Raw genomic sequence first — 55,891 nt, 5'->3', positions numbered from 1 at the left:
TCACCCACAACGACCATCCCCAGCTCATGGGCGACCATCCTCCGTCCGCGTGCGCGCCGTCGCGGCGCCGTCGCCGGCTGCCCCGGCGTCCTCCATCGGCAGTTGCGCCAGGCGCTCGAACACGCGCCGGTGGCGCGGGCGCCAGGCCCAGACCCAGATGCCGACGAACACCAGCATCAGCACGGTGGTGATCACCCCCGCGGCGTGGCCCCAGGCCGGGTTCATGGCGCACCCGCCTGGCCGGCGCCGGCCATCGACTCCGGTTCGTTCTTCACGCCCAGGCCCTGCAGGTAGGCGATCAGCGCGTCCATCTCGGTCCTGCCCTCCAGCGCCGCCGGCGCGGCGGCGATCTGCGCGTCGGTGTACGGGTCGCCCAGCCTGCGCAGCGTGCGCATGCGCGCCTGGATGTCGGCGGCGTCGATGGCGTTCTTCGCCAGCCACGGGTAGTCGGGCATGTTCGACTGCGGCACCACCTGGCGCGGGTTCGTCAGGTGCAGCCGGTGCCACTCGTCGGAGTACTTGCCGCCCACGCGGGCCAGGTCCGGCCCGGTGCGCTTGGAGCCCCACTGGAACGGCCGGTCGTACACCGACTCCTCGGCCACCGAGTAGTGGCCGTAGCGCTCGGTCTCGGCGCGCAGCGCGCGGATCATCTGCGAGTGGCACAGGTAGCAGCCCTCGCGCACGTAGACGTCGCGGCCGGCCAGGCGCAGCGGGTCGTACGGCTCCACCCCCGGCGGCGCCTTCACCGCGTGCGCCTCCATGAACAGCGGGGTGATCTCGGCGAGGCCGCCGATCGACACCATGATCGCGGTGAGGATGCCGAGCAGGCCGGCGTGCTTCTCGATCGCTTCGAAATGCTTGTAGGCCATGGCGCGCTCCTCAACCCACCGCCGGCAGCGGGGCCGGCACCTGGTGCGGCTCCGGCTCGGGGATCGGCACCGGGATCGGCTTGATCAGCCGTGCGCGCGCGTCGGCGGCGGTGTGCCACAGGTTCCACGCCATCACCACCATGCCCGACAGCACCAGCACGCCGCCCAGCCAGCGGACCAGGTACATCGGCTTGATCGCCACCAGGCTGTCGAGGAAGGAGTAGGTCAGCGAGCCGTCGGCGTTGGTGGCGCGCCACATCACGCCCTCGGTGACGCCGGCGGTCCACATCGAGCCGACGTAGAACAGCAGGCCGGTGATGTGCAGCCAGAAGTGCAGCTCCATCGCCCCGCGCGAGTGCATCGCCGGCTTGCCCAGCGCGCGCGGCGCCATCGCGTACAGCGAGCCGATGGTGATCATCGCCACCCAGCCGATCGCGCCGGAGTGCACGTGGGCGATGGTCCAGTCGGTGTAGTGCGACAGCGAGTTCACCGTCTTGATCGCCATCATCGAGCCCTCGAAGGTGGCGGCGGCGTAGAACACCAGCGACAGCACCATGAACTTGGCGGCCGGGTCGGTCTTGAGCCGGCCCCACGAGCCGTTGAAGGTGAGCAGGCCGTTGGCGGCCGAGCCCCAGCTCGGCATCAGCAGGATCAGCGAGAAGGCCATGCCCACCGACTGCACCCAGTCCGGCAGCGCGGTGTACAGCAGGTGGTGCGAGCCGGCCCACATGTACACCGAGATCAGCGCCCAGAAGTTCACGATGGAGAAGCGGTAGCTCCACAGCGGCTGCTGCGCCTGGCGCGGCACGAAGTAGTACATCATCCCGAGGAAGCCGGCGGTGAGGAAGAACGCCACCGCGTTGTGGCCGTACCACCACTGCACCATCGCGTCGACCACCCCCGAGTACACCGGGTAGGACTTCCACAGCGACACCGGCAGCGCGATGTTGTTGACGATGTGCAGCAGGCCCACCGCGATGATGAAGGCGCCGTAGTACCAGTTCGCCACGTAGATGTGGCGGATGCGCCGGCGCGCCAGGGTGGCGAAGAACACCACGCCGAAGGACACCCACACCACCGCGATCAGCAGGTCGATGAACCACTCCGGCTCGGCGTACTCCTTGCTCTGCGTGATGCCCAGCGGCATGGTCACCATCGACAGCAGGCACACCAGCTGCCAGCCCCAGAAGGTGAAGCCGGCCAGCCGGCCCAGCGCGAGCCGGGTGTGGCCGGTGCGCTGCACCACGTAGTAGCAGGTGCCCATCAGCGCCGAGCCGCCGAAGGCGAAGATCACGCCGAAGGTGTGGTCCGGGCGCAGCCGGCTGAAGGTCAGCCAGGGCTGGTCGAAGTTGAGCGCGGGCCACAGCAGCTGGGCGGCGATCAGCACGCCGACGCCCATGCCGACGATGCCCCAGACCGCCGCGGCGAGCAGGAACTGCCGCACGACCTTGTCGTTGTAGTACTCCGTGTTAGGCATGCCTTTCCCCGTGGGTTGACCGCACCATTGTCCGGGTTCGCGCCGCGACCCCCTTGACTTGGATCAAATCGCTGCGGCAATCCGCCACGGGAGCTCTGTGGTGCGTTGTCGCAGGCCTGCCCTGCCGCGCAAGCATCGCGCCGGTGGGGAACGCCGGCAAGGTCGGGCCTGACCTGGATCAGCCGGCCGCCGCGCCGCCCGCGGCACACTGCCCGCGGAAGCCGTCGGCGCGGAGGCGCGCATGACCCACGTCGTCACCGAGAACTGCATCGAGTGCAAGCACACCGACTGCGTGGAGGTGTGCCCGGTCGACTGCTTCCACGAGGGGCCGAACTTTCTGGTCATCGACCCGGAGTCGTGCATCGACTGCACCTTGTGCGTGGAGGAATGCCCGGTGGGCGCGATCTATCCCGAGCTGGACCTGCCGGTGGGGCAGGAGGGTTTCCTGGCCATCAACGCGGAATTGGCGCGCGAGTGGCCGGTGCTGGCGGCGAAGAAGCCGGCGCTGGAGGACGCGGCGCGCTGGGACGGCGTGCCCGGCAAGCTGGCGCGGCTGCGGCGCTGAGCGATGGCCCTGCCCGCACGGCCACAAAAAAAGCCGGGCGGGCGCCCGGCCTTTTCCTTCCCGCGCGACGGCAGCCTACTTCGCCACCACCCGCACCATCTCCAGGCACTTGTTCGAGTAGCCCCACTCGTTGTCGTACCAGGCGACCAGCTTGACGAAGGTGGGATCGAGCGCGATGCCGGCGTCGGCGTCGAAGATCGAGGTGCGCGCGTCGCCGCGGAAGTCGGTGGCCACCACCTTGTCCTCGGTGTAGCCCAGGATGCCCTTCAGCGCGCCCTCGCTCTGCGCCTTCATCTCGGCGCAGATCTCGGCGTAGGTGGCCGGCTTCTCCAGCTCCGCGGTGAGGTCCACCACCGACACGTCGCTGGTCGGCACGCGGAAGCTCATGCCGGTGAGCTTCTTGTTGAGCTCGGGAATCACCACGCCCACCGCCTTCGCGGCGCCGGTGGAGGAGGGGATGATGTTCTCCAGGATGCCGCGGCCGCCGCGCCAGTCCTTGTTGCTCGGGCCGTCCACCGTCTTCTGCGTCGCGGTGGCCGCGTGCACGGTGGTCATCAGGCCGCGCTTGATGCGCCACTTGTCGTGGATCACCTTGGCCAGCGGCGCCAGGCAGTTGGTGGTGCACGAGGCGTTGGAGACGATCGCCTCGCCCTTGTAGGTCCTGTCGTTCACGCCGAACACGAACATCGGCGTGTCGTCCTTGGACGGCGCCGACATGATCACCTTCTTCGCGCCCGCGTCCAGGTGCTTCTGGCAGGTCTCCTTGGTGAGGAACAGGCCGGTGGACTCGATCACCACCTCGGCGCCCGCCTCGTCCCACTTCAGGTTGGCCGGGTCGCGCTCCTGGGTCAGCCGGATGCGCTTGCCGTTGACCACCAGATGGCCGCCCTCGGCGTGCGCCTCGCCCTTGAAGCGGCCGTGCACCGAGTCGTAGCGCAGCATGTAGGCCAGGTAGTCCGGCTCCAGCAGGTCGTTGATCGCCACGATCTCGATGTCGCCGAAGTTCTGCACTGCGGCGCGCAGCACGTTGCGGCCGATGCGGCCGAAGCCGTTGATGCCGACCTTGATGGTCATGGGACAGCGTCCTCCGAAGCGGTGGGGAAAGCGGCCGCGGCGCGGCCGGCGGACCTGGGATTTTACAGGCAAACCCGCGGCGCCGCAGGAGCCGCCGCTCAGCGCCGGCGGTGCGGCGCGCAGTAGATGCCGTGCAGCGTGCCCATCAGCGCGCGCACCGGGCCGTCGGCCAGCCGGTAGTGGATCGCCTGCGCCTCGCGCCGGGTGGCGACCAGGCCGTGCGCGCGCAGCCGCGCCAGATGCTGCGACAGCGCGGACTGGCCCAGCCCCACGCGCTCCTGCAGCGCGCCCACCGGCAGCTCGCCCTCGGCCAGGTGGCACAGGATCAGCAGGCGCTGCTCGTTGGCCAGCGCCTTCAGCAGCGCGGCCGCCTCGCCGGCGTGGGCGCGCATGCGGGCGGGATCGGTCGGGTTCCTCATGCGGACATTATGCCGCAGCTTGCTAAATTAGCAATTTCTAATATAGTGGGGCCGGTCTTCCAGTGGTGAACCGCCATGCCTGCCGAAGTCGCCTCCTTCTTCCACGCGCCCACCGCGACCTGGACCCACGTGGCCGGCGATCCCTCCAGCGGCGCGGCGGCGGTGATCGACCCGGTGCTGGACTTCGACCCGGCCAGCGGGCGGCTCGGCACCGCGGCGGCGCGGCAGGTGCTCGACCACCTGCTGGCGCGGCGGCTGGACCTGCAGTGGATCCTGGAGACGCACGCCCACGCCGACCACCTCACCGCCGCCGCCTGGCTGCGCGAGCAGACCGGCGCGCCGGTGGCGATCGGCCGCGGCATCGTGCAGGTGCAGGCCACCTTCAAGCGCCTGCTCGGGCTGGGCGAGGAATTCCGCGCCGACGGCTCGCCGTTCGACCGCCTGCTCGACGACGGCGAGCGGCTGCCGCTGGGCGCGCTCGAGGTGCAGGCGATGGCCACGCCTGGACACACGCCGGACGGCATGAGCTACCGCGTGGGCGACGCGGTGTTCGTCGGCGACACGCTGTTCGCGCCGGCGGTCGGCAGCGCGCGCTGCGATTTCCCCGGCGGCGACGCCGCCACGCTGTACGCCTCGGTGCGGCGGCTGTACGCGCTGCCGCCGGAGACGCGCGTGTTCCTCTGCCACGACTACCCGCCGGCCGGCGCCGAGCCGCGCGCGGAGGTGCCGCTGGCCGAGGAGATGCGGGCGAACATCCACCTGGCCGCGGACGTGGACGAGGCCGGCTTCGTCGCCATGCGCGAGCGGCGCGACGCCACGCTCGCCGCGCCGCGGCTGCTGTGGCCGGCGCTGCAGGTGAACATCCGCGCCGGCCGGTTGCCGCCGCCCGACGCCGAGGGCCGGCGCTTCCTCAGGCTGCCGCTGGACGCCACCGCGCTGGGGCCGGTCGCATGAGCCAGTTCACGCCGTGGAGCGCGCTCGCCGGCGGGGTGCTGATCGGCGCGGCCGCGCTGTGGCTGCTGGCGGCGCTGGGGCGCATCGCCGGCGTCAGCGGCATCGTTGCCGGCCTGCTGCCGCCGCGCGCCGGCGACCGGGCGTGGCGGCTGGCCTTCGCGCTCGGCCTGCCGCTCGGCGCGGCGCTGTGGCGCTTGCACGGGCCGCTCGACGTGGCCAGCCGGGCGCCGGCCTGGCGGCTCGCGCTGGCCGGCCTGCTGGTGGGCTTCGGCACCCGGCTGGGCGGCGGCTGCACCAGCGGGCACGGCGTGTGCGGCGTGGCGCGGCTGTCGCCGCGCTCGCTGGCGGCGGTGGCGGTGTTCATGGCGACCGCCATGCTCACCGCGGCGCTGCTGCGGCACGGGCCGTGAGCCGCGCGCTGGCGGCGCTGCTGGCCGGCGCGACGTTCGGGCTCGGCCTGGCGGTGTCGGGCATGGCCGATCCGCGCAAGGTGCTCGGCTTCCTCGACGTGGCGGGCGACTGGGACCCGAGCCTGCTGCTGGTGATGGCGGGCGCGGTCGGCGTCTACGCGCTCGGCTGGCGGCGGCTGGCGCGGCGGCCACGGCCCTGGCTGGAGGCGGAGTTCCGGCTGCCCGCGGCGCGCTCCATCGACGCGCGGCTGCTGGGCGGCGCGGCGCTGTTCGGCATCGGCTGGGGCCTGGCCGGCTACTGCCCGGGACCGGCGCTGGCGGGCGTCGGCCTGGGCAACGCGGACCTGCGCTGGCTGCTGCCGGCGCTGCTGCTCGGCGGGTGGCTGGCCGGGCGCGTGCCGGCGCGCTGAGCGGCGCGTGTGGCAGACTGCGCGGCCCCACACGCACCGGACCCCGCCATGCTCCCGCTCCGCCGCCTGCTGACCGCCGTGCTCGCCGGACTCGCCCTCGCGCCCGCCGCCCAGGCCTGGGGCCCGCTCGGCCACAGCATCGTCGCCGAGCTGGCGCAGCGGCACCTGAGCCCGGCCGCCGAGGCCGAGGTGGAGCGGCTGCTCGCGCCCGAGCACACCACGCGCCTGGCCGACGTCGCCAGCTGGCCCGACCAGATCCAGGACGATCCGGCGCTGGCGGCGCTGTGGAAGCAGACCCGCGCGCTGCACTACATCGACTTCGTGCACGGCGACTGCGACTACGTGCCGCCGCGCGACTGCAAGGGCGACAAGTGCGTGGTGGCCGGCATCGAGCACTACGTGCGGATCCTCGCCGACCGCGGTCAGCCCGACGCCGCGCGCCGCGAGGCGCTGAAGTTCGTGGTGCACTTCGTCGGCGACGTGCACCAGCCGCTGCACGCCGGCTCGCGCGACGACAAGGGCGGCAACACCTACCAGGTGCAGTTCCAGGGCAAGGGCAGCAACCTGCACCGGGTGTGGGATTCCGGCCTGCTCTCCACCCGCGGCCTGGACTGGCGCGCCTACGCCGCCGAGCTGGACGCGCGCGGCCCGGTGCCGCTGCCGCCGCCGATCGCGCCGCTGGACGACCCCTATGCGCAGTGGGCCGAGGAGTCCTGCCGCATCACCGCGGCGCCGGGCTTCTATCCCGACGGCCACGTGATCGGCCAGGCCTACGTCGACGCCGAGCTGCCCACCGCCGAGCTGCGCCTGCGCGAGGCGGGGCGGCGGCTGGCCGAGGTGCTCAACCTCGCGCTCGCGCGCTGAGCGATCAGTCATCTCCAGGGGGCGGGTTGGCTGCGGTGCAACATGCCGGTCGCGCCGCGAAGGGGCCTGTTCGGGTCATGCCGGATGCTCCCCCGGCCGCTGCGGGCGGACCCTGGTTGCGCGAGCTTGGCCGCGCATGACCAGCAGACCAATCAGCGAACGTCTTGCCGGCGATCGAAGAGACCAGTCCGCCTTCGCATCCCCGCAAATCGGGCACGCCGGCCATACCACTCGCGCCGCTGGTAGGCACGTCCGCAGCAGTCCACTTGGGCCGCCGCCGCGCGGCGGAAAACGCGCCCCGGTCGCCTCTGGCACGGCCGGCCAGTTCTGCTAGCTTGGACGGATGACTACCGAAGCCATATTGCGCCGCACCAAGATCGTCGCCACCCTCGGCCCCGCCACCGACGCGCCGGGCATGCTGGAGAAACTCGTCGCCGCCGGCGTCGACGTGGTGCGCCTCAACCTCTCGCACGGCCAGCCGCAGGACCACCGCGCGCGCGCCATGGCGGTGCGCGAGGCGGCGAAGGCGATGGGCCGCGAGGTGGGCGTGCTGGCCGACCTGCAGGGCCCGAAGATCCGCATCGAGAAGTTCGCCGACGGCCCGGTGGAGCTGAAGCCCGGCGACGCCTTCGTGCTCGACTGCGCGCCCGGCGCGCCGCCCGGCGACGCCGGCCGCGTCGGCGTGAGCTACCACAACCTGCCCAACGACGTGGCCGCCGGCGACGTGCTGCTGCTCGACGACGGCCTGGTCGCGCTGACGGTCGAGGCGGTGGTCGGCGCCGAGGTGCGCTGCCGCGTGCTGGTCGGCGGCCGGCTGTCCGACCGCAAGGGGCTCAACCGCCAGGGCGGCGGCCTGTCGGTCTCGGCGCTGTCGGACAAGGACCGCGCCGACATCCAGCTCGCCGCGGAGATCGGCGCGGACTTCCTCGCGGTGTCCTTCGTGCGCTCGGCGGCCGACATGCACGAGGCGCGGCGCCTGCTCAAGGAGGCCGGCGGCAACGCCTCGCTGGTGTCCAAGATCGAGCGCGCCGACGCGATCCCGGTGCTGGGCGAGATCATCGACGCCTCCGACGTGGTGATGGTGGCGCGCGGCGACCTCGGCGTGGAGATCGGCGACGCCGAGCTGCCGGGCCTGCAGAAGAAGATCATCCGCGAGTCGGTGCAGCGCAACCGCGCGGTGATCACCGCCACGCAGATGCTGCAGTCGATGGTGCGCTCGCCGATCCCCACCCGCGCCGAGGTGTTGGACGTGGCCAACGCGGTGATCGACGGCACCGACGCGGTGATGCTGTCGGAGGAGACCGCCGCCGGCGCGCACCCGGACAAGGCCGTCGCCGCGATGGCGCGCATCTGCCTGGGCGCCGAGCGCCAGTTCGAGCCGAAGGAGGACCTGGCCAGCGCCGGCCACCGGCTCGACCGCACCGACCAGGCGATCGCGCTGGCGGCGATGCTGCTGGCCGGCGAGCTCGGCGTGCGCGCGATCGTCGCGCTGACCGAGTCGGGCGCCACCGCGCAGTGGCTGTCGCGCTACCGCAGCGCGGTGCCGATCTACGCGCTGTCGCCGTTCGCCGACGCGCGCCGGCGCATGCTGGTGCTGCGCGACGTGCAGCCGGTGGAATACCGGCACGCCGGCGAGACCATGGCCTCGGCCACGCGCGGCGCGGTGAGCCTGCTGTTCGCCCAGGGCAGGCTGGCCGAGGGCGACCGCGTGATCGTGACCCACGGCGACCGCGTGGGCCTGGGCGGCGGCACCAACACGCTCAAGCTGCTCTCGGTGGGCGCCGGCGGCGAGGTGGAGAGCCTGCGCGACCTGTAGGCGCCCGCCCGCGCCGCAAGCTCCCGCCCTTGCCCGTCATTCCTGCGCAAGCAGGAATCCGGCGCCTTCTTTGCGCCCGGGCTTCGGCGCAAGAAAGCCGCTGCCTCCCCGCCTCCGCCTCGCGGATGGCGGCCCCGCCATTCCGCCGCCGGCGCACGGACCGCCCGCCCGCGCTGCCGCCGGAGCGCCGCCGCGCATTACACTGCGCTTCCGCCCACCCGATCCGCGGAGGTCCCCCCATGAAGAAGACGTCGCGCCCGTTCCGCACCCTGCTGCTGCCGCTGCTGGCCCTCGCCCTTCCGGCCTGGGCGCAGACCGCGCACCGCATCGACCCGGAGCACGTCAACAAGTACTGGATCCTGATCAACCAGACGGTGGACGTGGACGTGCCCAACAGCGGCAGCAACCTGGACAAGCCCGGCTGCGCGGCGGTGAGCTACACCATCGGCTCCGACGGCGTGCCGCGCGACCTCAAGCTGGAGAAGGTGGCGCCCGCCAGCGACCTGGGCCAGGTGGCGCTGAGCGCGGTCTCGCACTTCCGCTACGGCCCCTCGCTGGGCAACCGCGGCAGCGACCCGGTGCGGACCTACTACGTCGTGCCGTTCAACGCGCCGCCCGGCGCCGACGGCCAGCGCCAGGTGATGGCGCCGTGCCGGCTGGCCGGCTACGCGGCCGACTGAGCCCGGCCGGCAGCCCCTGCGGCTTGGGGCTATAATCCCGCGCTTTCAGCCTTGCCGGCCCGGCCTTCCGGGGCGGCTTTCCTTGTCGCGCGGCCGCGCCGCACCGATCGTACGGAGTCGTCATGAGTATCGAAGATCTTGAGAGCATCGCCCTGGCGATGGTTGCGCCGGGCAAGGGCATCATCGCGATCGACGAATCGACCAACACCATCAGGAAGCGCTTCGAGGCCGTCGGCATCGAGAACACCGAGGAGAACCGCCGCGCCTACCGCGAGCTGCTGCTGACGACCCCGGGCCTCAACGAGCACATCTCCGGCGCGATCCTGTACGACGAGACGATCCGCCAGTCCACCCGGGACGGCGTGCCGTTCACCCAGGTGATGAAGAAGGCCGGCATCATCCCCGGCATCAAGGTGGACAAGGGCCCGGTGCCGCTGGCCGGCTTCCCCGGCGACGTGGTGACCGAGGGCCTGGACGGCCTGCGCGAGCGCCTGGCCGAATACGCCAGGCTGGGCGCGCAGTTCGCCAAGTGGCGCGCGGTGATCAACATCTCCGAGGACAACCCCAGCTCCACCGCGATCGAGGCCAACACCCACGCGCTGGCGCGCTACGCCGCGCTGTGCCAGGAGGCCGGCCTGGTGCCGATGGTGGAGCCGGAGGTGATCATGGACGGCGACCACAGCATCGAGGTCAGCTACGAGGTGCACGAGGCCGTGCTGCGCAGCCTGTTCAACGCGCTGTACGAGCAGAACGTCATGCTGGAGGGCGTGATCCTCAAGGTCAGCATGGTGATCCCGGGCAAGGACGCGGCCGAGCAGGCCGAAGTCGAGGAAGTGGCCGAGGCCACCGTGCGCGTGCTCAAGAGCACCGTGCCGGCCTCGCTGCCGGGCATCGTGTTCCTCTCCGGCGGCCAGAGCGACGAGCAGGCCACCGCCCACCTCAACGCGATGAACCGCATCGGCCCGCACCCGTGGCCGCTGTCGTTCTCCTACGGCCGCGCCATGCAGCAGGCCGCGCTCAAGCTGTGGGCCAAGGACATGAAGGGCAACTACGCCGAGGCGCAGAAGACCGTCGCCCAGCGCGCCAAGGAGAACGGCCTGGCGGCGCTGGGGCAGTGGAGCGGCAAGTAACCGCCCGCTCTCGCGCCGTGGGCATCGCGGCCGGAGGCCGCTCCCACAGGCCTGCAAGCACCTTGTGAGAGCGGCCTCCGGCCGCGATGCTTTAAAGGTCCAAAGAAAAGGGCGCCTCGCGGCGCCCTTTCCGTTTCCACCTGCCAACCGGCCGTCAGAAGCGGTATTCCGCGCTGACCGACACCATGTCGGTATCCAGGTTGACGTGGTTCTTGCTCGCGTCGTAGTGGTCGTAGTTCAGGCCCAGGCTGACGTTGTTGCTGAAGTCGTAGCCCACGCCCGCGCCCGCGTACCAGCTGGTGTCGTCCAGGCTCTTGCGCACCGGGTTGACGTCGTTGGAGAGGCCGTGGCCCTTCCAGCTGTAGACGCCGGTGCGGGCGCCGACGTACCAGTTCGGGCTCAGGTTGAAGTGGCCGTTCACGCCGGCGGTCCAGCCGTGCAGCTCGGAGCGGCCATGCTCGACCACGTCGTCGCTGTTGAAGGCGTTGCGCACGTGGATGTTGCCCAGGTCGTTGTAGCCGGCCTCGACGCCCAGCGCGACGGAGGGGTTCACCGCCCAGCGATAGCCGCCGCCGATGGCGTAGCCGGTGTCGTGGTCGTTGTACGGACCCTTGTCGACCGTGGTGCGGCCCACGTTGCCGTTGATGAACCAGCCGTCGTTGTGCGGCGCGCTCTGCGCGAAGGCGGACGGCACGGCGACCAGGCCGGCGGCGGCGAAGGCGAGGGCAAGCAGCGTCTTTTTCATGGAGTGTCTCCTGTTGTTGTCGCAGCCGGGCCGTGGGGACGGCCGTGCCGGCTGCTGCGGGGGCGCCATCGAGGCGTCGTGGCGTTAGATGGCGCCGGGCCCGGAAGATTCAATACCGATCAGTTTAGTATTAAGCATTCATTAAGAAGCCCATGGATGGCGGCCATGGGCTTCCTGCCTGCAGGCGGCGGACCCTAGAAGCGGTATTCGCCGGTCAGCGAGACGATGCCGGTGGAGCGCTTCAGGTCCGGGCGGACCTCGCCGGTGTCGTCGTTGCGGATCTTGCCGGCGTTGGCGTGGAAGTAGTCGTACTGCACGCCCAGGCCGAAGTGCTCGCTGATGTCCCAGCCGGTGCCGATGCCGGCGTACCAGCTGCCGCGGTCGGCGCGGCCGCCGCTGCTCAGGTGCAGGTCCTGGCCGACGCTGTTGTTGTAGCTGCGGTTGTTGTCGTTGGCGCGGAAGTAGCCGCCGTGGAAGCCCAGGTACCACTGCGGCACCAGGTTGATGCGGCCGTTCACGCCCAGCAGCCAGCCGCGCAGGGCGTTTTCCTTCTTCTTCTGGTTGACGTCGTCGTCGTTGAACACGTTCTTGACCCGGAAGTTGCCCAGGTCGGTGTAGCCCGCCTCGAGGCCCAGGCCGAGGTCGTGGCCGACCTTCCAGCGGTAGCCGCCGATCAGGCCGTAGCCGGTGCGGCGGCCGCGTTCGCCGTGCAGGAAGTTGAAGCCGCTGGCGTTGCTGCCGAAGCCGCCGTTGTCGCTGCCGTTGGTGCGGCCGACGTTGGCGTCGATGAACCAGTTGCCGCTGCCGACCGGCTGGCTGGACTGGTAGTTGCCGCCGCCGGTGGCGGTGCCGGTGTCGGTGGCTTGCGGGCTGCTGCCGCTGTCCTGCGCGAAGGCGGGAACGGCGAGCAGGCCGGTGGAGGCGAGAGCCAGGGCAAATAGCGTCTTCTTCATGAGGAGTCTCCTCTTCCTTCTGTTCTTGGCCGCCGTGCGTGCTAAGGGGGAAGGCATGGCGGCGCGCATGGGGATGTGCGCGGCGCCATTGAACGCAGCCGAGCCTGAAGCGAAGCGATATCTCGCCATGAAAAATTAAGGCGAAATTAATCCGGGCCGGTCTACGCGCGCAGGCGCCGACGCGACAGCGGCGGGCCGATCGGCGACAATTCGCGCTTTGCCACATCCCCAGCCGGAGAGCCCGATGACGACCCGCCGCGAACTCGCCAATGCCGTGCGAGCCCTAGCCATGGACGCCGTGGAGGCGGCCAAGTCCGGCCACCCGGGCATGCCGATGGGCATGGCCGACATCGCCGAGGTGCTGTGGAACGACTTCCTCAAGTTCAACCCGGCCAACCCGAAGTGGTGCGACCGCGACCGCTTCGTGCTCTCCAACGGCCACGGCTCGATGCTGCAGTACGCGCTGCTGCACCTGACCGGCTACGACCTGCCGATGAGCGAGCTCAAGCGCTTCCGCCAGCTGCACTCGAAGACCGCCGGCCACCCGGAGGCCAACGAGACGCCCGGCGTGGAGACCACCACCGGCCCGCTCGGCCAGGGCCTGGCCAACGCGGTGGGCTTCGCGCTGGCGGAGAAGGTGCTGGCGGCGCACTTCAACCGGCCCGGGCATGTCATCGTCGACCACCGTACCTGGGTGTTCCTCGGCGACGGCTGCCTGATGGAGGGCATCTCGCACGAGGTCGCCTCGCTGGCCGGCACCTGGGGCCTGAACAAGCTGGTGGCGATCTACGACGACAACGGCATCTCCATCGACGGCGAGGTGCACGGCTGGTTCACCGACGACACGCCGGGCCGCTTCGAGGCCTACGGCTGGCACGTGATCCGTGGCGTCGACGGCCACGACGCCGCGGCGGTGAAGCGCGCCATCGAGGCCGCCCTCGCGCAGGACGGGAAGCCCACCCTGATCTGCTGCAAGACCATCATCGGCTTCGGCGCGCCGCACAAGCAGGGCAAGGAGGAAAGCCACGGCGCGCCGCTGGGCAAGGACGAGGTCGCCGCCGCGCGCGAGCGGCTCGGCTGGCCGTACCCGCCGTTCGAGATCCCCGCCGAGATCTACGCCGGCTGGGACCACCGGGCCAGGGGCGCCGCCGCCGAGCAGGCGTGGCGGGACGCCTTCGCGGCCTACGCCAAGGCATATCCCGAGCTGGCCGCCGAGTTCGAGCGCCGCCAGCGCGGCGAGCTGCCGGCCGACTGGGCGGCCAGCTCGCAGGCCTACGTCGAGAAGCTGCAGGCGGAGGGCCCGGAGGTGGCCTCGCGCAAGGCCTCGCAGATGACGCTGGACGCCTTCGGCCCGCTGCTGCCGGAGCTGATCGGCGGCTCGGCCGACCTGGCCGGCTCCAACCTGACCAAGTGGAAGGGCAGCCTGGACGCCGGCAACGGCGACAGCGCCGGCGGCAAGGGCAACTACGTGTACTACGGCGTGCGCGAGTTCGGCATGAGCGCGATCACCAACGGCCTGGCCCTGCACGGCGGCTTCATCCCGTACGACGCCACCTTCCTGGTGTTCTCCGACTACGCGCGCAACGCGGTGCGCATGAGCGCGCTGATTCCGGCGCACGCGATCCACGTCTACACGCACGACTCGATCGGCCTGGGCGAGGACGGCCCCACCCACCAGCCGGTGGAGCACCTGGGCTCGCTGCGGCTGATCCCGGACAACCAGGTGTGGCGCCCGTGCGACGCGGTGGAATCGGCGGTGGCGTGGAAGGCCGCGATCGAGCGCAAGGGCCGCCCGGCCTGCCTGGTGTTCTCGCGGCAGAACCTGCGACACCAGCACCGCACCGCCGCGCAGCTGGCGGCCATCGCGCGCGGCGCCTACGTGCTGTCCGACCCGGCCGGCGCGAAGTTCAAGGCCATCCTGATCGCCACCGGCTCGGAGGTGGAGCTGGCGATGGAGGCCGCGCGCACGCTGGCGCAGCAGGACGTGCCGGTGCGCGTGGTGTCGATGCCGTGCACCGAGGCGTTCGACGCGCAGCCGCTGGAATACCGCGAGGGCGTGCTGCCGTCCTGGTGCCGCGCCCGCGTGGCGGTGGAGGCGGCCAGCACCGACTACTGGCGCAAGTACGTGGGCCTGGACGGCGAGGTGGTCGGCATGACCGGCTTCGGCGCCTCGGCCCCGGCGGCGCAGCTGTTCGAGCACTTCGGCTTCACCGTGGCGCACGTGGTGGACGCGGTGAAGCGCGTGGTCGGCTGACGGGAGGGGGCCCTTTCCCCGCGTGGGAAAGAAAGGGGCGGGATGCTCGTGATCCGCATGCCATGAAAAAAACGCCGCGGCCACCGCGGCGTTTTTTGCTTCGTCATTCCTGCGCAAGCGGGAATCCAGGGCCTTTGGGCCTCGCCGCATCGCCCACGGAAAGGCGCTGGATTCCCGCTTGCGCGGGAATGACGGGTGGGGGGCGGGTATGACGGGCGAAGCGTCGGCGCAGCGCTTCTCGTGTTGGCGTCGCGGGTGCGCCGGCAGTGCTCGTCATCGACAGCATCTTCCACGAGCGGGTCAGCGCCCGTGCGTGCGGCGCCGGCGGGTACGCGCGCCGCTCAGGCCGCCAGCAGCTCGGCCAGGTGCGCCGGATCGCGGGCGAGCGCGTGCGCACCGGCCCGCACCAGTTCCTCGCGGCTGCCGAAGCCCCACAGCACGCCGATGCCGCGCACGCGGTTCGACACCGCGCCCTCGATGTCGAAATGGCGGTCGCCGACCATCACCGCCTGCTCCGGCGCGGCGCCGAAGTCCGCCAGCGCGGCGGCGATCATCGAGGCCTTCTCGCTGTGCGGGCTGGCCGGGTCGGGGCCGTACAGGCGCTGGAAGGCGTGGCCGAACGGCAGGTGCTCGAGGATCGGCCGCGCATGCCGCTCGGGCTTGCTGGTGACCACCGCCAGCGCGTGGCCGGCGCCGGCGAGCCGGCCGACCATCGCCTCGATGTCCGGGTAGGCCGCGTGCTCGCGCCAGCCGAGCGCCTCGAAGCGCTCGTGGTAGTGCCCGACCGCGGCCTCGACCCGCGCCGCGTCGTGGTCCAGCCATGGGGCGAAGCTGTGCCGCAGCGGCGGGCCGATCCAGTGGCGCAGCTCCGCCGGCGCCGGCACGCCCAGCTTGCCGAAGGCGTACCGGATGCAGGCGAGGATGCCCCGCTCGGAGTCGATCAGCGTGCCGTCGAGGTCGAACAGGCAGAGCATCAGCGGCCGGCGCGCGCCTTCAGCGCCGCCACCGCGGGCAGCTCCTTGCCCTCGAGGAACTCGAGGAAGGCGCCGCCGCCGGTGGAGATGTAGGAGACGTCCTTCTCGATGCCGAACTTGTCCACCGCCGCCAGCGTGTCGCCGCCGCCGGCGATGGAGAACGCCCTGGACGCGGCGATGGCGCGCGCCAGCGTCTCGGTGCCCTTGGCGAAGGCGTCGAACTCGAACACGCCGACCGGGCCGTTCCACACCACCGTGCCGGCCTTGCCGATCAGCCCGGCATAGCGGCGCGCGGTCTCCGGGCCGATGTCGAGGATCATCTCGCCGTCCTTCACCTGGTCCACCGGCTTCACCGTGGCCGGCGCGTGGGCGGAGAACTCCGGCGCCACCACCACGTCCACCGGCAGCGGCACCTCGGCGTTGCGCCGGCGGGCGTCGGCCATCACCTGGCGCGCGGCGTCGAGCAGGTCCGGCTCGTACAGCGAGTTGCCCACGCCGTAGCCGGCGGCGGCGATGAAGGTGTTGGCGATGCCGCCGCCCACGATCAGCTGGTCGACCTTGGCCGTAAGGTTCTCCAGCAGGATGAGCTTGGTGGAGACCTTGGAGCCGGCCACGATCGCCAGCAGCGGGTGCGCGGGGTGCTCCAGCGCCTTGCCCAGCGCGTCGAGCTCGGCCGAGAGCAGCGGGCCGGCGGCGGCCACCGGCGCGTACTTGATCACGCCGTGGGTGGAGGCCTGCGCGCGGTGCGCGGTGCCGAAGGCGTCCATCACGAACACGTCGCACAGCGCGGCGTACTTCCTCGCCAGCGCCTCGTCGTCCTTGCCCTCGCCCACGTTCATGCGGCAGTTCTCCAGCAGCACCACCTCGCCGTCGGCGACGTCCACGCCGTCGAGGTAGTCGCGCACCAGCCGCACCGGCCGGCCGAGCTTGCCGCCCAGCCACTTCGCCACCGGCGCCAGCGAGGATTCCCCGTCGAACTGGCCCTCCTTGGGGCGGCCCAGGTGCGACATCACCATCACCCTGGCGCCGGCGTCGCGCGCGGCGACGATGGTGGGCAGGGCGGCGTCCAGGCGCTGGGTGGAGGTGATGCGGCCGTTCTCGATCGGCACGTTCAGGTCTTCGCGGATCAGCACGCGCTTGCCGCGCAGGTCGAGATCGCTCATGCGGGTGACGGACACGGCGCAACTCCCTCGGGAATGGAAAGGACGGAACGGCGCCGCTCACGGCGCGAGCCGCGCATTGTCCCGCCGCCCCGGAGGCGATGCAAACCGGAGCCGCCGCTGGCGTATGCTTCGCGCCTTGCCGCGGGGGTGACACGATGACGCAGGGTCTGGTGCTGTACGGCTACTGGCGCTCAAGCGCCGCCTACCGCGTGCGCATCGCGCTGAATCTCAAGGGCCTGCCCTACGAGAGCCGCGCGGTGCACCTGCTGCGCGACGGCGGCGAGCAGCACGCGGCGGCCTACCGCGCGCTCAACCCGCAGGAGCTGGTGCCCTGCCTGCTCGACGGCGGGCGGGCGTTCACCCAGTCGATGGCGATCATCGAGTACCTGGACGAGGCCTATCCCGACGGGCCGCGGCTGCTGCCCGCCGCCGCGCGCGACCGCGCGCGCGTGCGCGCGCTGGCCCAGGCGGTGGCCTGCGACGTGCATCCGCTGGGCAACCTGCGCGTGCTGCAGGCGCTGGAGACGCGCTTCGGCGCCGGCGAGGCGCAGCGCGGCGAGTGGATGCGGCACTGGATCGGCGCCGGCTTCGCCGCGCTGGAGGCGATGCTGGCCGGCAGCCCCGCCACCGGCCGCCACTGCCACGGCGACACGCCGGGCCTGGCCGACGCCTGCCTGGTGCCGCAGGTGTACAACGCGCTGCGCTGGAAGCTGGACCTGGCGCCGTACCCGACCGTCGCGCGCATCCACGCGGCGTGCAACGAGCTGGAGGCGTTCAGGGCGGCGGCGCCGGAGGCGCAGCCGGACGCGCCCGGAAGCGGGAAGTGAGTGGAGGGGAGTGAGGGTCGAGAGAGCCCCCTCCCGCTTCTCACTCCCTTCCACTCACTCCTGGATTCAGAAGCCGAGCCCGTACGGATCGTTGCCCGACAGCTCGGCGCTCTCCGCGCCGCCGCCCTCGGACAGGCGGATCTTCAGCGCCAGGCCGTCGCGCGAGTCGGCCTTGGACAGCGCCTCCTCCAGCTCGATGCGGCCGCTCTTGTAGAGCCGGTACAGCGACTGGTCGAAGGTCTGCATGCCCTCCTGCAGGCTGCGGTCCATCGCCTCCTTCACCTCGTGAATCTGGCCGCGGCGGATCATGTCGCGGATCAGCGGGGTGTTGAGCAGCACCTCCACCGCGGGCAGGCGGCGGCCGTCCTTGCCGGTCACCAGGCGCTGGCTGATCACCGCGCGCAGGTTCAGCGCCAGGTTCATCAGCACGTTCTTGTGCGCCGACTCGGGGAAGAAGTTGAGGATGCGCTCCAGCGTCTGGTCGGCGTTGTTGGAGTGCAGCGTGGCCAGGCACAGGTGGCCGGTCTCGGAGAAGGCGATCGCCGCCTCCATGGTGTCGGTGTCGCGGATCTCGCCGATCATGATCACGTCCGGCGCCTCGCGCATCGCGTTGCGCAGCGCCTCGTGGTAGCTGTGCGTGTCCAGCCCCACCTCGCGCTGGTTGACGATCGACTTCTTGTGCCGGTGCAGGTACTCGATCGGGTCCTCGATGGTGAGGATGTGGCCGGAGGTGTTGGAGTTGCGGTGGTCCAGCATCGCCGCCAGGGTGGTGGACTTGCCCGAGCCGGTGGCGCCCACCACCAGGATCAGCCCGCGCGGCTCCATGATCAGGTCGCGGAAGATCGAGGGCAGCTGCAGCTGCTCGATCGAGGGGATCTCGCTCTTGATCGCGCGGATCACCATGCCGACCTCGCCGCGCTGCTTGAACACGTTGATGCGGAAGCGGCCGGCCTCCTTCACCGCCAGCGCCATGTTCAGCTCCAGGTCGCGCTCGAACTGCGGCACCTGGCCCTCGTCCATCAGCGAGTAGGCGATCTTCTTGACCATGCCGCCCGGCAGGCCGGTGTTGCCGAGCGGGTAGAGCTTGCCCTCGACCTTGATGTTCACGGGAGCGCCGGTGGTCAGGAACATATCCGACGCACCCTTGTCCACCATCAGCTTGAGGAAGTAACCGATATCCACGTGGAACCCCTGGTTTCCTGCGCGTTGCAATGAAGGATTATGCCTGCCCACAATACGCGGTGATACCGCGTGAGGAATGCGTGATGGTGCACATCTTTTCCCCGTCGACCGGGCGCTTGCCGCGCAAGCGTATCGGCACGGCGGCGTCCGTCTTGACCCTGGCCGCCGTGCTGGCGCTGTCCGGCTGCGCCAGCGTGCCGCCGCCGGACGGCGCGATGAGCCAGGCGCAGGCCCAGCTGCAGGCCGCCCGCGACGCCGGCGCGGCCGACTATGCGCCGGTGGACCTGGGCTTCGCCCAGGACAAGTTCCAGCAGGCGCAGGCGGCGATGGCCGCGCGCAAGTACGACCTGGCCGCCGACCTGGCCGAGGAGGCCAGCGCGGACGCCATGCTGGCGCGCACCAAGGCCCGGCTGGGCGCCGCCCGCGCCGAGATCCAGTCCAAGCTGGAGGAGAACAACCGGGTGCGCACCCAGAACGAGGAGGCCAAGGCCGAGGCGCAGCAGCACGCCGCCCAGCAGCAGGCCGCGCTGGCCACCCAGCAGGCCGCCCAGCAGGCCGGGGGCGGCGCCCCGGCGCCGGCGGGCTCGGCCGCGCTGCCGGCGCAGGAGCCGCTGCCGGACCTGCCGGCGCCGTCCTCCTCCACCCTCAACGCCCCGCTGCCGCAGCAGGACCAGGGGCAGCCCGGCCAGGGCTTCCAGAACGTGCCCGAGCCGAGCCAGCAGCCCAATGGAGGCCAGCCATGAAGCGTCACGCCCTGATCGGCGCCGTCCTGCTGGCGCTGGGCGCCAGCGCCGGCGTGCAGGCCAAGGACGACATGGACGTCACCCGCCTGAACAACAGTCTCAACCAGCTCGTCGGCGACCCGACCCTGGGCACCTACGCCCAGGCCGAGCAGGCGCTGGCGCGCGACGCCATCCAGCGGCTGGCGCAGGCCAGCTCGCGCGAGCGGCCGCACGCGCTCTACATCGCCGAGCGGCGCGTCGACCAGGCGCGCGCGGCGGCGCAGCTGCAGGACGCGCAGAACAAGCTGTCCCAGCTCGACCGCGAGCACGCCCAGCTGGTGCTCGAGCGCGCCCAGATCGACGCCGACGCGGCGCGCCGCGAGCTGGAGTTCCAGCGCATGCAGTACCAGATGGCGCAGGAGGAGGCCGCCCGGCTGCAGCAGCAGGGCATGGAGGCCTCGCAGGCGGCCGAGCAGGCGCGCGCCGAGGCCGACCGCGCCCGCAAGCTGGCCGAGGCGCAGAGCCGCGTGGCCAAGGCGGCCAAGCGCCAGGCCGAGCTGGCGGCGCAGGCGGCCAAGGCGCTGCGCTCGCAGATGCAGGGCGGCGACGCCGGCAAGTGAGCGTCCGCCGGGCGGCGCGTCGTCGCCCGGTGAAGCCTGCTGCGGCAGCTTTCCCGGCCCGCGGCGGCCTTTCGCCGCAGGCCTCCCGGGCCGGCTTGCAAGCCCGCAGGCGGGGGAGTAGGTTCGGGCTCCCATGGGGCCTGTCCATTTTCCCCCGTGGGCCACTGACCTGAACCATGCGCCCATTCCGTACCTGTCCATCCCGCCGTGCCGCCGCAAGAGGCATGGCGGCGGATGTGCGCGTGTTTCTTCCGTCCGCGGGCGCACCGATCCCGCGCCCGCCCCCTATCTCGAGGAGGTCGGATCATGTTCGAAAACCAGCAGCGTGACGCTGTCGAAGCCCTGATGAAGGCCGACGCCGAATTCCGCCGGCTGTACCAGCACCACCAGGAACTCGACAGCAAGGTGCACGACGCCGAGATCGGGGTGCTCCCCATCGATGACGTGACCTTGGCCGGCATGAAGAAGGAAAAGCTCCACGCCAAGGAACGACTCGAGCGGATGTGGCAGGCCCGGGCGCACCGGCCCAACTGACGCCGCAGGTTTTCCATCCAGCCCAAGACGGCCCCGGGCCTTCCGCGAGGAGGGTGCCGGGGCCGCGGCTTTCCAGGGGGCGCCCGGACGGCTCGGGTATCATGGCAGGCCCGCCGTCCCGCGACGGAAGGCGGCCGCCTCGTCCCACGGAGCTCCCATGACGGTCCACGCCAGCGTCCTCGAACTGATCGGCAACACCCCGATGGTGCGCGCCCAGCGCCTGGACAGCGGCTGCTGCGAGCTGTTCCTCAAGCTGGAGAGCGCCAACCCGGGCGGCTCGATCAAGGACCGCATCGGCCTGTCGATGATCGAGGGCGCCGAGAAGGCGGGCAAGATCCGGCCCGGCGCCACCCTGGTCGAGGGCACCGCCGGCAACACCGGCCTGGGCCTGGCCCTGGTGGCGCAGGCCAAGGGCTACCGCCTGGTGCTGGTGGTGCCGGACAAGATGAGCCGCGAGAAGATCTTCAACCTCAAGGCGATGGGCGCCGAGGTGGTGCTGACCCGCTCCGACGTCGCCAAGGGCCACCCGGAGTACTACCAGGACATGGCCGAGCGGATCGCCCGCGAGACGCCCGGCGCCTACTTCGTCAACCAGTTCGGCAACCCCGACAACCCGCGCGCGCACTACGAGACCACCGGCCCGGAGATCCTCGAACAGATGGACGGCGAGGTGGACGCGGTGGTGGTCGGCTGCGGCTCCTCCGGCACCATGACCGGGCTGTCGAGGTACTTCGCCGAGCATTCGCCGCACACCGAGATCGTGCTGGCCGACCCGGTCGGCTCGATCCTGGCCCAGTACATCAACGAGGGCACGCTGTCGGAGAAGTCCGGCACGTGGATGGTCGAGGGCATCGGCGAGGACTTCCTGCCGACCATCAGCGACTTCAGCCGGGTGAAGAAGGCCTACGCCATCTCCGACAGGGAGAGCTTCCTCGCCGCGCGCGAGCTGCTGGCCAGGGAGGGCGTGCTCGGCGGCTCCTCCACCGGCACCCTGCTGGCCGCGGCGCTCAAGTACTGCCGCGAGCAGGCGCGGCCCAAGCGCGTGGTGACGCTGGTCTGCGACACCGGCAACAAGTACCTGTCGAAGATGTACAACGACTACTGGATGCTGGACAACGGCTTCATCGAGCGCGAGCGGCACGGCGACCTGCGCGACCTGCTGCTGCGCCCGTTCGCCCAGCGCGACACCGTGGTGGTCGGCCCGAACGAGCTCCTGATGACCGCCTACACGCGGATGAAGCTCTACGACGTCTCGCAGCTGCCGGTGATGGACGGGGACCGGCTGGTCGGCATCATCGACGAGTCCGACGTGCTGATGCACGTGCATGCCGACGAGGCGCGCTTCCGCGACAACGTCGCCACCGCGATGATCACCACGCTGCAGAAGCTGGACGTGCGCTTGCCGATCGAGTCGCTGCTGCCGGTGTTCGAGCGCGGCCACGTGGCGATCGTGGTGGACGGCGAGCAGTTCCTCGGCCTGATCACCCGCATCGACCTGCTGAACTACCTGCGCCGCAAGGTGCACTAAGGGAGCGGGAGCGAGTGGGGAAGAAGGGAAAGGCCCACCCGGGCCGGATGCTTTCCCTCGCTTCTCGCCACTCGCCACTCGCCTCTCTCCACCCGCTTTTGACCCATCGACAGGTACCAGGACCCATGTGTGGAATCGTCGCCGCCACCGCCCAGCGTGACGTCGCCCCCCTGCTGATCGCCGGCCTCAAGGCGCTGGAATACCGCGGCTACGACTCGGCCGGCCTGGCCGTGCTCGACGGCGGGCAGATCCGCCGCGTGCGGGCCAAGGGCAAGGTGCGCGAGATGGAGGCGCTGTATCGGGCCGACCCGTTCCCCGGCGGCACCGGCATCGCCCACACCCGCTGGGCCACCCATGGTGTGCCCAACGAGGCCAACGCGCACCCGCACGTCGCCGGGCGCGTGGCGATCGTGCACAACGGCATCATCGAGAACTACGCCGACCTGCGCGCCAGGCTGCAGGCCGGCGGCCGCGCGTTCACCTCCGAGACCGACACCGAGGTGATCGCGGCGCTGGTCGACGAGCGCCTGGCCGCGGGGCTGGACCTGCGCGAGGCGGTGCTCGCCGTGGTGCGCGAGCTGGAGGGCGCCTACGCGATCGCGGTGATCGACCGCAACGCGCCCGGCCGCGTGGTCGGCGCACGGCGCGGCGCGCCGCTGCTGGTGGGCCTGGGCATCGGTGAGAACTTCCTCGGCTCCGACGCGCAGGCGTTGGTGCAGGTCACCCACCGGGTGATCTACCTGGCCGAGGACGACGTGGTGGAGATCACCCGCGAGAGCGTGCGCATCCACACGCTGGACGGCACGCCGGTGGAGCGCCCGGTGCACGAGAGCGAGCTGTCCGCCGACGCGGTGGAGCGCGGCGAATACCGCCACTACATGCAGAAGGAAATCTTCGAGCAGCCGCGCGCGGTGGCCGACACGCTGGAGGCGCGGCTGGGCCCGCACGGCGTGCTGCCCAACATCTTCGGCGCGGGCGGCGACGAGCTGCTGGCGAAGGTGCGCGGCCTGCACATCGTCGCCTGCGGCACCAGCTACCACGCCGGCCTGGTCGCCAAGTACTGGATCGAGGAATACGCGCACCTGCCGGTCGGCGTGGAGGTGGCCAGCGAATACCGCTACCGCGACGCGGTGGTGCCGCCGGACACGCTGTTCGTCGCCATCTCGCAGTCCGGCGAAACCGCCGACACGCTGGCGGCGATGCGCGAATCGAAGCGCCGCGGCTACCTCGGCACGCTGGCGATCTGCAACGTGCCCGAATCCTCGGTGGTGCGCGAGGCCGACCTCCGGCTGATGACCCGCGCCGGCCCCGAGATCGGCGTGGCCTCCACCAAGGCCTTCACCACCCAGCTGGCCGCGCTGGCGCTGCTGGCGCTGCAGCTGGCGCACCAGCGCGGCCTGGACGCGGACCGCTACGCCGGGTTGTGCGCCCAGCTGGCGCACCTGCCGCGCGCGATCGAGGACGCGCTGGCGCTGGAGCCGGCCATCGTCGCGCTGGCCGAGCGCTTCATCCCGCGCCAGCACGCGCTGTTCCTCGGCCGCGGCGTGCAGTACCCGGTGGCGCTGGAGGGCGCGCTCAAGCTCAAGGAAATCTCCTACATCCACGCCGAGGCCTACCCGGCCGGCGAACTCAAGCACGGCCCGCTGGCGCTGGTGGACGAATCGATGCCGGTGGTGGCGGTGGCGCCCGGCGGCCCGCTGCTGGAGAAGCTCAAGTCCAACCTGCAGGAAGTGCGCGCGCGCGGCGGCGAGCTGATCGTGTTCGCCGAGGGCGAGGCCGGCATGGACGGCAACCCCGCGCGCGGCGCACTGTTGCGCGTGGCCTCCGGCGGCGACTTCATCGCCCCCGCGGTATTCACCGTGCCGCTGCAACTGCTGGCCTACCACGTGGCCGTGTTGCGCGGCACCGACGTGGACCAGCCGCGCAACCTGGCCAAGTCGGTGACGGTGGAGTGAGCGCACGGGCGGATGCCCGCCGCGCCGCGCGAAGCCGGAACCGCCAGTTCCGCCGAAGCGGCACCGGCCGGTCCGCTCTCCGCCGTCGGCTCCGGCTGGGCTGCGTTGCCCTTACAGCTTGTAGTTGAGCCCGAACATCACCGTGCGTCCCCAGGTGTCGTATTCCAGCGGCCGCGCCACCGCGACGCCGTTGGGCAGGGCCGAGATCTGCTGGGTCTTGTCCGCGGTGTTGGTGAGGTTGTTGACCTGCAGCAGGATCGACAGGCCGTTCCAGCGGCCCTCGGTGAAGGCGTAGCCGAGCTGCAGGTCGGTCTGGCGGTTGGCCTCGATCTGGGTGTAGCCGAGCTGGTCGAACAGCGCCACCGCCTCGCCGGTGAAGGCCGAGCGGTAGCGCTCGGCCACGCGCACCGAGAGGCCGTGCTTCTCGTAGTACAGCGCCAGGTTCGCCACCTTGCGCGACAGGCCGGGCAGGGTGGCCGGGCTGCCGGGGATCGAGGAGATCGCGCTCTTGGGCAGCGAGCTGTTGGTCAGCGAGAAGTTCGCCTGCATGCCGAAGCCGTCCAGCGCGTCGGCCAGCAGCCCGCCCTCCAGCGCGCCGGACAGTTCCAGGCCCTGCATCTTGCCGCCGGTGCCGTTCTCCGGCCGGGTGAACGAGCCGTAGTTGCTGGTCGGCGTGAGCGTGGGGTTGTCGTTGGTGTAGCCGGAGAAGTCGTAGTCCAGCGTGGTCTGGTTGTAGATGTAGTTGAGCAGGTTCTTGTTGAACACCGCCACCGCCACGTAGCTCGACTGCCCGAAGTACTTCTCCCACGACAGGTCCGTGCCGACCGCGATGTAGGGCTTGAGCTTGGGGTTGCCGCCGCTGCCGGACCACAGCACCTGGCCGGCGGCCGGGCCCTGCTCCACCCGGGCCACGCCGGCGGAGCTGGCCACCTTCTCGTCGTCGATGCGGCCGCGCGCCATGGTCTTGGCCAGGCCGAAGCGCAGGTACTGCCTGTCGCCGATCTCGGCCCGCAGGTTCAGGCTGGGCAGCAGGTCGTGGTACTTGGCGCCGCCGGTGAGCCGGCCGACCAGGGCGTCGCCGTTGGTCTGGAACGCGGTGGAGGACTGGTCGGTGCGCACGTACTGCACGCCCACGTTGCCGACCAGCGGGACGCCGCCCAGCGAGGTGTCGATGTCGAACTTGACGTAGGCGACCGGTACCTTCTCCTCCACCGTGTAGTTGCGGTTCCAGTCCGCCTGGCCGTTGCGCTGGGTGAGGTAGAACTGGCTCTGCAGCGCCTCCAGCACGTCGTAGTTGACGATGCCCGGGATGCCGCCGTAGCTCAGCGAGGTGGGGGCGTACAGGAAGGCCGGGTCGATCGGCACGCCGAAGGCATGGTCGTAGGCGCCGGGGTCCGAGGCGTTGCCGTTGAGCCAGGCGAAGTAGACGTCGGCCTGCTTGGTCTTCTTGCGGTCCGAGTAGTCCACGCCGAGGGTGAAGTCGCTGAAGATCCAGCCCGCCGGGTGGGTGGCTTCCAGGCGGATCGCCTTGATCGTGTCCTTCTGCCGGTCGAATTCCTCGCGGCCGTTGTAGCCGTAGTTGTCCGGGTCGGTGAACACGATGCGGCTCGCGTCGGCGAGGTCGATGCCCGGGATGAAGTGCGGGTAGCCGTCGCGGGCGGGCAGGTAGAACCGCGTGCTGGCCAGCCCGCCGTCCGCCAGGCCGCTGAACAGGTAGGCGTCGTGCAGCTTCTTCTTCGCGCTGGAGTAGGAGAGGTCGGCAGTGGCGGCCCAGCCGTTGCCGAAGTCGTACTGGTTGTTCCAGCCCGCCGAGAACAGCTTGTCGTGCTCCTTGGTGTACTCGTTCTGCAGGATCGGCGCGATGCCGCTGATCGTGCCCGAGGTGACGATCGGGTACGGCTGCTGCGGCGTGAGCCCGATGTCCGCGTAGGAGGGAACGCCGTTGTAGTCGTAGGGGCCGCTCGCCCACTGCACGCCGTTGGTGAACTTGCGCTCGTTGAAGGTGGAGTAGTACAGGTCCAGCGTGGAGTGGTAGTGCTCGCCGGGCGCCCACTCCAGCACGGTCATCAGGCCGTTGCGCAGCTGGTTCTCCGACTGCGCGCGCAGCTGCATGCCCTGCTGCGAGATCACGTCGTCGGGCAGCCCGGGCGTGTGCGGGCCGCCCCAGTTCTGCTCGATGCCGGCCGGGCCGTTGTCCACGCTCCACCACCAGGCCTGGTACTGCTTGGCCTGGATCGGCGAGTCGAGCTGGGCGATGCCCACCGCGACGCCCAGCGTGTGGTCGAAGAACTGGTCGATGTACGAGAAGCTGGCGCGGTGCCCGGTGTCGCCGATGCCCACGCCGGGATTGAGCTTGCCGTTGGTGGTGTGCTCGCCGCGCAGGTTGACCGCGATGGTGCGGCTGGGCAGGTCCAGCGGGCGGATCGTGTGCAGGTCGACCGTGCCGGACAGGCCCTGGCCGATCAGGCTGGCGTCGGGCGTCTTGTAGACCATCGCGCTGCTGATCAGCTCCGAGGGGTACTGGTCGTACTCCACCCCGCGGTTCTCGCCGATGGTGGCCTGCTCGCGTCCGTTGAGCGTGGTGCCGGCGAAGTCGGGCGACAGGCCGCGGATCGAGATCACGTTGGCGCGCCCGTCCAGGCGCTGGGTCGCCAGGCCGGGCAGGCGCGCCAGGCTCTCGGCGATGCTGGCGTCGGGCAGCTTGCCGATGTCCTCGGCCGAGATCGCCTCGACGATGTCCTTGGCGTCCTGCTTGGCCTTCAGCGCGTTCTCGATGCTGCTGCGGATGCCGGTCACCACGACGGTGCCGAGCGTGCGCACGTTCTCGTCCGGCTTCTTCGCCGGCTTGGCGGCAGCCTGCGGCTGCTCCTGCGGGGCCTTGGCGTCGGCCGGCGCCTGGGTCGGCGGCTGTTGCGGCGGGGTCTGCTGCGGCCAGGCGCTGCCGCTCGCGCACAGCAGGGCGGCGGCGCAGGCCAGGGCCAGCGGATGCCGTGGACGACCGGGGACGCGCGAGGTACGCGCCGGCAGCGGGCGGCGAAAATCCATCGGGTCTTCCTCCCTTGCGAATGGAAGGGTGGCTTTTGCGATGGAAGGCTGCTGCCACCCCGGCTGCGGGCGCCGCCACGTCGAACGGGATCGCATCCGTTCGCGGTGGCGCGGCGGCGTGCCGCGGACTTCATGAGCATCCGCGAGCGTGCGAGGTGCTGTCATCATGCGACGCAGCACGATCCTGCGATGCAGGCGTGCCGGCCGCGCAGGATTTTTCACGGGGGGAAGCGGGAAGGGCGCCCTCAGGCGCGACCGTAGACGTCGTCCAGCCGCACGATGTCGTCCTCGCCGAGGTAGCCGCCGGACTGCACCTCGATCAGCTCCAGCGGCACCTTGCCCGGGTTGCGCAGGCGGTGCACGCTGCCGAGCGGGATGTAGGTGCTCTGGTTCTCGCCGAGCAGGAACACCTCGTCGTCGCGGGTCACCTCGGCGGTGCCGGAGACCACGATCCAGTGCTCGGCGCGGTGGTGGTGCTTCTGCAGGCTCAGGCTGGCGCCGGGCTTGACCACGATGCGCTTGACCTGGAAGCGCTCGCCGGCCTCCAGCGAGTCGTAGCTGCCCCACGGCCGGTGCACCACGCGGTGCAGCGAGTGCTCGCTGCGCCCGGAGGCCTTGAGCCGGTCCACCACCTTCTTCACGTCCTGCGCGGCATCGCGGCGCGCCACCAGGGTGGCGTCCGGCGTGGTCACCACGATCAGGTCGTCCACGCCCACGGTGGCGACCAGGTGGCGGTCGTGCGAGCGCAGCAGCGAGTTGTGCGTGTCGATCACGAGGGTGTCGCCCTCGCGCAGGTTGCCGTCGGCGTCGCGTCGGCCGGTCAGCCAGAGCGCCGACCAGGAGCCGATGTCGCTCCAGCCGCAGTCCACCGGCACCACCGCCGCGCGGCGGGTCTTTTCCATCACCGCGTAGTCGATGGAATCCTCCGGCACCCGCGCGAAGGCCTCCTTGCCGATGCGGATGAAGTCCAGGTCGCGGGTGGCGCCGGCGTAGGCTTCGCGCACCGCCGCCAGCATCGCCGGCGCGTGCTGCCCGAGCTCCTCCAGGTAGCGCGCTGCGCGGAACAGGAACATGCCCGAGTTCCAGTCGTAGCCGCCGTCGGCCAGGTAGCCCTCGGCGGTGGCCAGGTCGGGCTTCTCGACGAAGCGCTCGACGCGGAACACGCCGTCGCCGAGGCCTTCGCCGCGACGGATGTAGCCGAAGCCGGTCTCGGCGCGGTCGGGACGGATGCCGAAGGTGACCAGCCAGCCGTCGCGGGCCGCGGGCAGCGCCTGCGCCACGGCGGCGTCGAAGGCCTCGGGGCGGGTGACCAGGTGGTCGGCCGGCAGCACTAGCAGCAGCGCGTCGGGATCGCGCTCCAGCGCCTTCAGCGCGCCCAGCGCGATCGCCGGCGCGGTGTTGCGCGCCAGCGGCTCCAGCACGATGGCGGCGTCGGCGACGCCGGCCTCCTGCAGCTGCTCGGCGGCAAGGAAACGGTGGTCCTCGCTGGCGACCACGATGGGGGCGGCGGCATCAGGCAGGCGCCGGGCGCGCGCGACGGTCTGCTGGAACAGCGTGCCGTGGCCGCTGAGCGCCAGGAACTGCTTGGGCAGGTTGCGGCGCGAGACCGGCCAGAGCCGCGTGCCGCTGCCGCCGCTGAGGACGAGGGGCGTCAACATGCGCTCAGGATACCGGATCGGCCAGGCGCGCCAGCACCGCCGGCAGCTCCTCGCGCCAGTCCGGCAGCGGCAGGCCGAAGCGTTCGGCGAAGCCGCCGTTGTCCAGCACCGACCAGGCCGGCCGGCGCGCCGGCGTCGGGAAGTCGCGGGTGCGGATCGCGCTGACACGGGGGGCGCGCGGCAGCAGGCCACGCGCCACGGCCTCGGCCATGATGGCCTCGGCGAAGCTGTGCCAGGTGGTGTGGCCGCTGCTCACCAGGTGGTGCGTGCCGGCGAGCGCCGCGCGCCGCGCCGGCGTCGCCGCGGCCCGGGCGTCCAGCGCGGCGAGCGTGCCGCGCACGATCAGCGCGGTGCTGGTCGGCGCGCCGTGCTGGTCGGCCACCACGCGCAGCTCCTCGCGCTCGGCGCCCAGGCGCAGCATGGTGCGCAGGAAGTTGTGGCCGTGCGGCGCGTAGACCCAGGCGGTGCGGAAGATGAAATGCTCGGCGCCGCTGGCGCGCAGCGCCCGCTCGCCGGCGAGCTTGCTGCGGCCGTAGGCGCCGAGCGGGTGGGTGGGGGCGTCGACCGGGTAGGGCGCCGTGGCGTTGCCGTCGAACACGTAGTCGGTGGAGTAGTGCACGACCAGCGCGCCGTGCGCCGCGGCCCACTCGCCCAGCACGCCGACCGCCTCGCCGTTGACGCGGGTGGCCAGCGCCTCCTCCTGCTCGGCGCGGTCGACCGCGGTGTAGGCGGCGGCGTTGACGATCACGTCGGGGCGTACGCGATCCAGCAGCGTCGGCAGCGTCCGCGGCGCGGCCAGGTCGGCCTGCTCGATGGCCGCGCCGTCGAAGCGCCGGCCGTCGCGGCTGGCGGTGGCGAGCATGCCGCGCGCGGCCAGGCCGCCGTCCTCGACGAAGCTGCGACCGAGCTGGCCGTTGGCGCCGAGCAGCAGGAGGTTCATGCCGCGAAGACGGGCAGGCGCTCGGCGGGCACGTCGCGCAGGAACGGCGTCTTGCCGTCCTTGTCGGACAGGACGGGCGACGCGACCGGCCAGTCGATGCCGATGTCCGCATCGTTCCAGCGGATGCCGGCGTCGGCCCTGGCGTCGTACAGCGCGGTGCACTGGTAGGTGAAGGTGGCGAATTCCGACAGCACGCAGAAGCCGTGGGCGAAGCCCTCGGGAATCCAGAAGTGGCGATGGTTTTCGGCGGTGAGCATCGCGCCGACCCAGCGGCCGAAGGTGGGCGAGCCGCGGCGGATGTCCACCGCCACGTCGTACACCTCGCCTTCCAGCACGCTGACCAGCTTGCCCTGCGGGTTGGGCCACTGGTAGTGCAGTCCGCGCAGCACGCCGCGCGCCGAGCGCGAGACGTTGGACTGCACGAAGCGGCAGTCGATGCCGGCGGCGCGGTACTTCGCCTCGTGGTAGCTCTCGTAGAAGAAGCCGCGGGCGTCGCCGAGCACCTGCGGCTCGATCACCAGGGCGCCGGGAAGCGCGGTCTCGATCACCCTCATCGCACCGGTCCCTGCTGCGCGATGTTGCGCAGGTACTGCCCGTAACCGGTCTTGGCCAGCGGCTCGGCCAGCCGCAGCAGCTGTTCGCCGTCGATCCAGCCGTTGATAAAGGCGATTTCCTCGGGGCAGCACACCTTCAGTCCCTGCCGGTTCTCGATCGTCTCGATGTAGTTGCCCGCCTCCATCAGCGACTCGTGCGTGCCGGTGTCCAGCCAGGCGTAGCCGCGGCCGAGCTGCTCCAGGTGCAGCGAGCCGTCCTCGAGGTAGCGGCGGTTGAGGTCGGTGATCTCCAGTTCGCCGCGCGGGGAGGGTTGGAGGGCGGCGGCATAGTCGCTGGCGCGGCCGTCGTAGAAGTACAGGCCCGTGACGGCGTAGTGCGACTTCGGCCGGGCGGGCTTTTCCTCCAGGCCGATGACCCGGCCCGTGGCGTCGAACTCGGCCACGCCGTAGCGCTGCGGGTCCTTCACCCAGTAGCCGAACACGGTGGCGCCGTGTTCGCGCGCGGCGGCGCGCCTGAGCCGCTCGGTGAGGCCCACGCCGTAGAAGATGTTGTCGCCCAGCACCAGGCAGCTGGGCCGGCCGCCGAGGAACTCGCGGCCGATCAGGAAGGCCTGCGCCAGGCCGTCCGGCGAGGGCTGCACCGCGTAGCGGATGTCGACGCCCCACTGCGAGCCGTCGCCCAGCAGGCGCTGGAACAGCGCCTGCTCGTGCGGCGTGTTGATCACCAGGATCTCGCGGATGCCAGCCAGCATCAGGGTGGCCAGCGGGTAGTAGATCATCGGCTTGTCGTACACCGGCAGCAGCTGCTTGCTCACCGCCTGGGTGATCGGGTAGAGCCGCGTGCCGGAGCCGCCGGCGAGGATGATGCCCTTGCGTGCGTCGCTCATGCGCCCAGCCGCTCCATGCGGTAGCTGCCGTCCAGCACGCGCTGTACCCATGGCTGGTTGTCGAGGTACCAGTCCACCGTCCGCGCGATGCCGCTCTCGAAGGTCTGCGTCGGCCGCCAGCCCAGTTCGCGCTGCAGCTTGCCCGAGTCGATGGCGTAGCGGCGGTCGTGGCCGGGGCGGTCCTTGACGAAGGTGATCAGGGATTCGCGCGGCCGCCCGTCGGCCAGCGGGCGGCGCTCGTCGAGCAGCGCGCAGATGGCCTCAACCACCGCGATGTTCTCGCGCTCGGCGTTGCCGCCCACGTTGTAGGTCTCGCCCACGCGGCCGGCTTCCAGCACGCGGCGGATCGCTGCGCAATGGTCGCCCACGTACAGCCAGTCGCGGACGTTCCGGCCGTCGCCGTACACCGGCAGCGGCTCGCCGGCCAGCGCCTTCTGGATCACCAGCGGGATCAGCTTCTCCGGGAACTGGTACGGCCCGTAGTTGTTCGAGCAGTTGGTGGTCAGCGTGGGCAGGCCGTAGGTGTGATGGAAGGCGCGCACCAGATGGTCGGAGGCCGCCTTGGAGGCCGAGTAGGGCGAGTTCGGCGCATACGGCGTGGTCTCGGTGAACTTGCCGTCCTCGCCCAGCGAGCCGTACACCTCGTCGGTGGACACGTGCAGGAAGCGGAAAGTCTCGCGCGCCGCGCCGTCGAGGCCGCGCCAGTAGTCGCGCGCGCATTCCAGCAGGGCCAGGGTGCCGACCACGTTGGTTTCCACGAAGGCGGCCGGGCCGTCGATGGAGCGGTCCACGTGCGACTCGGCGGCGAAGTTCACGATGGCGTCCGGGTGGTGCTCGGCGAGCAGCCGGCCGACCAGGGCGCGGTCGCCGATGTCGCCCTGGACGAAGACGTGCCGCGGGTCGCCCTCGAGCGCGGCCAGCGTGTCGCGGTTGCCGGCGTAGGTGAGCTTGTCGAGGTTGACGACGCGCAGCCCGCCGGCGACGGCCTGCAGCACGAAATTGCCGCCGATGAAGCCGGCGCCGCCGGTGACTAGGAGGGTCTGCATCAATGGCCCTTTGGATGCTTCCGTGAGACGCGCATTGTGGCATGAGCCGGCGACCGAAGGCACGCCGGGCCTGCCCGCCGCGGTTCATGTAGCGGGGCCGTCACGAGGTAATATGTGCGGTCATTTGCCGAGCGCGGAGACTCCTACGCCAATGACCAAGAAGAACGCGAGGGCGCTGGGCCTGGGCACGCGTGCCATCCACGCCGGGCAGGCGCCCGACCCGTCGACCGGCGCCATCATGACGCCGATCTACGCGACCTCGACCTACGTGCAGGAGAGCCCTGGCAAGCACAAGGGCTACGAATATTCGCGCACGCAGAACCCGACCCGCATGGCCTACGAGCGCTGCGTGGCGGACCTCGAAGGCGGCGTCGCCGGCTTCGCCTTCGCCTCCGGCCTGGCAGCCGCCGCGACGGTACTGGACCTGCTCGACTCGGGCAGCCACGTGATCGCCATGGACGACCTCTACGGTGGCAGCTACCGCCTGTTCGAGCGGGTACGCCGGCGTTCCGCCGGGCTGGATTTCAGCTTCGTCGACCTGAACGATGCTTCCGCGCTGCGGGCCGCGCTCAAGCCCAGCACCCGCATGATCTGGGCCGAGACGCCCACCAATCCGATGCTGAAGCTGGTCGACCTGGCCAAGATGGCCGCCTTCGCGAAAAGGCACGGCCTGCTGCTGGTGGTGGACAACACCTTCTGCTCGCCCATGCTGCAGCGTCCGCTGGAATTCGGCGCGGACCTGGTGCTGCATTCGGCCACCAAGTACCTGAACGGCCATTCGGACATGGTCGGCGGCATCGTGGTCGCCGCACATGCCGAGCTGGCCGAGCGGATGGCGTTCCTGCAGAACTCCGTGGGCGCGGTGGCCGGGCCGTTCGACGCCTTCCTCGCCATGCGCGGGCTGAAAACCCTGCATTTGCGCATGCGCGCGCACTGCGAAAACGCACTGGAACTGGCACGCTGGCTGGAGGGGCACGCGGCGATCGAGCGCGTGCTCTATCCCGGGCTGAAAAGCCACCCGCAGCACGCGCTGGCCCGCCGGCAAATGAAGGGCTTTGGCGGCATCATCAGCGTCGAGGTCAAGGGCGGCTGGACGAAGGCGCGCCGCATGCTGGAGCGTTGCGAATTGTTCGCGCTGGCCGAGTCGCTCGGTGGCGTGGAGAGCCTGATCGAGCACCCTGCCGTCATGACCCATGCATCGGTGCCCGCGGCCAACCGCAAGCGGCTGGGCATCAGCGACGGATTAGTGAGGCTCTCGGTGGGCGTCGAGGACGTCATTGATCTCAAGACCGAACTGGACACCATCTTGCGATGATGCATCAAGCTGCACGAAGCTATCCACTGCATCCATTGGCGCCCTACGGCTCCTTGGCTCGACATGCCCGATTGATCGTCGAACTGTGTAGGCGCGATATTTCCGGCCGTTATCGCGGGTCGATGGGAGGGCTGCTATGGGCTTTCATCAATCCCCTGCTGATGCTGGCTATCTACTCCTTCGTATTCGGCTACATTTTCAAGTCGCGCTGGAACGTGGCTACCAGCGGTGATGTGCACTTTTCGATCGTGCTGTTCGTCGGCCTGATCATCAGCAATTTTTTCTCGGAGTGCCTCAATCGCGCGCCGCAGTTGGTGGTGAGCAACCCGAATTACGTCAAGAAGGTGGTGTTTCCCCTGGAGACGCTGTCCTGGGTCGCAGTGGGCACAGCCCTGTTTCATGCCATCATCTCGACGATCGCCCTCCTCGTGGCCATGTTTCTGACCGGTGCGTCGGTCCCGTGGACAGCGCTGCTGTTTCCCTTGCTGCTGCTGTTATTCCTGCCGATGCTGGCTGGACTGACCTGGCTGTTTGCGGCTCTCGGAGTGTATTTTCGCGACGCGCAGCAGATCATTGTCGTGCTGACCACCTCACTGGTATTTTTGGCGCCCATCTTCTATCCGCGCAGCAGTCTGCCAGCGCGATACCAATGGCTGCTTTCCCTTAATCCCCTGAGCTACGTGGTGGAAGGTGCGCGGTCACTGCTGCTATGGGGCGAGTTTCCGGACTGGCAGGCCACCTTGGGCTACCTTTTGGTTTCTTGCGCCGTAGCCTGGCTTGGATGGTCAGCATTTCAGGTTACGCGTCGAGGTTTTGCCGATGTTATTTGACGACGTGGCGATCTCTGTTCGCGGGATCAGTAAACGATACGAGATCTATGCCAAGCCGGTGGATAGGCTCAAGCAGATGGCGGTGTCCGGTGTACACCGCCTGGTCGGCGGCAGAGGTGCTCACTATTTTCGCGAGTTCTGGGCGCTGCGCGACATCGATCTGGAGGTTCGTCGTGGCGAATGCGTCGCCATCATCGGGCGCAACGGTTCGGGAAAATCCACGCTTTTGCAGATCATATGCGGGACGGTCCGGCCCACGTCCGGTGAAGTCGCCATCGAGGGGCGCGTCGCTGCGCTGCTGGAACTGGGCTCCGGTTTCAATCCGGAATTCACCGGCATCGAGAATGTTTATCTGAATGCGTCCCTATTGGGACTATCGCGGGATGAAGTCGAGCGCAAGATGGACGATATCCTGGCTTTCGCCGATATCGGCGACTTCGTCCATCAGCCCGTAAAGACATATTCCAGCGGCATGGCGGTGAGGCTTGCGTTCGCCGTGCAGGCACAGATTGATCCCGACGTGCTGATCGTGGACGAGGCACTTGCCGTAGGTGACGCGCGTTTTCAGGCGAAGTGCTTTGCAAGACTGAAGACCTTGCGGGAGCGTGGCACATCCATCCTCTTGGTGACTCACTCCACCGAGCAAGTCGTCACCCATTGCGACCGTGCCGTGCTGATTGATCGGGGTCTTAAGCTGGACGAGGGCGAACCCCGTCACATCGTCAATCGTTACCTCGACCTCCTATATGGCCGCATTCCGGTCGAGGGGAGGGGCGAGGATCCGGGCGTTAAGGTGCCTAACGAAGTAACGGTTAACTCGCAACTGCAGGAATGGGACGCAGAATTCGGAGAGCGCTCGAGCGGATGCTTCACTGAGCGGCCTTGGTACAACCCCTACGAACATCGCTGGGGCGATCGTCGCGCAGAGATCATGGACTTTGCTGCGTTCGTCGGCGAACAGCCTTTCCCGCAGGCAGTGCCGTGCGGCGCGGCTTTTTTGCTCTATGTGCGCTACCGTTTTTTGTCTAATATCGTCCGGCCGATTTTCGGCATGACGCTCAAGACCAAGGAAGGCCTGACTGTATATGGAACCAATACAGAAATGGCGAGTGTGGAGGCGGTGCCCACACACGGGGACGCGGGGCGCTCCGGGGTGCTCATGTGCAGCTTCCGGATGAATTGTGCGCCGGGCGATTATTTCATTTCGCTCGGCATCGCCAGCCGGGACGTGAACGGGGAAGTCGTTCCGCACGACAGACGTTATGATTCCGTCCATGTCCGGGTAGAACCCATTGGGTCGTCTTTTCTTGGCGTCACCGATTTGCAAGCGAAACTCGAGTTCCTATGAGCCATCCAGAGACCCGCGCATCCATGCTCCGCGCCTATCGGTATGATACAGGCACGGATTGTTGGGTCCGTCAGGAGAACTCCCCGGAATGGGCCTATTCCGATGGTGAGGCCGTCGAGCAGCGGATATACGATCTCATTGCTGAATGCGAAGATCGCTCGGTTCTGTCGCCGCAGCTGGCTGAGCGCATCTCGGACTGGCCGACGCAGTACTACCTGAGTTCAAGGCGCGCCAATCTACTGCGTCCCTTCGAGTCGCTGCTGCGGGGAAGCGTGCTGGAGATCGGCGCTGGATGCGGCGCGATCACCCGGTACCTGGGCGAGACTGCGGCGTCCGTCGTCGCCCTCGAGCCTTCGCTGCGTCGGGCTCGAACCGCCGCCAAGCGCTGCGAGGGCCTGCGCAACGTAAGCATCGTCGTCGACGATCTGGAACGCTTCCAGAGCGATGCACGCTTCGACGTGGTGACGCTGATTGGCGTACTCGAATACGCGCACCGCTTTTCGGAAAGGCAGGATGCAGGGTTGCATTGGCTGAGGTTGGTGCGGAACCTGCTCAAGCCGGAAGGCGTGCTGCTGGTGGCGATCGAAAATCAGCTTGGTCTGAAGTACTTCGCCGGAGCACCCGAGGATCACATTGGACGCCCCATGGTAGGAGTCTCAGATAACTATCTCCCGCGTGGCGCCCGCACTTATGGCAAGGATGCGCTGGAACGGCTGCTGCGCGAAGCCGGCTTCGCGGACGTGGGCTTCGCCCTTCCTTTCCCGGACTACAAGCTGCCCAACTCGGTGCTACTGAGCGACGGCCGCGACGCCATGCCTGGCTTCGACGGGGGGGCTGCCCTGGCCGCAGGTTCCGCGGCCCGTGACCCGCAGCTGGGACGTCCGCCGCTTTTCGCGGTGGATCGGACGTGGAGGCTACTGGCCGAGAACAGTCTGCTGGTGGATATGGCCAATTCCTTCATGGCCGTGGCCCACGTGCGCCGCCCCATACATCGTTATGGCGAGGCGAATGCTCGCGTGTCAGCCTACCATTTCTCTACCAATCGCTTGCCGATGTTCGCCAAGGAAACGCGCTTCGAGCGCGGTCATGCAGGCGGTCGAGTAACGAAGAGATTTCTGCTCGAGGCTGAGGAGCGGGCACGGGGGCCGTATCTCTGCGCATTGCAGGATGAGGACTACGTCCGCGGCACGAACTGGATCGATGAGCTCTTTCTCATCTTGCTCCGAGATGGCTGGTCTATCGACCAGGTAGGCGATTGGCTACGGTCATGGGTGGACGCCCTTGCCGCAAAAGCCGGCGTCGATGTCCTATCGCTTCGCGAATCGGGATATGCGGCGGGGACCTTGTTGCCTGGACACTGCATCGATCTGCTGCCGCACAATCTCATTAGGACTTCCGACGGACAATTTCATTTCATCGATAGGGAATGGAAATCAAGTAGCCCGATCACGTTGGGCTATGCGGTTTTTCGGGGACTGTTCGAAGCGACCTCGGCTTGCCTTTTGGTTGCCAGACCGCAGGAACAGCGTCATGCGGTTCTGAGCGAATTCATCCGTGATGCCATGCGTGCTTGCGGCGAAGGGCTTGGCCCTGATTCCGAGGATCTGCGGGGCTACATGGATGCGGAGCGCCATTTCCAGAGCTCCGTGGGTCCCGGTGCCGGTCATTTGACTCTGGACACATTGGAGAACGCTAGGTTGCCGGTCTCCTTCGTCATGAAGGTTGAAGGGGGGGTTACTGCCGCACTGGAGGATGCGCTGCGCCGCAATCGTGAGCTCGACGACCTGCGCGGGGTTCACCAGGCGCTCCGCGACGAACACGAAAAGGTGGGATGCTGGGCCAAGCGACTGGACGCCGAGCTGTCCCAGTTGCGTTCCACCTATGCCGACTTAGTGAAGGAGCATGAGCAAGTTAGCCATTGGGCGAAGGAGCTAGACGCGAAGCTGGGTGACGCCCAACAGCAACTTGATGCAGTCAATGAAGAGCGCAACCGGGCGATGGCTTGGGGCCGTAATCTCGACAACGAATTGCATTCCTTGCGGGAAGCCTTCAGGAGCGCTCAGGGCCTCATCGAAAGCCTGAACTGCGAGATTGGGCAACTCAGGAGCCAATACGACGCGGTGATCCGGTCCCGTTCCTGGCGAATCACCAAGCCGTTGCGCTTTGCAGGGCGGCTTCTGCGGGGCGACTGGACCGCCGTGTTCCTTGCGCTGCGCGGCTCCCCACTGAGCCAGATGCCGTTGTTGCAGCCGCTGAAGTTGCCGGTGAAGCGCTGGCTGATGCGCAGGGCGGACAAGGCGGAGCAGTCGCGCCTGATGCCTGCGCTGCATCTTCCTGCCACCTCGACCGAGGCGGCGGCGATGGTTGAAGGGCTGGCCTTCCCGGAAACGACTCATCCTCTCGTCTCCATCATCATTCCGGCGTATGGTCGACTGGACTACACCGCGGCGTGTCTGCGCTCGATCATGACCCACATGCCCGAGGTCGAGATCGAAGTGATCGTGGCCGAGGACTGCTCCGGGGACACGGACATCCATGCGCTCGCCAAAGTGCCGGGGTTGCGCTACGAAGTAAACCCGCAAAATCTCGGCTTCATCCGCTCCTGCAATCGTGCCGCGGGCATGGCCAGGGGCGAATACCTGTATTTCTTGAATAACGACACCGAGGTGACGGCCGGTTGGCTGGACGCCATGCTCGATGTGTTCGAACGCTTCGACGACTGCGGCATGGTGGGCTCGAAGCTGGTGTATCCCGATGGCCGCCTGCAGGAGGCCGGCGGAATCATTTGGGCCGACGCCAGCGGCTGGAACTTCGGTCGGCTCGCCGATCCCGAGGAGCCGCGCTTCAACTATGTGCGTGAAACCGATTACTGCTCCGGTGCCTCCCTTCTGGTACGTAAGGAGCTGTTCGACGAGGTCGGCGCCTTCGACGAGCTCTACGTGCCTGCCTATTGCGAAGACTCCGACCTCGCGTTCAAGGTGCGTGCTGCAGGCAAGAAGGTGTACTACACGCCGTTCTCCAAGGTGGTCCACTACGAGGGCATCTCACATGGAACCGACGAGGGCAGCGGCATCAAGGCCTATCAGGTCGAGAACCAAAGGAAGTTCCTGAGTCGTTGGCATAATGAATTAGCCAGGCACTACCCGAACGCGCAGAACGTGTTCCGCGCGAGGGAGCGAAGTCGGGCCAAGCCGGTCGTGCTGGTCGTGGATCACTACGTTCCGCAACCTGACCGCGACGCGGGCTCGCGCACGATGATGCAGTTCCTGCGCGGGCTGTGCGACCTCGGTTGCTCAGTCAAGTTCTGGCCGGAGAATCTCTGGCGCGACCCGGTGTACACGCCCCCCCTGCAGGCCATGGGCGTGGAAGTGATCTACGGTTCGGCCTGGGCCGACGGATTCGAGCGCTACCTGCGGGAGTTTGGCGACCAGATCGACCAGGTATTGCTCAGCCGTCCCCACATATCGGTGCATTTCATTGATGCGCTCAAGAAGTACGCGCCCAATGCGCGGGTGGTGTACTACGGCCACGACCTGCATTTCGCGCGGTTGCGCCAGCAATACGACTTGAGCAAAGACGAGACGTGCCTAGCCAAGGCGCAGGAGTTCGAGCAAATCGAGCGCGGCCTGTGGGACAAGTCCGATCTGGTGCTGTATCCGACGATGGAAGAAGTCGAGGTAGTCGCGCGCATGGCGCCTGCCGTCGCCTGTCGCCAGGTGCAGGCCTATTGCTTCGACGGTTTCGGTACCCACGGGCACGACGATCCGCAAGCGCGTTCCGGTATCCTGTTCGTGGCCGGCTTTGGCCATCCGCCGAATGTCGACGCGGCCGTATGGCTGGTCAGGGACATCCTCCCCCGGCTGATTGCGATCGATCCGGCTACGCGGCTCTATCTGGTCGGCTCCAATCCGAGCGACCAGGTGCTGGCCTTGGCTTCCGAGCACGTGGTGGTCACCGGCTACGTGGAAGACGCCACGCTGCAGGACTTCTACAGGCGTTGCAGAGTGGCCGTGGTTCCCCTGCGTTTCGGGGCGGGCATCAAGTCCAAAGTCGTGGAGGCGCTGCAATGGGGGCTGCCGTTGGTGACCACCAGCGTGGGCGCCCAGGGGCTGGACAATCTCGGCCGCGTGGCCCGCGTGACGGACGAGGTGGACGCCATGGTCGAGGCGATTCGCGAGCTCTTGACCGACGACCAGATCTGGCATGAATTGTCGACCGCCTCCAGTCGCTACGCCGAGCAGCACTTCTCCCGGCAATCCATGCGAGTGGCGCTGGCGGAAATCTTCGAGGTGGAGGTCGTTCGATGATCGTTCGCGCGCGTGCGCCGCTTCGTCTTGGGCTGGCGGGAGGCGGCACGGACGTGTCGCCTTACTGCGACGTCTATGGCGGGCGCGTCATGAATGCCACCATCGACAAATACGCCTACGCGATCCTGTCTCCCTCGGAGTCCGGGCAATGCGAGTTCGCCGCGCTGGATGTGGGCGTGTCGGAAACGCATGCCTGCGGAGCCATTCCAGAGCAGGGGGGGGCTCTGCAGCTGCTGAAGGGAGTGCACGCGCGGATATGCCGCGACTTCCTTTCTGGGGAGGCGCGCCCGCTCAAGGTGCAGACATTCTCGGACGCCCCGCCGGGATCGGGCCTGGGTTCGTCGTCGACCATGGTGGTGGCTTTGGTGCAGGCCTTCGTGGAGCACTATTCGCTCCCCTTGGGCGAGTACGAGGTCGCCCACCTAGCCTACGAGATCGAGCGCACCGACCTCAAGCTGGCCGGCGGCAAGCAGGATCAGTACGCGGCGACCTTCGGCGGCTTCAACTTTATGGAGTTCTATGCCGACGACCGGGTCATCGTGAACCCGTTGCGCGTGAAGGACTGGGTCTGGTCCGAGCTCGAGGCATCCATCGTCCTCTACTTCACTGGTGTGTCGCGCGCCTCGGCGGACATCATCGACCAGCAGGCGAAAAACGTCGTGGAAGGAAAGCAGACTTCCATCGACGCGATGCACAGACTTGCGCAGGAGGCCGTGGAAATGAAGGAGAGCCTGCTACGCGGCGACCTCGACCGTCTGGCCAGCACCCTGCAGGCCGGCTGGGAAGCAAAGAAAAAAATGGCCAATTCGATCACGAATCCCCTCATCGAAGAGGTCGAGCGGCTCGCCTTCGCTCATGGGGCCCATGCGGCCAAGGTCTCCGGGGCGGGTGGCGGCGGTTTCATGATATTCATGTGCAAGCCGGAGAAGCGCATCGGTTTGACGCGCGCGCTGGCCGCGCACGGCGGACGACTGCTGGATTTCCATTTCACGCAACAAGGAGCCACCTCATGGCGAATAATGTAAAGGCCATGTTCGAGGCCGAGTTCGACAAATCGATCAAGCTGCTTACCGCGATGTCGCGCGATGCGCATCTGCACGAGTTGATGGCCAAGGCCGTCTATCAGTCGGTGACGGCGCTACGTAGCGGCCGCAAGCTGCTGTTCGCCGGCAATGGCGGCAGCGCGGCGGACGCCCAGCATTGGGCGGGCGAGCTGGTCAGTCGCTTCTACTACGATCGTCCGGGCCTGCCCGCCATCGCGCTGACTACCGACACCAGCATTATCACCGCCGTCGGTAACGACTACGGCTACGACTACGTGTTCGCACGCCAGGTGGAGGCGCTGGGCCAGGCTGGCGACGTGCTGGTGGCCATTTCCACTTCCGGTAATTCGCGCAATGTGGTGAGCGCCATCGAGGCTGCTCGCGCGAAAGAGATGATCGTGATCGGCTTTACCGGTCAGAGTGGCGGCAAGATGGCCGAATTGTGCGACACCTGTTTCCGGGTGCCCTCGGCCGAGACGCCGCGTATCCAAGAAGGGCACGAGGCACTGGGCCACCTGCTTTGCGCATTGATCGAGGCCGAGATATTTCCGCGTGGCGACTGAAGAGGCCATCATTTTGGTCGGTGGTCTCGGTACACGTCTTCGTGCCGTAGTCAGCGATCTGCCAAAACCGTTGGCTCCGGTAGCCGGGCGCCCCTTCCTGGCCTGGGTGCTCGATCATCTCGCCGCGCAAGGAATGCGACACGTTGTGCTGGCGGCCGGGTATCTCGCCGAGCGTGTCATCGAAGGTATCGGCAAAGAGTGGCGTGGCATGCTGCTAGACTATTCGATCGAGGTCTCGCCGCTCGGTACCGGTGGTGCCGTGCGCCAGGCCTGCAGCATGCTCGGCGGAGGCGCGACGCACGTACTCAATGGCGACACCTTCCTCCGCTACGACCTGCGTGCGCTGGAGCGGGCAGTCCAGCATGCAGGGGCCGACCTGGGCATGGCGTTGGCCCGCGTGGATGATGTGGCGCGATATGGTGCGGTGCTTCGCGACGGAGAGCGCGTCGTCGGCTTCAAGGAAAAAGGCGAAAGCGGACCCGGGTACATCAACGCCGGCAGCTATTACCTCACACCTGCGGCCATCCAGGCGCTTCCGCCGGAGCCGGCGTTCTCCTTTGAAAGCGAAGTGCTCGCACCGTTGACGCTGGCAGGGCGCGTATGCGGGTTTGACGCCACCAGTGGATTCATCGATATCGGTGTGCCGGAAGACTATCGACGGGCGCAGAGTTTATTCGGTGACGCGTAATGGCAGTCGAGATGGCACGACCATACATTGATCCGCGAGTCGACGCGTTGCTGGCGACCATGCCCACGCCGCGCAAGGCGTTGTTCCTGGACCGGGACGGCGTGATCAACGTCGACCACGGTTACGTGTGCAGCCCCGAGCGCACTGAATTCCTCGACGGCATCTTCGAATTGGTCGCCGCGGCCAACCGGCGCGGCCTTGCCGTGGTGGTGGCCACCAACCAGGCGGGTATCGCGCGCGGCTACTACACCGAGCAGGATTTCCACGCGTACATGGCATGGGTGCGCGCGCAGTTCCGGCGGCACGACGCACGCATCGACGCGGTCTACCATTGCCCGCACCATCCCACCGCCGGCCTGGGTGCGTACCTGCGCGCCTGTGCGTGCCGCAAGCCGGCGCCCGGCATGCTGCTGGCCGCGCAGCGCGACCTGGGGCTGGACCTGGGCGCCTCGCTGCTGGTCGGCGACAAGCCGTCGGACATCGAGGCCGGGCGGGCTGCAGGAGTGGGGCGGAACCTGCTGCTGGGCAGCGAGGCCGTGCCGTCCCTCGACGTCGTCGTCGCCCTGCTGTCGCACGCGTCGCCAGTTCGGCTGACCTGACACATGGGTTCCATCTTTCCTGGAGAGCGATCATGAGGTACACGACTTCCACGCTTGCCGGCGGCCTGCTCGCCGCCTTCCTGATGGCCGGGTGCTGCCCGGACAAGTCGCAACAGGCGAATCAAGGCAGTCCCGCTCCCGCAGCCAGCACGGTCGTCGCCGCGGCCGGACAGGCCCAGGCCACGTTGCGCGTCACGCCATCGGCGCTGCGCGAATGCGAGGTCAAGCCGGGCGTGGGGGTGGCCGTGCAGGTCGCCTGGGACGCATCGCGGGCCGGCGTGACCACCACCAAGGCCTGGGTCCAGGCGCCCGGCGGGGAGCGCAAGCTCTGGACCGCGGGCGGAGCCACCGGCAGCCAGACCACCGGTCCCTGGACTTCGCCCGGCACCACCTTCGTCCTGACCGACGGCGGCGACCGCACGCTGGCGCAGGCCACCATCGCCGCGGTTCCCTGCAAGTGAAGGCGCGCAGGAGGCCGGCGCACCGCGACGGCGCGCGGTGCGGGGCCGCGCGATGAGCGGCCGGCCGGCGTTCGGGTACTGGTTCGGATTCGGCAGCTGGCGCCTGCTGCTGGCGATCCTGGTCGTGCTGTCCCACCTGTGGGCCGGCATGATCGACGGCTATGCGGCCTACGCCGTCTGGGGCTTCTTCGTGCTCAGCGGCTACCTGATGACCTACGTGCTGCGGCGCAAGTACGGATTCGAGGCCACGGGGCTGCTCGCCTACGCGTACAACCGGTTCATCCGCATCGTGCCGTCGTACTACCTGGCCCTGCTCGCCGGCGTGGTCACGATCCTCGCGCTGAAGTACTGCGTCGACCTCACCCGGCTCAATCCGCAGTTCGCCATGCCGCATGGCCGGGAATGGCTCAATCCGCTCACCCTGCTGCCGGTCTTCCGCGGCTCGAACCTGCCGGTGCCGGTGTCCAGTGCGCTCGCCACCGAGGTGGGCATGTACCTGCTGATGCCGCTGCTGGCGCGCAGCCGCTCCGGCGCATGGCTGGCGCTGGTGCTGGGCGTGGTCGCCAACGCCACGGCGGGCTTCGGGATGCAGAGCTTCGCCGAGCGTTACACGTACTTCCAGACCTGCCTGTTCGCCTTCGCGGCCGGTTCCCTCACGGCGCACTACATCGAGGAGCTGCGCCGGCTGGCGATGCCGGCGCTGGCGCTGGCTGCGTGGATCGCGCACGGCCTGATCTGGCTGAAGTGGGATCCCTGGCCATGGACCTACGGCCTGTACAGCTCCGTGCTGCTGTCGGCGTGGGTGGTGGTGTCGCTGGACGCGCGGCAGACCTCGGCATGGGACAAGCTGCTTGGCGACTGGTCGTATCCCGTCTACCTGTTCCACACCACCGTGGCGGCCTGGCTGTTGCCCTGGTTCGGCTACGGCCGGTCTTTCCGCTTCTGCCTGGCGGCCTTCGCCGGGACGATCGCGGTGGCCTGGCTGGTGGTCGTGCTGCTGGACCGCCCGCTGGCCAGGCTCAAGCGCCCCGGCCGCCGGACGCTGGCGCCGGAGAAGGACAACCCGCCGGCGTTCTGAGCCGGGCGCCGGCGGATCGGCCGCGGCCGGCGACGCGGGAGCCTAGCCTGGACAGTGTCCCGGGCCGGCCTGCGGAGTGTCGATGACCGCGGGCGCCGGCGGCTGCGTGGCGGCCGGCAGCGAGGCCGGCGGCGGCACCGGCGCCGGCGGCACCAGCGGCGTGGTCAGGCGGCTGGCGTCCATGGTCTTCATGCTGTCGATCACCGCGCGCGTGACCACCTTGGCCTGCTGGTCCGACTCGATGATGTAGGGCACGATCACGTGCTCTATCACTGGCGCACGACGCCGCAAAGCACGGCCGGGGCAACGTAAGCGTGCGCCGAAGCCACTACCCCCCCCCGGACCTCAGCTATGCCAGTGGCAGCAGGCTGTCGATGTCACGGTCCTTGGTGGTGGGCAGTCGGGTCAGGACGTCAGTAAGCCAGGCATGGGGTTCGAGTCCGTTGGCCTTGGCGGTGGCGAGGAGGCTCATGAGGGCAGCAGCACGCCGGCCGGCGCTTTCGGAGCCGGCGAAGAGCCAGTTCTTGCGGCCGACGGCGATCGGCCGGATGGCGTTTTCGATGGGATTGTTGTCGATCGGCCAGGCGCCCTCGTCGAGGATGCGTACCAGCGCCTCCCAGCGCCGGCGGGTGTAGTCCACGGCACGGCGCAGGCCGCTGTTGCCCAGGGCCTTGGGCTGGAGGTCGTCCAGCCACTGTTTGAAGGCAACGAGCCGGGGGGCGAGGTGTTTTCGTCGCTCACGCAAGCGTGCGGCGGCTGCGCGAGCGCTACGGCATGGCGTTCGACTGACCGGCGCGGGTTGGCCGGTGCCGGCGTGGATGGTAAGATGAAAGAACATGCGGCCGCCCCGCTCACGGGCTGGCCGTCGATTCCGAACGAGGCCGGGCGGGCCCGCGAGAGGCCGCGACTGGGTGCGCGTGCGCCTGTCCGCCACGCATCGTTGCGACCGAAGGGGAGGTCACGCCATGGGAAACCGTCTCCGGCCATCGCGCCCGGCGCGGCTAGCGATCAAGCCGGCGCTCGCCGCGGCGCTGCTGTTCGGGCTGTCGCTCGCGACCTGGGCGATGGACCGCGTCTCGCTCGGCGTGCAGCCGATGGTGTACGCGTTCGGTTACGGCTATATGGCCAACGCGTTGCCGTTCGCCCTGCTGTTCCTGCTGCTGCTGGCGCTGTGCAACCGCCTGCTGCTGGCCCTGCTGCTGACCCTGCTGGCGGCGGCGGCGCTGTACCTGGCCAACTACCTCAAGCTGCGCTACCTGCTGCAGCCGGTCCAGTTCAGCGACGTCTTCGTGCTGCGCGAGTTGCACCTGTCCACGCTGCACCTGCTGTCGAATTACCTGCACGGCCCGTGGCCGCTGGCCGGCGTGGCGCTGCTGCTCGCCGTGCTGGCGTCGGCGCGCTACGAGCCGGGCTTCTTCAGGGCGCGCAGCCTGCCGCGCTGGGTCCTGCTCGCGCTGCTGCTGGCCCTGCCGGTCGGCAACCTGGCCAGCGGACGGGCCTGGGCGAGCCGCCTGTACGAGCCGGTGCGGCTGCGCGTGGTGCCGTGGTCGCCCGTGCTGACCGTGCTGCACGGCGGCCTTGCCAGCGCCCTGCTGTACGACGACGTGCAGTATGCCAGCGCGCTGCGCCGGCCCGCCGATCCCGCCGCCATCGCCGCCTTCCTGCGCCTGCCGGTGCCGCCAGCGCCGGCAGCGCCGGCAGCACCGGCGAAGCCGGACATCGTGGTGGTGCAGAGCGAATCGTTCTTCGACCCTGCGGCGCTGCGCGATATCGCCGACACCGCCGAGCTCCTGCCCAACCTGCAACGCGCGCAGGCGCAGGGCCTGAGCGGCACGATGACGGTGCCCACCTTCGGCGGCGGCACGCTGCGGACCGAGTTCGAGGTGCTCACCGGCGTGCCGATGAGCGCATATCCCGAACTGGACTTCCCGTACCTGCAGATCAACCGGCCGCACATCCCCAGCCTGGTCCAGGCGCTGCACGACGACGGCTACGCCGCCTACGCGGTGCATCCCAACGACGGCAACTTCTGGAACCGCCGCAAGGCGTTCGCGGCGATGGGCTTCGACCGCTTCGTCAGCCTGCAGGATTTCCCGCAGGACGCGCGGCACGACGGCTGGTACCTGGCCGATTCGGCGCTCACCGCGCAGATCGAGGCGCTGCTCGACAAGGCCACCGCGCGACCGGTCTTCGTGATGGCCATCAGCATCGAGGGGCACGGGCCCTACGCCGAGGTGCCGGTCGCCGACCACGCCGCCCGCGACCGCATCCCGGTCCCGGCCGGCTGGCCGGCGGACGCGGCGAACGAGTACCGCAACTACGCCTACCATATCGCCAATGCCGACCGCGAGCTGGGGCGCTTGTGGGACTACCTGCGCGCGCGCGGCCGGCCTTTCGTGCTGGCGTTTTACGGCGACCACCTGCCGGGGCTGGAGCACGTCTACGCCTCGGCTGCCGGCTTCGACGACGGCCGGGAGGCGACGGCGCAGTCCGTGCCTTGGCTGCTGATCGGCAGCGACGGCGGTGCGCGGCCGCAGGGCCGGCACATCCACGCCTGGATGCTGGGCAGCGAAGTGCTCGGCGCCGCCGGGCTGGACCGCCCCGGCTACTACGCGCTGGTCGACCGCGCCGACCGCATCCTGGCCGGCCCGGACGGTGCGGCAAGCCGCGCCACCGTGCTGCAGGGCATCGAGTCGCTGGCGCGCCTGCATCTGCTCGGGCAGCCCATGCCCGCGGCGCCGCGGGCGGGAAGTGCCCGATGAGCGCCGCGCGCCGGATGCCGCGCGGCGCGGCCCTGCTCGCCGCTGTGTTCGCCATTGCTGGCTGCCGGCACAGGGCGAGCCTGGAAATGACGCCGTCGAACTTCTCCGAGTGCGGCGGCCCGAACGTTGTGGCGCACGTGAAATGGCGGGCGTCCGACAATCCCGACGACCCGATCAGCATCTACGTCAGTTCGGTCGGCCAGCCGCCCAAGCTCTGGTACACCGGCGCGCACAGCGGCGAGCTGGACACCGGCCCCTGGATGAGCGACGGCGCCACGCTGCTGCTGCAGGACGCCAGGGGCAAGGTGCTGGCCAGGCGCACCATGACCTCCACCGACTGTCCGCCCGGGGCGCCGGTCGCCGGCCACTGAAGCCAGGAGGAAAAAAGGTGACGGCGCCGCCGTCCTCTTCCGCGGCGGCCCGCGGCGCGGCGCTTCAGCCTAACGCCTGTTCCAGCTCGGGGATCAGCTTGAACAGGTCGCCCACCAGCCCGATGTCCGCGACCTCGAAGATCGGCGCCTCGGCGTCCTTGTTGATCGCCACGATGGTGCCCGCGTCCTTGATGCCGGTGAGGTGCTGGATGGCGCCGGAGATGCCGATGGCGATGTACAGCTCCGGCGCGATGATCTTGCCGGTCTGGCCCACCTGCAACTCGTTGGGCACGTAGCCGGCGTCCACCGCCGCACGCGAGGCGCCCACGGCGGCGCCGATCTTATCCGCAAGCCGGTAGATGATCTCGAAGTTCTCCTTCGAGCCCACGCCGCGGCCGCCGGAGACCACCTTGCCGGCACTCTGCAGGTCCGGGCGGTCGCTCTTGCCCTGCTTCAGTTCCACGAAGCGGGTGTGCGAGGGCAGGGCGACGTCCAGGCCGAGCGGCTCGACCGGCGCGGCGTGCTCGCCGCTCGCCGCGGCCGGCCAGGAGGCGGTGCGGACAGTGGCGACCACCGCGTGCGCCGGGTCGGCCTCGACGGTGACGATGGCGTTGCCGGCGTAGATCGGGCGCGTGAAGGTGTGGCTGCCCTCCACGCTCATCACGTCGCTGACCTGGGCCACCCCGAGCAGGGCGGCCACGCGGGGAGCGACATCCTTGCCGAAGGTGGTCGAGGGCAGGAACACGTGGCTGTAGCCGGCGGCGGCCTTGGCGATCTGCGGCGCCAGCACGGCGGCCAGCGGATGCGCGTTCTCCGCGCGGGCGACGGTCAGCACGCGGCTGACGCCGGCGATCCTGGCCGCATCCGCGGCGATCGCGTCGACCCGGTCGGCCAGCACCAGCACGTCGACGGCTTCGGGTTGCACCGCGACGGCGGCGCTTACGGCGCGCGCGGTGGAAGGGTTGAGCTTGCCTTCCAGGTGTTCGGCGATGATCAGGACTTTGGACATGTTCGGTTCCTCGTGCCGTCGTTCCGGCGTGCGCCGGAATCCGGTGTCTTGATGGGACGAAGTCGCCGGATCGTCCGCTTGCGCGGGCCGGCGGGCGATCAGAGCAGACCCTTCTGCCTCAGCATCGCGACCAGCTCGGCCGCGTCCTTCACCATCACGCCCCGGCTGCGCTTGGGCGGGGCGGCGTAGCGGGTGGTCCTCAAATGGTCGTGGGCCTCCACGCCCAGCGCAGCGAACTCGATCGTATCGATCGGCTTGGACTTGGCCTTCATGATGTCCGGCAGCTTGATGAAGCGCGGCTCGTTGAGGCGCAGGTCGGTGGTGACGACGGCGGGCAGCTCCGCCTCGATCACTTCCAGGCCGGCGTCCACCTCGCGGGTCACCGTGGCCTTGCCGTCGGCGATCTCGAGCTTGCTGGCGAAGGTGGCTTGCGGGCGGTCCCACAGCGCGGCAAGCATCTGGCCGGTCTGGTTGGCGTCGTCGTCGATGGCCTGCTTGCCGAGGATGACCAGCCCCGGCTGCTCCTTCTCCACCAGCTTGAGGAACACGCGGGCGGCGGTGAGCGGCTGCACCGCCTCGGGCGTCACCACGTGGATGGCGCGGTTGGCGCCCATCGCCAGGCCGTTGCGCAGGTGCGCGGTGAGGTCGGCCGGGCCGATGCCCACCACCACCACTTCCTCGGCCACGCCCCTCTCGCGCAGGCGCAGCGCCTCCTCCAGCGCGATGTCGTCGAACGGGTTGGCGGAAAGCTTCACGCCGTCGGTCACCACGCCGGTGCCGTCGGGCTTGACCTGGATGCGCACGTTGTAGTCCACGACGCGCTTGTAGCCGACCAGAATCTTCATCTGCGGTTCCTTGAGCTGGCTGCCGCCCGCTGAGGCGAGGGAAGTCCGTATTGTAACGGCCGTTTGAAGTAAAGCCACAAAGGCGCTCAGGGCGGGACGTTCAGGTCAGCACGCTGGTCAGCGCGGACCGGGCGACTTCGAAAGAGAAGTGGCGCCTTACGTTCTCGAGGCCAGCGTCGGACAGGCGGGTCCAGAGGGCTTCGTCGTCGTACAGCCGCAGGATGGCGGCTGCGAATGCTTCGGCGTCGTCGGCGAGCAGCGCGTTGACTTCATGCTCGATCCACATGCCCTCGGCGGCCATTGTGGTGGCCACCACGGGCAGCCCATGACTCATGGCGACGTTGACCTTGCCCTTCACTCCTGCGCCGAAGCGCAGCGGTGCCAGGGCCAGCCGACAGCAGTCCAGCAGGATGGAGAGGTCCTCCACCCTGCCGTGGACGACGACTCCGGGGCCCTGCAGCCGCGGCTTGGCGTCGTCGGGAACCTGGCCGACCAGGTGTAACTCGATGTCCGCCCGCCGGGCGCGGACGAGGGGAAATATCTCGCCAGTCAGCCAGCGCGCTGCGTCCTCGTTGGGCGGATGGCCGAAGCCGCCGACGAAGATCAGGCCGCTGCGTTGCTGGAACGGCCTGCGACGGCCGCGCACCTCATGCATGTTGGGCACCAACACGACCTTGGCGCCGGGAACCTCGCGCGCGAGCAGATCCCGCTCGGCAGTGCTCACGACCAGCGTCGCGTCGCAGGCGCGGATGGTGGCCAGCTCGCGCCTTTTCGTTTCCTGCGATTGCCGTTTCAGGGCATCGTCGCCACGTTGCTGCGCGGCCCGCTGCTCCCTCAGGAAATGGAGGTCCGCCACCTCGAGCAGGATTCTGGCACGTGTCGCGTACCGGCGGAGCAGGGGAAGGTGAGGCGCGGCGACATAGTAGCGAGAGACGAGCACGGCATCGAGCCCGGGGCCCTCGCGCTCCAGCCACCTCGGCAGCGAGGGAGACCACGGATCGCACAGCGTCTCCACGCCGAGTTCGCCCAGGCGCAAAATCTCCTCCGTCGTGGCCTGCCGGTTGTCGGCCATGAAGGTGATGCGCCAGCCTTGCTCGTGCAGCAGGCGCATGATGCCGAGCATCTGGACCGAACCCGCGTCGCGTCTCGGATCGGGCGTCAGCGCATCCATGACGAGGATGTGCCGCCCGCCCCGGTGCACGGCCTCGTCGGCGGGTATGCGCGGGGACGGCTGCGTCCGCAGCGCATCGGCCCACTTGGCGATGAACTTGTCCAGGTTGATCCGCTGGAACTGTTTCACGCCCTCGAAGGGATTGGTGCCCGAACTGGTTCCTTCACTGTGCACGATCAGGCAGCTTGGCTCATACACGACCTTCTTGCCGGCCGCGCGCACCGCGAAGGCGAGGTCCATGTCCTCACAGTAGGCGGGCGCATAGCGCGGGTCGAAGCCGCCGACCCGGCGAAAAAGTTCCGCCGAAATGAGCAGCGCCGCCCCCGAGACGTAATCGACCGTGCGCCGATAGAGGAAACGAGGATCCTGCCGCTGGCCGAAGCGTCCGAAGCTCCACGCTTGGCCATTGGAGTAGACCAAGCATCCGGCCTCCTGCAAACGGCCGTCCGGATAGATCAGACGCGCACCCACGATGCCGCAATCGGGCTCGGTGCGATGGGCTTGGCAGAGGTTGTCCAGCCAGCCGGGAGTGACCTGGGTATCGTTGTTGAGGAAGAGCAGGAGCCGCCCTCGGGCTTCTCTGGCCGCGGCATTGCAGCTGCCGACGAAGCCGAGGTTGCGTTCGTTGCGGATCAGGCGCAGGCCCGCAACGCCGGCGAGCACTTGCGGCGTATCGTCGGCACAGGCGTCGTCCACTACGATGACCTCGAATGGCACTGCTGCACCGATCTTGGTGATCGAGCGGAGGCAGGCCAGCGTCCACGGCAGCTTGCCGTGCACGGGAATGATGACCGACACCTCGGGCTGGTTGGCGCAAGGGACGCGCGCCGGCGGCCGCGGGTCGTTGAGCGCTTCCAGCGTCAGCTCGGGATCGTTCGGGGGAGGGCGCCGCAGTTCCTGGCGGATGCGTGACAAGGTGCCTTTCCAGCCGCGCTGGCGCAGGCTGCCACGCAACCGCTGCAGCAGGTAGTGGAGCCGCCTGAATTTCCAGGCGAGATGACTTGGGGGCATGGTCAGCCTTGAGTGCGACGCTGCCGCGGACCGTCTTTCGCAGGGCCCACCGCCAGCGAAATCCTATAGGTTCTGGTAGTTCGGCCCCGACCCGCCCTCCGGCGGCACCCAGTCGATGATCTGGTACGGGTCCTTGATGTCGCAGGTCTTGCAGTGCACGCAGTTGGCGGCGTTGATCTGCAGGCGCTTGCCCGCGTCGTCCTGCACGATCTCGTAGACGCTGGCGGGGCAGAAGCGGGTACAGGGGTTGCCGTATTCCTCGGCGCAGCGGGTGACGCAGATGGAGGTGTCCGCCACGTGCAGGTGCACCGGCTGGTCCTCGTCGTGCTCGGTGGCGGCGAAGTACACGCCGGCCAGGCGGTCGCGCGGGGGCAGCTCGCGCTGCACGTAGTCGCGCCTGGGTTCCTCGCATTCGCCGAGCTTGTGCAGCGAGGACCAGTCCGCCTTGTTCTTCAGCGTCCACGGCGAGGCGCCGCCGGTGGCGGTTTCCCATGCCGCGTTGAGCATGCCCCACCACAGGCCCTTCTTGAAGCCGGGCTTGATGTTGCGCACCTTCTTCAGTTCCGCCATCACCTCCGAGCCGCGCAGCTTCGCGTCGAAGCCGGCGGGATCGAGGCCGCTGGCGGCCAGGTGCTCGGCGGCGAGCATGCCCGAGCGGATCGCCTGGTGGGTGCCCTTCACCTTGGGCACGTTGAGCAGGCCCGCGGTGTCGCCGATCAGCAGCGCGCCGGGCATCTCCACCTTCGGCAGCGACTGCCAGCCGCCGGTGACGATGGCGCGCGCGCCGGCGGAGAGGATGCTGCCGCCTTCCAGCAGCGGCTTCACCGAGGGATGGTTCTTCCATTGCTGGAAGGCTTCCCATGGCTGGTAGTTGGGATCGGTGTAGTCCAGGCCGCTGACGTAGCCGAGCGCGATGCGGTCCTTGTCCAGGTGGTAGAGGAAGCTGCCGCCGTAGGTGCGGCTGTCGGCGGGCCAGCCGAAGCTGTGCACGATCTTGCCCGGCTGCACGCGCCCGGCGGGCACCTGCCACAGCTCCTTGATGCCGATGGAATAGCCCTGCGGGTCGCTGTCCTTGTCCAGCTGGAAGCGCTTGACCAGCTGCTTGGTGAGGCTGCCGCGCGCGCCCTCGGCGAGCACGGTGACCTTGGCCCGGATGTCGATGCCCTGGGTGTAGCCAGGCTTGTGCGAGCCGTCCTTGGCCACGCCCATGTCGCCGATGCGCACGCCGGCCACCGCGCCGCGCTCGTCGTAGATGTTGTCCGCCGCGGCGAAGCCGGGGAACACGTCCACGCCCAGCGCCTCGGCCTGCGGCGCCAGCCAGGCGCACATCGCGCCCAGCGAGACGATGAAGTTGCCGTGGTTGTTCATGCCCGGCGGCACCGGCAGCTTGCGGCCGCCGGTCCTGGTGAGCAGCCAGAACTCGTCCTCGGTGGCCGGCACGCAGATCGGCGGCGGGTTGTCGCGCCAGCCCGGCAGCAGCGCGTCCAGCGGCTGCGGCTCGATCACCGCGCCGGAGAGGATCTGCGCGCCGATGGTCGAGGCCTTCTCGATCACGCATACGCCGACGTCCGGCTTGAGCTGCTTGAGGCGGATCGCGAACGACAGCCCGGCCGGGCCGGCGCCGACCACGACCACGTCGTATTCCATCGTCTCTCGCTCGCTCATGGCTGGCTCCGTCGGAAGATGCGCCGCAGTACGGGAAAACCGTCATTGTCCGGGAACGCGCCCCATGCGGCAAACACGGTCGTGCTGCGCCACCGCTTGCATTCGCTCGACGTCCGCTGGCGATAATCGGCTCATTGGATGCAGGGAGCTCCCATGAATTCGACGCCGCCGCTCGCCGAAGCGGACCTGCGACGTGCCTCGGTCTGCCAGCTGCTGCACTGGCTGGCGGTCGGCCGCACCCGGCCGCAGCTGCTGGCCGATGCCTACCTGCAGGCGATCGAGCGGATCGATCCGCAGCTCAACGCCTACGTCGACGTGCGCCCGGCGCTGGTGCAGGAGCAGGCGCGCACCGCCGAGCGGCGACGGCGCGACGGCGTGATCGGCCGGCTCGACGGCATCCCCGTCGCGCTCAAGGACAACTTCGACGTCGCCGGCACGCCCACCCGCGCCGGCCTGCCCGGGCGCGGGCGCCCGGCCGAGGACGACGCCCACGTGGTGGCGCGCCTGCGCGCCTCCGGCGCGGTGCTGCTCGGCAAGACCAACATGGACGAGGGCGCGCTGGGCGCGGCCACCGACAACCCGCACACCGGCGCCACGCACAACCCGTGGCGCGCCGGCTACAGCGCCGGCGGCTCTTCCGGCGGCGCGGCGGCGGCGGTGGCGGCGGGGCTGGCCGCCGCCGCGGTGGGCTCGGACAGCCTGGGCTCGATCCGCATTCCCGCCAGCTACTGCGGCGTGTACGCGCTCAAGCCCACGCACGGGGAGATCTCCACCCGCGGCATGACGCCGGCGGCGCGCCGGCTGGACACGGTGGGCCTGCTCGCGCGCGGCGTGGACGACCTCACCGTGCTGCTGCAGGTGCTGGCCGGCTACGACGCCGACGACGCGCGCTCGCGTCGCCGCCGCGTGGCGCTGTCGCCGCCGGACTGGGAGCCGGGCCACCTGCGCTGCGGCCTGCTGCCGGACCTGGCCGCGGTGGGCGTCGCGCCCGAGGTGATCGAGGTATTCGAGGCCGCGCTCGCGAAGCTGCCGCGCGAGCTGGGCGAGCGCCGCACGGTGGATTTCTCCGACTGGAACTTCGCGCATACGCGTCGCGCCGGCCTGCTGCTGATGGAGGCCGAGATGCTCGGCACCTTCGCGGAGGATCTTGCCGACCGGGAGCACCCGGTGTCGCCGCGCTTCCGCGCGCTGCTCGATTATGCCGCGCGCAGGAGCGCGGCCGACTACGCCCGTGCCGACCGCGTGCTCGATGCGGCCACGCTGAAGATGCGCCGCCTGTTCGCCCAGGTCGACGTGCTGGTGCTGCCGACCACGCCGCGGGCAGCCTTCCCGCTGGGCGGCGCCGAACCGGACCACCACGCCGACCTCACCAGCTTCGCCAGCCTGGCCGGCTGCCCGGCGGTGAGCCTGCCGATGGGCACGCTGCCGAACGGGTTGCCGGTCGGCCTGCAACTGGTGGGCGCGCGCGGCTCGGACCTGCGCCTGCTGGAGCTGGCCGCGGTGTGCGCTGCGACGCTGGACGCGGAGCCGGCGTATCCGGCGATTGCCTGAGTTATACCTCGTCGTCCGGTATGCGAAGCATAGTGGGCGTTTTGGCTATGTACGCAACACATTCGCGAATGAGTTGCCTACGGCAAATTTCGCTGGTCTGCCGGCCAGCGAGTTCCCTTTCATTGCTGACCCACGCTACCGCAGGAGCGTAGCGAACGGCGAAAGCGAAGTTGGCCCGAAGGGTAAAGGTCAGAGCATCTACCAACAATCCGCAAAACTCTCACTTCCTTATCTGTAGATGTCTTGACATTGTCGAACCTTAGGTATAAGGATTCTTCTCTAGGGAACGGCATGAGGGATGGGGATACTCAAGATCAAGCAGGTAGCCGACGAAGGCGATAAAGCCTGGCGTTCAACCAAATGATTGGGCCAATTATCTGGCCTGCGCGACCATTGGTCTCCTGCGGAAGGAGTTGTTGTGTTTCCACGCTGTGAAAAAAACACCCGGCTTGTTAAGCACGACATCATCTAGTAACCGTGACTACTAGAGGAGGAAAGTAATGATGAAGTCGACATTGATTGGAATGGCCGCGCTGGGTTTCTGTTTACTCAATGGGAGTGCGTTTGCGCAAGACCGAGCCGCCGCGAGTTCTACGATGCAAGCTCCCAAGGTATTGCATTTTAAGAAGGCATTCATCACCGGCGGCGGCAAGCCTGGTTCCCAAAAGATTGTTGCCCATAACGTACAAACTCAGGATTCCGGTGTTACGAAGTCGGGGGATAAGATCAATATCTCGAAGATGTATATCCCCCTATCAGATAACGCCAAGTAAGGTTACTAACCTTCTTCATCTCTCGCATTTAAGGAAACGTTTTCCGTAAGGCGGAAGACGTTGTGACGGTTGGTGCAACGCTAACTAAGGAGGATGTGATGAAGCGTAAATTCGTGATTGGTCTTTTCGCTGTTCGCTTCACTATGGGGCGCCTCGAATAACCCCTCCCTTGGCATGGCGTGAGCGGTATAACGCCGTTCGCGCCGCCCGCAAAGTCGGCAAGCGACACCTCGCACGCCCTGAAGT

General features: G+C 69.0%; 52 protein-coding genes (1 of these 52 cut by a window edge). 29 read left to right on the top strand and 23 right to left on the bottom strand.

The window, feature by feature from the left end:
• The 4 genes in view from ccoP to ccoN are tightly spaced (at most 10 nt apart) and all read right to left on the bottom strand, a layout consistent with a single transcriptional unit that may run on beyond the window.
• Nucleotides 1-28, bottom strand: the beginning of a protein-coding gene (gene ccoP / locus C7456_RS11415) for a cytochrome-c oxidase, cbb3-type subunit III (RefSeq protein ID WP_109723888.1). Its footprint begins 881 nt before the window's first position; the window shows 28 of its 909 coding nt (coding positions 1-28); it begins with the start codon at nucleotides 26-28; its stop codon lies beyond the left edge, outside the window.
• Entirely contained in the window at nucleotides 25-225 is a 201-nt protein-coding gene (locus C7456_RS11410; RefSeq protein WP_109723887.1) for a cbb3-type cytochrome oxidase subunit 3, read from the bottom strand. The genes ccoP and C7456_RS11410 overlap by 4 nt, the downstream gene beginning before the upstream one ends.
• On the bottom strand, nucleotides 222-869 hold the full coding sequence (ccoO, locus tag C7456_RS11405; protein WP_109723886.1) for a cytochrome-c oxidase, cbb3-type subunit II: 648 nt from the start codon (nucleotides 867-869) through the stop codon (nucleotides 222-224). The genes C7456_RS11410 and ccoO overlap by 4 nt, the downstream gene beginning before the upstream one ends.
• 10 nt (nucleotides 870-879) lie before the next feature.
• Nucleotides 880-2,346 (bottom strand): cytochrome-c oxidase, cbb3-type subunit I, encoded by a 1,467-nt coding sequence (ccoN, locus tag C7456_RS11400; RefSeq protein WP_109723885.1) that lies wholly within the window; start codon nucleotides 2,344-2,346, stop codon nucleotides 880-882.
• 241 nt (nucleotides 2,347-2,587) lie between these two features.
• Between ccoN and fdxA the strand changes: the two genes are divergently transcribed.
• Entirely contained in the window at nucleotides 2,588-2,911 is a 324-nt protein-coding gene (gene fdxA, locus C7456_RS11395; RefSeq protein ID WP_109723884.1) for a ferredoxin FdxA, read from the top strand.
• A 75-nt stretch (nucleotides 2,912-2,986) separates the two neighbouring features.
• On the opposite strand, the gene gap is transcribed toward fdxA, so the two are convergent.
• Together gap and C7456_RS11385 are read right to left on the bottom strand one after the other, a co-directional pair.
• Nucleotides 2,987-3,985 carry a type I glyceraldehyde-3-phosphate dehydrogenase gene (gene gap, locus C7456_RS11390; RefSeq protein ID WP_109723883.1) on the bottom strand — a complete coding sequence of 333 codons (999 nt, stop codon included), beginning with the start codon at nucleotides 3,983-3,985 and terminating at the stop codon, nucleotides 2,987-2,989.
• A 98-nt stretch (nucleotides 3,986-4,083) separates the two neighbouring features.
• Nucleotides 4,084-4,404, bottom strand: coding sequence for an ArsR/SmtB family transcription factor (locus tag C7456_RS11385; RefSeq protein ID WP_211306315.1), 321 nt, complete (start codon nucleotides 4,402-4,404; stop codon nucleotides 4,084-4,086).
• A 75-nt stretch (nucleotides 4,405-4,479) separates the two neighbouring features.
• On the opposite strand from C7456_RS11385, the gene C7456_RS11380 reads away from it, so the two are divergent.
• From C7456_RS11380 to C7456_RS11350, 7 genes are all read left to right on the top strand, one after another.
• Entirely contained in the window at nucleotides 4,480-5,358 is an 879-nt protein-coding gene (locus tag C7456_RS11380) for an MBL fold metallo-hydrolase (protein ID WP_109723881.1), read from the top strand.
• Nucleotides 5,355-5,768 carry a YeeE/YedE family protein gene (locus C7456_RS11375; protein WP_109723880.1) on the top strand — a complete coding sequence of 138 codons (414 nt, stop codon included), beginning with the start codon at nucleotides 5,355-5,357 and terminating at the stop codon, nucleotides 5,766-5,768. The genes C7456_RS11380 and C7456_RS11375 overlap by 4 nt, the downstream gene beginning before the upstream one ends.
• Nucleotides 5,765-6,178 (top strand): DUF6691 family protein, encoded by a 414-nt coding sequence (locus C7456_RS11370; RefSeq protein WP_109723879.1) that lies wholly within the window; start codon nucleotides 5,765-5,767, stop codon nucleotides 6,176-6,178. Before C7456_RS11375 ends, C7456_RS11370 begins: the two co-directional genes overlap by 4 nt.
• A gap of 48 nt (nucleotides 6,179-6,226) precedes the next feature.
• A complete protein-coding gene (locus tag C7456_RS11365) occupies nucleotides 6,227-7,042 on the top strand; it encodes a S1/P1 nuclease (protein WP_109723878.1) in 816 nt (271 codons plus the stop codon).
• A 343-nt stretch (nucleotides 7,043-7,385) separates the two neighbouring features.
• Complete coding sequence (gene pyk, locus C7456_RS11360; RefSeq protein ID WP_109723877.1) at nucleotides 7,386-8,858, top strand: pyruvate kinase; 1,473 nt, start codon at nucleotides 7,386-7,388, stop codon at nucleotides 8,856-8,858.
• Nucleotides 8,859-9,097: 239 nt separating this feature from the next.
• A complete protein-coding gene (locus C7456_RS11355; RefSeq protein ID WP_109723876.1) occupies nucleotides 9,098-9,538 on the top strand; it encodes an energy transducer TonB in 441 nt (146 codons plus the stop codon).
• Between the two features lie 122 nt (nucleotides 9,539-9,660).
• Nucleotides 9,661-10,668: a class I fructose-bisphosphate aldolase gene (locus tag C7456_RS11350; RefSeq protein WP_109723875.1), complete on the top strand. Its 1,008-nt coding sequence runs from the start codon at nucleotides 9,661-9,663 to the stop codon at nucleotides 10,666-10,668.
• Nucleotides 10,669-10,822: 154 nt separating this feature from the next.
• On the opposite strand, the gene C7456_RS11345 is transcribed toward C7456_RS11350, so the two are convergent.
• On the bottom strand, nucleotides 10,823-11,413 hold the full coding sequence (locus tag C7456_RS11345) for a porin family protein (protein WP_109723874.1): 591 nt from the start codon (nucleotides 11,411-11,413) through the stop codon (nucleotides 10,823-10,825).
• 194 nt (nucleotides 11,414-11,607) lie between these two features.
• Complete coding sequence (locus tag C7456_RS11340; RefSeq protein WP_109723873.1) at nucleotides 11,608-12,366, bottom strand: outer membrane protein; 759 nt, start codon at nucleotides 12,364-12,366, stop codon at nucleotides 11,608-11,610.
• Nucleotides 12,367-12,610: 244 nt separating this feature from the next.
• Between C7456_RS11340 and tkt the strand changes: the two genes are divergently transcribed.
• On the top strand, nucleotides 12,611-14,620 hold the full coding sequence (gene tkt, locus C7456_RS11335) for a transketolase (protein WP_109723872.1): 2,010 nt from the start codon (nucleotides 12,611-12,613) through the stop codon (nucleotides 14,618-14,620).
• Between the two features lie 341 nt (nucleotides 14,621-14,961).
• Here the strand turns inward: tkt and C7456_RS11330 are convergent, their stop codons facing one another.
• Both C7456_RS11330 and C7456_RS11325 read right to left on the bottom strand, forming a co-directional pair.
• Complete coding sequence (locus C7456_RS11330; protein ID WP_109723871.1) at nucleotides 14,962-15,594, bottom strand: HAD hydrolase-like protein; 633 nt, start codon at nucleotides 15,592-15,594, stop codon at nucleotides 14,962-14,964.
• On the bottom strand, nucleotides 15,594-16,772 hold the full coding sequence (locus tag C7456_RS11325; RefSeq protein ID WP_109723870.1) for a phosphoglycerate kinase: 1,179 nt from the start codon (nucleotides 16,770-16,772) through the stop codon (nucleotides 15,594-15,596). Before C7456_RS11325 ends, C7456_RS11330 begins: the two co-directional genes overlap by 1 nt.
• Nucleotides 16,773-16,912: 140 nt before the next feature.
• On the opposite strand from C7456_RS11325, the gene maiA reads away from it, so the two are divergent.
• Complete coding sequence (maiA, locus tag C7456_RS11320; RefSeq protein ID WP_109723869.1) at nucleotides 16,913-17,584, top strand: maleylacetoacetate isomerase; 672 nt, start codon at nucleotides 16,913-16,915, stop codon at nucleotides 17,582-17,584.
• Nucleotides 17,585-17,650: 66 nt separating this feature from the next.
• Here maiA and C7456_RS11315 read toward each other — a convergent pair whose 3' ends face one another.
• Nucleotides 17,651-18,766, bottom strand: a complete 1,116-nt coding sequence (locus C7456_RS11315; RefSeq protein WP_170120213.1) for a PilT/PilU family type 4a pilus ATPase — start codon at nucleotides 18,764-18,766, stop codon at nucleotides 17,651-17,653.
• Nucleotides 18,767-18,918: 152 nt separating this feature from the next.
• Here C7456_RS11315 and C7456_RS11310 point away from each other — a divergent pair, with 152 nt between their 5' ends.
• The 5 genes from C7456_RS11310 to glmS all read left to right on the top strand — a co-directional run bounded on the left by C7456_RS11310 (nucleotide 18,919) and on the right by glmS (nucleotide 24,125).
• A complete protein-coding gene (locus C7456_RS11310) occupies nucleotides 18,919-19,509 on the top strand; it encodes a DUF4398 domain-containing protein (protein ID WP_245889846.1) in 591 nt (196 codons plus the stop codon).
• Complete coding sequence (locus C7456_RS11305; protein ID WP_109723867.1) at nucleotides 19,506-20,108, top strand: hypothetical protein; 603 nt, start codon at nucleotides 19,506-19,508, stop codon at nucleotides 20,106-20,108. Before C7456_RS11310 ends, C7456_RS11305 begins: the two co-directional genes overlap by 4 nt.
• Before the next feature lie 306 nt (nucleotides 20,109-20,414).
• Nucleotides 20,415-20,642 (top strand): HP1242/YdcH family protein, encoded by a 228-nt coding sequence (locus tag C7456_RS11300; protein ID WP_109723866.1) that lies wholly within the window; start codon nucleotides 20,415-20,417, stop codon nucleotides 20,640-20,642.
• A gap of 157 nt (nucleotides 20,643-20,799) precedes the next feature.
• Entirely contained in the window at nucleotides 20,800-22,170 is a 1,371-nt protein-coding gene (locus C7456_RS11295) for a pyridoxal-phosphate dependent enzyme (protein ID WP_109723865.1), read from the top strand.
• 125 nt (nucleotides 22,171-22,295) lie between these two features.
• Nucleotides 22,296-24,125 (top strand): glutamine--fructose-6-phosphate transaminase (isomerizing), encoded by a 1,830-nt coding sequence (glmS, locus tag C7456_RS11290; protein WP_109723864.1) that lies wholly within the window; start codon nucleotides 22,296-22,298, stop codon nucleotides 24,123-24,125.
• 111 nt (nucleotides 24,126-24,236) lie between these two features.
• Here glmS and C7456_RS11285 read toward each other — a convergent pair whose 3' ends face one another.
• The 6 genes from C7456_RS11285 to rfbB form a co-directional block, all read right to left on the bottom strand.
• The gene (locus tag C7456_RS11285; RefSeq protein ID WP_109723863.1) at nucleotides 24,237-27,170 is read right to left on the bottom strand and encodes a TonB-dependent receptor; all 2,934 of its coding nucleotides are present in this window, start codon (nucleotides 27,168-27,170) and stop codon (nucleotides 24,237-24,239) included.
• A 245-nt stretch (nucleotides 27,171-27,415) separates the two neighbouring features.
• Nucleotides 27,416-28,828 (bottom strand): mannose-1-phosphate guanylyltransferase/mannose-6-phosphate isomerase, encoded by a 1,413-nt coding sequence (locus C7456_RS11280; RefSeq protein ID WP_109723862.1) that lies wholly within the window; start codon nucleotides 28,826-28,828, stop codon nucleotides 27,416-27,418.
• A 4-nt stretch (nucleotides 28,829-28,832) separates the two neighbouring features.
• Nucleotides 28,833-29,768, bottom strand: coding sequence for a dTDP-4-dehydrorhamnose reductase (rfbD, locus tag C7456_RS11275; protein ID WP_109723861.1), 936 nt, complete (start codon nucleotides 29,766-29,768; stop codon nucleotides 28,833-28,835).
• The gene (rfbC, locus tag C7456_RS11270; protein WP_109723860.1) at nucleotides 29,765-30,322 is read right to left on the bottom strand and encodes a dTDP-4-dehydrorhamnose 3,5-epimerase; all 558 of its coding nucleotides are present in this window, start codon (nucleotides 30,320-30,322) and stop codon (nucleotides 29,765-29,767) included. The genes rfbD and rfbC overlap by 4 nt, the downstream gene beginning before the upstream one ends.
• Nucleotides 30,319-31,209 carry a glucose-1-phosphate thymidylyltransferase RfbA gene (gene rfbA, locus C7456_RS11265; protein ID WP_109723859.1) on the bottom strand — a complete coding sequence of 297 codons (891 nt, stop codon included), beginning with the start codon at nucleotides 31,207-31,209 and terminating at the stop codon, nucleotides 30,319-30,321. Before rfbA ends, rfbC begins: the two co-directional genes overlap by 4 nt.
• Nucleotides 31,206-32,255 (bottom strand): dTDP-glucose 4,6-dehydratase, encoded by a 1,050-nt coding sequence (gene rfbB, locus C7456_RS11260; RefSeq protein WP_109723858.1) that lies wholly within the window; start codon nucleotides 32,253-32,255, stop codon nucleotides 31,206-31,208. Before rfbB ends, rfbA begins: the two co-directional genes overlap by 4 nt.
• A 151-nt stretch (nucleotides 32,256-32,406) precedes the next feature.
• On the opposite strand from rfbB, the gene C7456_RS11255 reads away from it, so the two are divergent.
• The 10 genes from C7456_RS11255 (at nucleotide 32,407) to C7456_RS11210 (ending at nucleotide 44,487) form a co-directional block, all read left to right on the top strand.
• Nucleotides 32,407-33,570, top strand: coding sequence for a trans-sulfuration enzyme family protein (locus tag C7456_RS11255; protein ID WP_109723857.1), 1,164 nt, complete (start codon nucleotides 32,407-32,409; stop codon nucleotides 33,568-33,570).
• Nucleotides 33,571-33,641: 71 nt separating this feature from the next.
• Nucleotides 33,642-34,400 carry an ABC transporter permease gene (locus tag C7456_RS11250; RefSeq protein ID WP_245889845.1) on the top strand — a complete coding sequence of 253 codons (759 nt, stop codon included), beginning with the start codon at nucleotides 33,642-33,644 and terminating at the stop codon, nucleotides 34,398-34,400.
• Complete coding sequence (locus C7456_RS11245; protein WP_109723856.1) at nucleotides 34,390-35,748, top strand: ABC transporter ATP-binding protein; 1,359 nt, start codon at nucleotides 34,390-34,392, stop codon at nucleotides 35,746-35,748. Before C7456_RS11250 ends, C7456_RS11245 begins: the two co-directional genes overlap by 11 nt.
• Complete coding sequence (locus C7456_RS11240) at nucleotides 35,745-40,055, top strand: glycosyltransferase (protein WP_109723855.1); 4,311 nt, start codon at nucleotides 35,745-35,747, stop codon at nucleotides 40,053-40,055. The genes C7456_RS11245 and C7456_RS11240 overlap by 4 nt, the downstream gene beginning before the upstream one ends.
• Entirely contained in the window at nucleotides 40,052-41,080 is a 1,029-nt protein-coding gene (locus C7456_RS11235; RefSeq protein WP_109723854.1) for a GHMP family kinase ATP-binding protein, read from the top strand. Before C7456_RS11240 ends, C7456_RS11235 begins: the two co-directional genes overlap by 4 nt.
• Nucleotides 41,081-41,085: 5 nt before the next feature.
• Nucleotides 41,086-41,661, top strand: coding sequence for a D-sedoheptulose-7-phosphate isomerase (locus tag C7456_RS11230; RefSeq protein WP_281268520.1), 576 nt, complete (start codon nucleotides 41,086-41,088; stop codon nucleotides 41,659-41,661).
• The gene (locus C7456_RS11225; RefSeq protein ID WP_109723852.1) at nucleotides 41,651-42,349 is read left to right on the top strand and encodes a nucleotidyltransferase family protein; all 699 of its coding nucleotides are present in this window, start codon (nucleotides 41,651-41,653) and stop codon (nucleotides 42,347-42,349) included. The genes C7456_RS11230 and C7456_RS11225 overlap by 11 nt, the downstream gene beginning before the upstream one ends.
• On the top strand, nucleotides 42,349-42,948 hold the full coding sequence (locus C7456_RS11220; protein ID WP_211306314.1) for a D-glycero-alpha-D-manno-heptose-1,7-bisphosphate 7-phosphatase: 600 nt from the start codon (nucleotides 42,349-42,351) through the stop codon (nucleotides 42,946-42,948). The genes C7456_RS11225 and C7456_RS11220 overlap by 1 nt, the downstream gene beginning before the upstream one ends.
• 32 nt (nucleotides 42,949-42,980) lie before the next feature.
• Nucleotides 42,981-43,409 (top strand): hypothetical protein, encoded by a 429-nt coding sequence (locus C7456_RS16845; protein ID WP_139942929.1) that lies wholly within the window; start codon nucleotides 42,981-42,983, stop codon nucleotides 43,407-43,409.
• 52 nt (nucleotides 43,410-43,461) lie between these two features.
• Nucleotides 43,462-44,487, top strand: coding sequence for an acyltransferase family protein (locus C7456_RS11210; RefSeq protein WP_109723850.1), 1,026 nt, complete (start codon nucleotides 43,462-43,464; stop codon nucleotides 44,485-44,487).
• Between the two features lie 42 nt (nucleotides 44,488-44,529).
• Here the strand turns inward: C7456_RS11210 and C7456_RS11205 are convergent, their stop codons facing one another.
• Both C7456_RS11205 and C7456_RS11200 read right to left on the bottom strand, forming a co-directional pair.
• Entirely contained in the window at nucleotides 44,530-44,748 is a 219-nt protein-coding gene (locus tag C7456_RS11205; protein WP_109723849.1) for a hypothetical protein, read from the bottom strand.
• A gap of 88 nt (nucleotides 44,749-44,836) precedes the next feature.
• Nucleotides 44,837-45,325 (bottom strand): IS66 family transposase, encoded by a 489-nt coding sequence (locus tag C7456_RS11200; protein ID WP_281268519.1) that lies wholly within the window; start codon nucleotides 45,323-45,325, stop codon nucleotides 44,837-44,839.
• 127 nt (nucleotides 45,326-45,452) lie between these two features.
• Here C7456_RS11200 and C7456_RS11195 point away from each other — a divergent pair, with 127 nt between their 5' ends.
• Nucleotides 45,453-47,249, top strand: a complete 1,797-nt coding sequence (locus C7456_RS11195; RefSeq protein ID WP_109723848.1) for an LTA synthase family protein — start codon at nucleotides 45,453-45,455, stop codon at nucleotides 47,247-47,249.
• Nucleotides 47,250-47,335: 86 nt separating this feature from the next.
• Nucleotides 47,336-47,620: a hypothetical protein gene (locus C7456_RS11190; RefSeq protein ID WP_109723847.1), complete on the top strand. Its 285-nt coding sequence runs from the start codon at nucleotides 47,336-47,338 to the stop codon at nucleotides 47,618-47,620.
• A gap of 64 nt (nucleotides 47,621-47,684) precedes the next feature.
• Here the strand turns inward: C7456_RS11190 and C7456_RS11185 are convergent, their stop codons facing one another.
• The 4 genes from C7456_RS11185 to C7456_RS11170 all read right to left on the bottom strand — a co-directional run bounded on the left by C7456_RS11185 (nucleotide 47,685) and on the right by C7456_RS11170 (nucleotide 53,321).
• Nucleotides 47,685-48,629, bottom strand: a complete 945-nt coding sequence (locus C7456_RS11185; RefSeq protein WP_109723846.1) for an electron transfer flavoprotein subunit alpha/FixB family protein — start codon at nucleotides 48,627-48,629, stop codon at nucleotides 47,685-47,687.
• Between the two features lie 98 nt (nucleotides 48,630-48,727).
• On the bottom strand, nucleotides 48,728-49,474 hold the full coding sequence (locus C7456_RS11180) for an electron transfer flavoprotein subunit beta/FixA family protein (protein ID WP_109723845.1): 747 nt from the start codon (nucleotides 49,472-49,474) through the stop codon (nucleotides 48,728-48,730).
• 100 nt (nucleotides 49,475-49,574) lie between these two features.
• Complete coding sequence (locus C7456_RS11175) at nucleotides 49,575-51,656, bottom strand: glycosyltransferase (RefSeq protein WP_109723844.1); 2,082 nt, start codon at nucleotides 51,654-51,656, stop codon at nucleotides 49,575-49,577.
• 63 nt (nucleotides 51,657-51,719) lie between these two features.
• Nucleotides 51,720-53,321: an electron transfer flavoprotein-ubiquinone oxidoreductase gene (locus C7456_RS11170; RefSeq protein ID WP_109723843.1), complete on the bottom strand. Its 1,602-nt coding sequence runs from the start codon at nucleotides 53,319-53,321 to the stop codon at nucleotides 51,720-51,722.
• A 153-nt stretch (nucleotides 53,322-53,474) separates the two neighbouring features.
• Here C7456_RS11170 and C7456_RS11165 point away from each other — a divergent pair, with 153 nt between their 5' ends.
• Nucleotides 53,475-54,872, top strand: coding sequence for an amidase (locus C7456_RS11165; protein ID WP_109723842.1), 1,398 nt, complete (start codon nucleotides 53,475-53,477; stop codon nucleotides 54,870-54,872).
• Nucleotides 54,873-55,372: 500 nt separating this feature from the next.
• Complete coding sequence (locus tag C7456_RS16840) at nucleotides 55,373-55,645, top strand: hypothetical protein (RefSeq protein ID WP_139942927.1); 273 nt, start codon at nucleotides 55,373-55,375, stop codon at nucleotides 55,643-55,645.
• Nucleotides 55,646-55,891 lie beyond the last annotated feature (246 nt).

It is taken from the genome of Fulvimonas soli (assembly GCF_003148905.1).
Lineage (GTDB): Bacteria > Pseudomonadota > Gammaproteobacteria > Xanthomonadales > Rhodanobacteraceae > Fulvimonas > Fulvimonas soli.
This window is presented reverse-complemented; position numbering and strand designations above follow the sequence as displayed.

Bases quoted from the DNA above. Each gene is read 5' to 3' on its own strand.
- C7456_RS11410 (WP_109723887.1), bottom strand. From the start codon at position 225: ATGAACCCGGCCTGGGGCCACGCCGCGGGGGTGATCACCACCGTGCTG.
- ccoO (WP_109723886.1), bottom strand. From the start codon at position 869: ATGGCCTACAAGCATTTCGAAGCGATCGAGAAGCACGCCGGCCTGCTC.
- ccoN (WP_109723885.1), bottom strand. From the start codon at position 2,346: ATGCCTAACACGGAGTACTACAACGACAAGGTCGTGCGGCAGTTCCTG.
- fdxA (WP_109723884.1), top strand. From the start codon at position 2,588: ATGACCCACGTCGTCACCGAGAACTGCATCGAGTGCAAGCACACCGAC.
- gap (WP_109723883.1), bottom strand. From the start codon at position 3,985: ATGACCATCAAGGTCGGCATCAACGGCTTCGGCCGCATCGGCCGCAAC.
- C7456_RS11385 (WP_211306315.1), bottom strand. From the start codon at position 4,404: ATGAGGAACCCGACCGATCCCGCCCGCATGCGCGCCCACGCCGGCGAG.
- C7456_RS11380 (WP_109723881.1), top strand. From the start codon at position 4,480: ATGCCTGCCGAAGTCGCCTCCTTCTTCCACGCGCCCACCGCGACCTGG.
- C7456_RS11375 (WP_109723880.1), top strand. From the start codon at position 5,355: ATGAGCCAGTTCACGCCGTGGAGCGCGCTCGCCGGCGGGGTGCTGATC.
- C7456_RS11365 (WP_109723878.1), top strand. From the start codon at position 6,227: ATGCTCCCGCTCCGCCGCCTGCTGACCGCCGTGCTCGCCGGACTCGCC.
- pyk (WP_109723877.1), top strand. From the start codon at position 7,386: ATGACTACCGAAGCCATATTGCGCCGCACCAAGATCGTCGCCACCCTC.
- C7456_RS11355 (WP_109723876.1), top strand. From the start codon at position 9,098: ATGAAGAAGACGTCGCGCCCGTTCCGCACCCTGCTGCTGCCGCTGCTG.
- C7456_RS11350 (WP_109723875.1), top strand. From the start codon at position 9,661: ATGAGTATCGAAGATCTTGAGAGCATCGCCCTGGCGATGGTTGCGCCG.
- C7456_RS11345 (WP_109723874.1), bottom strand. From the start codon at position 11,413: ATGAAAAAGACGCTGCTTGCCCTCGCCTTCGCCGCCGCCGGCCTGGTC.
- C7456_RS11340 (WP_109723873.1), bottom strand. From the start codon at position 12,366: ATGAAGAAGACGCTATTTGCCCTGGCTCTCGCCTCCACCGGCCTGCTC.
- tkt (WP_109723872.1), top strand. From the start codon at position 12,611: ATGACGACCCGCCGCGAACTCGCCAATGCCGTGCGAGCCCTAGCCATG.
- C7456_RS11330 (WP_109723871.1), bottom strand. From the start codon at position 15,594: ATGCTCTGCCTGTTCGACCTCGACGGCACGCTGATCGACTCCGAGCGG.
- maiA (WP_109723869.1), top strand. From the start codon at position 16,913: ATGACGCAGGGTCTGGTGCTGTACGGCTACTGGCGCTCAAGCGCCGCC.
- C7456_RS11305 (WP_109723867.1), top strand. From the start codon at position 19,506: ATGAAGCGTCACGCCCTGATCGGCGCCGTCCTGCTGGCGCTGGGCGCC.
- C7456_RS11300 (WP_109723866.1), top strand. From the start codon at position 20,415: ATGTTCGAAAACCAGCAGCGTGACGCTGTCGAAGCCCTGATGAAGGCC.
- C7456_RS11295 (WP_109723865.1), top strand. From the start codon at position 20,800: ATGACGGTCCACGCCAGCGTCCTCGAACTGATCGGCAACACCCCGATG.
- glmS (WP_109723864.1), top strand. From the start codon at position 22,296: ATGTGTGGAATCGTCGCCGCCACCGCCCAGCGTGACGTCGCCCCCCTG.
- C7456_RS11285 (WP_109723863.1), bottom strand. From the start codon at position 27,170: ATGGATTTTCGCCGCCCGCTGCCGGCGCGTACCTCGCGCGTCCCCGGT.
- C7456_RS11280 (WP_109723862.1), bottom strand. From the start codon at position 28,828: ATGTTGACGCCCCTCGTCCTCAGCGGCGGCAGCGGCACGCGGCTCTGG.
- rfbD (WP_109723861.1), bottom strand. From the start codon at position 29,768: ATGAACCTCCTGCTGCTCGGCGCCAACGGCCAGCTCGGTCGCAGCTTC.
- rfbC (WP_109723860.1), bottom strand. From the start codon at position 30,322: ATGAGGGTGATCGAGACCGCGCTTCCCGGCGCCCTGGTGATCGAGCCG.
- rfbA (WP_109723859.1), bottom strand. From the start codon at position 31,209: ATGAGCGACGCACGCAAGGGCATCATCCTCGCCGGCGGCTCCGGCACG.
- rfbB (WP_109723858.1), bottom strand. From the start codon at position 32,255: ATGCAGACCCTCCTAGTCACCGGCGGCGCCGGCTTCATCGGCGGCAAT.
- C7456_RS11255 (WP_109723857.1), top strand. From the start codon at position 32,407: ATGACCAAGAAGAACGCGAGGGCGCTGGGCCTGGGCACGCGTGCCATC.
- C7456_RS11245 (WP_109723856.1), top strand. From the start codon at position 34,390: ATGTTATTTGACGACGTGGCGATCTCTGTTCGCGGGATCAGTAAACGA.
- C7456_RS11240 (WP_109723855.1), top strand. From the start codon at position 35,745: ATGAGCCATCCAGAGACCCGCGCATCCATGCTCCGCGCCTATCGGTAT.
- C7456_RS11235 (WP_109723854.1), top strand. From the start codon at position 40,052: ATGATCGTTCGCGCGCGTGCGCCGCTTCGTCTTGGGCTGGCGGGAGGC.
- C7456_RS11230 (WP_281268520.1), top strand. From the start codon at position 41,086: ATGTTCGAGGCCGAGTTCGACAAATCGATCAAGCTGCTTACCGCGATG.
- C7456_RS11220 (WP_211306314.1), top strand. From the start codon at position 42,349: ATGGCAGTCGAGATGGCACGACCATACATTGATCCGCGAGTCGACGCG.
- C7456_RS16845 (WP_139942929.1), top strand. From the start codon at position 42,981: ATGAGGTACACGACTTCCACGCTTGCCGGCGGCCTGCTCGCCGCCTTC.
- C7456_RS11210 (WP_109723850.1), top strand. From the start codon at position 43,462: ATGAGCGGCCGGCCGGCGTTCGGGTACTGGTTCGGATTCGGCAGCTGG.
- C7456_RS11200 (WP_281268519.1), bottom strand. From the start codon at position 45,325: ATGTTCTTTCATCTTACCATCCACGCCGGCACCGGCCAACCCGCGCCG.
- C7456_RS11195 (WP_109723848.1), top strand. From the start codon at position 45,453: ATGGGAAACCGTCTCCGGCCATCGCGCCCGGCGCGGCTAGCGATCAAG.
- C7456_RS11190 (WP_109723847.1), top strand. From the start codon at position 47,336: ATGACGCCGTCGAACTTCTCCGAGTGCGGCGGCCCGAACGTTGTGGCG.
- C7456_RS11185 (WP_109723846.1), bottom strand. From the start codon at position 48,629: ATGTCCAAAGTCCTGATCATCGCCGAACACCTGGAAGGCAAGCTCAAC.
- C7456_RS11180 (WP_109723845.1), bottom strand. From the start codon at position 49,474: ATGAAGATTCTGGTCGGCTACAAGCGCGTCGTGGACTACAACGTGCGC.
- C7456_RS11175 (WP_109723844.1), bottom strand. From the start codon at position 51,656: ATGCCCCCAAGTCATCTCGCCTGGAAATTCAGGCGGCTCCACTACCTG.
- C7456_RS11170 (WP_109723843.1), bottom strand. From the start codon at position 53,321: ATGAGCGAGCGAGAGACGATGGAATACGACGTGGTCGTGGTCGGCGCC.
- C7456_RS11165 (WP_109723842.1), top strand. From the start codon at position 53,475: ATGAATTCGACGCCGCCGCTCGCCGAAGCGGACCTGCGACGTGCCTCG.
- C7456_RS16840 (WP_139942927.1), top strand. From the start codon at position 55,373: ATGATGAAGTCGACATTGATTGGAATGGCCGCGCTGGGTTTCTGTTTA.